At 49.2% G+C, this 57,671-nt stretch carries 43 protein-coding genes and 1 tRNA gene (1 of these 44 running past the window's edge); 15 read left to right on the top strand and 29 right to left on the bottom strand.

The features are described 5' to 3' along the window. Positions 1–4,094, bottom strand: the 5' portion of a protein-coding gene (locus BMX22_RS00230) for an MBG domain-containing protein (protein ID WP_177172940.1). The gene continues 1,009 nt to the left of window position 1, outside the view; only the first 4,094 of its 5,103 coding nucleotides appear in the window; the start codon lies at positions 4,092–4,094; the stop codon falls past the left edge of the window. 368 nt (positions 4,095–4,462) lie between these two features. On the opposite strand from BMX22_RS00230, the gene BMX22_RS16735 reads away from it, so the two are divergent. Then, positions 4,463–7,444, top strand: a complete 2,982-nt coding sequence (locus BMX22_RS16735) for a cellulase family glycosylhydrolase (RefSeq protein WP_074739925.1) — start codon at positions 4,463–4,465, stop codon at positions 7,442–7,444. 73 nt (positions 7,445–7,517) lie between these two features. Here the strand turns inward: BMX22_RS16735 and BMX22_RS00220 are convergent, their stop codons facing one another. The 11 genes from BMX22_RS00220 to BMX22_RS00170 all read right to left on the bottom strand — a co-directional run bounded on the left by BMX22_RS00220 (position 7,518) and on the right by BMX22_RS00170 (position 18,628). Then, positions 7,518–8,108 (bottom strand): M48 family metallopeptidase, encoded by a 591-nt coding sequence (locus BMX22_RS00220; protein ID WP_318259661.1) that lies wholly within the window; start codon positions 8,106–8,108, stop codon positions 7,518–7,520. A 28-nt stretch (positions 8,109–8,136) separates the two neighbouring features. Continuing rightward, positions 8,137–9,480, bottom strand: coding sequence for an adenylyltransferase/cytidyltransferase family protein (locus tag BMX22_RS00215; protein WP_074739923.1), 1,344 nt, complete (start codon positions 9,478–9,480; stop codon positions 8,137–8,139). A 1-nt stretch (position 9,481) separates the two neighbouring features. Then, positions 9,482–10,201 carry an NTP transferase domain-containing protein gene (locus tag BMX22_RS00210; protein ID WP_074739922.1) on the bottom strand — a complete coding sequence of 240 codons (720 nt, stop codon included), beginning with the start codon at positions 10,199–10,201 and terminating at the stop codon, positions 9,482–9,484. A 16-nt stretch (positions 10,202–10,217) separates the two neighbouring features. Continuing rightward, entirely contained in the window at positions 10,218–10,769 is a 552-nt protein-coding gene (locus BMX22_RS00205) for a DUF2284 domain-containing protein (RefSeq protein ID WP_177172939.1), read from the bottom strand. A 66-nt stretch (positions 10,770–10,835) separates the two neighbouring features. Next, positions 10,836–11,912 carry a pyridoxal-phosphate-dependent aminotransferase family protein gene (locus BMX22_RS00200; RefSeq protein WP_081348997.1) on the bottom strand — a complete coding sequence of 359 codons (1,077 nt, stop codon included), beginning with the start codon at positions 11,910–11,912 and terminating at the stop codon, positions 10,836–10,838. 127 nt (positions 11,913–12,039) lie between these two features. Beyond that, positions 12,040–12,768 carry a polyphenol oxidase family protein gene (locus BMX22_RS00195; protein ID WP_074739920.1) on the bottom strand — a complete coding sequence of 243 codons (729 nt, stop codon included), beginning with the start codon at positions 12,766–12,768 and terminating at the stop codon, positions 12,040–12,042. After that, on the bottom strand, positions 12,765–13,214 hold the full coding sequence (locus BMX22_RS00190) for a GNAT family N-acetyltransferase (RefSeq protein WP_074739919.1): 450 nt from the start codon (positions 13,212–13,214) through the stop codon (positions 12,765–12,767). The genes BMX22_RS00195 and BMX22_RS00190 overlap by 4 nt, the downstream gene beginning before the upstream one ends. After that, the gene (locus BMX22_RS00185) at positions 13,205–14,575 is read right to left on the bottom strand and encodes an MATE family efflux transporter (protein ID WP_074739918.1); all 1,371 of its coding nucleotides are present in this window, start codon (positions 14,573–14,575) and stop codon (positions 13,205–13,207) included. The genes BMX22_RS00190 and BMX22_RS00185 overlap by 10 nt, the downstream gene beginning before the upstream one ends. 44 nt (positions 14,576–14,619) lie before the next feature. Continuing rightward, positions 14,620–15,453 (bottom strand): haloacid dehalogenase-like hydrolase, encoded by an 834-nt coding sequence (locus BMX22_RS00180; protein WP_074739917.1) that lies wholly within the window; start codon positions 15,451–15,453, stop codon positions 14,620–14,622. Positions 15,454–15,645: 192 nt separating this feature from the next. Further along, the gene (locus BMX22_RS00175) at positions 15,646–17,286 is read right to left on the bottom strand and encodes a dockerin type I repeat-containing protein (protein ID WP_074739916.1); all 1,641 of its coding nucleotides are present in this window, start codon (positions 17,284–17,286) and stop codon (positions 15,646–15,648) included. Positions 17,287–17,485: 199 nt separating this feature from the next. Further along, complete coding sequence (locus BMX22_RS00170) at positions 17,486–18,628, bottom strand: C-type lectin domain-containing protein (RefSeq protein ID WP_074739915.1); 1,143 nt, start codon at positions 18,626–18,628, stop codon at positions 17,486–17,488. A gap of 418 nt (positions 18,629–19,046) precedes the next feature. On the opposite strand from BMX22_RS00170, the gene BMX22_RS00165 reads away from it, so the two are divergent. Genes BMX22_RS00165 through BMX22_RS00145 form a run of 5 tightly spaced genes read left to right on the top strand, consistent with a single transcriptional unit; the run spans position 19,047 to position 25,602 of the window. Then, a complete protein-coding gene (locus tag BMX22_RS00165) occupies positions 19,047–21,410 on the top strand; it encodes an ABC transporter permease (RefSeq protein ID WP_074739914.1) in 2,364 nt (787 codons plus the stop codon). A gap of 13 nt (positions 21,411–21,423) precedes the next feature. Next, positions 21,424–22,182: an ABC transporter ATP-binding protein gene (locus BMX22_RS00160; protein ID WP_074739913.1), complete on the top strand. Its 759-nt coding sequence runs from the start codon at positions 21,424–21,426 to the stop codon at positions 22,180–22,182. Positions 22,183–22,197: 15 nt separating this feature from the next. Then, entirely contained in the window at positions 22,198–23,583 is a 1,386-nt protein-coding gene (locus tag BMX22_RS00155) for a C45 family autoproteolytic acyltransferase/hydolase (protein WP_074739912.1), read from the top strand. Then, positions 23,546–24,298: a response regulator transcription factor gene (locus BMX22_RS00150; RefSeq protein ID WP_318259660.1), complete on the top strand. Its 753-nt coding sequence runs from the start codon at positions 23,546–23,548 to the stop codon at positions 24,296–24,298. Before BMX22_RS00155 ends, BMX22_RS00150 begins: the two co-directional genes overlap by 38 nt. Continuing rightward, positions 24,295–25,602 carry a sensor histidine kinase gene (locus BMX22_RS00145; protein ID WP_074739910.1) on the top strand — a complete coding sequence of 436 codons (1,308 nt, stop codon included), beginning with the start codon at positions 24,295–24,297 and terminating at the stop codon, positions 25,600–25,602. Before BMX22_RS00150 ends, BMX22_RS00145 begins: the two co-directional genes overlap by 4 nt. 76 nt (positions 25,603–25,678) lie before the next feature. On the opposite strand, the gene BMX22_RS00140 is transcribed toward BMX22_RS00145, so the two are convergent. From BMX22_RS00140 to BMX22_RS00130, 3 genes are read right to left on the bottom strand one after another with little or no spacing between them, the layout of a single operon-like run. Next, positions 25,679–26,485 (bottom strand): hypothetical protein, encoded by an 807-nt coding sequence (locus tag BMX22_RS00140; RefSeq protein ID WP_074739909.1) that lies wholly within the window; start codon positions 26,483–26,485, stop codon positions 25,679–25,681. 13 nt (positions 26,486–26,498) lie between these two features. Next, entirely contained in the window at positions 26,499–27,695 is a 1,197-nt protein-coding gene (locus tag BMX22_RS00135) for a hypothetical protein (protein ID WP_074739908.1), read from the bottom strand. Beyond that, the gene (locus BMX22_RS00130; protein WP_074739907.1) at positions 27,682–28,233 is read right to left on the bottom strand and encodes an RNA polymerase sigma factor; all 552 of its coding nucleotides are present in this window, start codon (positions 28,231–28,233) and stop codon (positions 27,682–27,684) included. Before BMX22_RS00130 ends, BMX22_RS00135 begins: the two co-directional genes overlap by 14 nt. Before the next feature lie 619 nt (positions 28,234–28,852). Here BMX22_RS00130 and BMX22_RS00125 point away from each other — a divergent pair. Together BMX22_RS00125 and BMX22_RS00120 are read left to right on the top strand one after the other, a co-directional pair. After that, positions 28,853–30,469 (top strand): carbohydrate binding domain-containing protein, encoded by a 1,617-nt coding sequence (locus BMX22_RS00125; protein WP_074739906.1) that lies wholly within the window; start codon positions 28,853–28,855, stop codon positions 30,467–30,469. A gap of 260 nt (positions 30,470–30,729) precedes the next feature. Next, positions 30,730–31,749, top strand: a complete 1,020-nt coding sequence (locus BMX22_RS00120) for a D-alanyl-D-alanine carboxypeptidase family protein (RefSeq protein WP_074739905.1) — start codon at positions 30,730–30,732, stop codon at positions 31,747–31,749. Positions 31,750–31,943: 194 nt separating this feature from the next. Here BMX22_RS00120 and BMX22_RS00115 read toward each other — a convergent pair whose 3' ends face one another. From BMX22_RS00115 to BMX22_RS00090, 6 genes are all read right to left on the bottom strand, one after another. Next, on the bottom strand, positions 31,944–33,683 hold the full coding sequence (locus tag BMX22_RS00115) for an ABC transporter ATP-binding protein (protein ID WP_074739904.1): 1,740 nt from the start codon (positions 33,681–33,683) through the stop codon (positions 31,944–31,946). Then, positions 33,676–35,403 (bottom strand): ABC transporter ATP-binding protein, encoded by a 1,728-nt coding sequence (locus BMX22_RS00110; RefSeq protein WP_074739903.1) that lies wholly within the window; start codon positions 35,401–35,403, stop codon positions 33,676–33,678. Before BMX22_RS00110 ends, BMX22_RS00115 begins: the two co-directional genes overlap by 8 nt. A gap of 111 nt (positions 35,404–35,514) precedes the next feature. Next, positions 35,515–36,747: a UTP--glucose-1-phosphate uridylyltransferase gene (locus BMX22_RS00105; RefSeq protein ID WP_177172938.1), complete on the bottom strand. Its 1,233-nt coding sequence runs from the start codon at positions 36,745–36,747 to the stop codon at positions 35,515–35,517. Between the two features lie 25 nt (positions 36,748–36,772). Next, positions 36,773–37,438 carry a UDP-N-acetylglucosamine pyrophosphorylase gene (locus BMX22_RS00100; protein ID WP_074739902.1) on the bottom strand — a complete coding sequence of 222 codons (666 nt, stop codon included), beginning with the start codon at positions 37,436–37,438 and terminating at the stop codon, positions 36,773–36,775. 394 nt (positions 37,439–37,832) lie between these two features. Then, on the bottom strand, positions 37,833–40,175 hold the full coding sequence (locus BMX22_RS00095) for an extracellular solute-binding protein (RefSeq protein ID WP_074739901.1): 2,343 nt from the start codon (positions 40,173–40,175) through the stop codon (positions 37,833–37,835). 184 nt (positions 40,176–40,359) lie between these two features. Further along, a complete protein-coding gene (locus tag BMX22_RS00090; protein ID WP_074739900.1) occupies positions 40,360–42,729 on the bottom strand; it encodes a glycoside hydrolase family 9 protein in 2,370 nt (789 codons plus the stop codon). A 153-nt stretch (positions 42,730–42,882) separates the two neighbouring features. On the opposite strand from BMX22_RS00090, the gene BMX22_RS00085 reads away from it, so the two are divergent. Then, complete coding sequence (locus tag BMX22_RS00085) at positions 42,883–43,338, top strand: zinc ribbon domain-containing protein (protein WP_074739899.1); 456 nt, start codon at positions 42,883–42,885, stop codon at positions 43,336–43,338. A 178-nt stretch (positions 43,339–43,516) separates the two neighbouring features. Here the strand turns inward: BMX22_RS00085 and BMX22_RS00080 are convergent, their stop codons facing one another. Then, complete coding sequence (locus BMX22_RS00080; RefSeq protein ID WP_074739898.1) at positions 43,517–43,834, bottom strand: hypothetical protein; 318 nt, start codon at positions 43,832–43,834, stop codon at positions 43,517–43,519. 261 nt (positions 43,835–44,095) lie between these two features. On the opposite strand from BMX22_RS00080, the gene BMX22_RS00075 reads away from it, so the two are divergent. The 5 genes from BMX22_RS00075 (at position 44,096) to BMX22_RS00055 (ending at position 48,672) form a co-directional block, all read left to right on the top strand. Next, positions 44,096–45,535, top strand: a complete 1,440-nt coding sequence (locus tag BMX22_RS00075) for an ABC transporter substrate-binding protein (RefSeq protein WP_074739897.1) — start codon at positions 44,096–44,098, stop codon at positions 45,533–45,535. Between the two features lie 70 nt (positions 45,536–45,605). Continuing rightward, positions 45,606–46,136: an RNA polymerase sigma factor gene (locus BMX22_RS00070; RefSeq protein ID WP_074739896.1), complete on the top strand. Its 531-nt coding sequence runs from the start codon at positions 45,606–45,608 to the stop codon at positions 46,134–46,136. Next, a complete protein-coding gene (locus BMX22_RS00065; RefSeq protein ID WP_143055444.1) occupies positions 46,111–47,631 on the top strand; it encodes a hypothetical protein in 1,521 nt (506 codons plus the stop codon). Before BMX22_RS00070 ends, BMX22_RS00065 begins: the two co-directional genes overlap by 26 nt. Positions 47,632–47,774: 143 nt before the next feature. Continuing rightward, a complete protein-coding gene (locus BMX22_RS00060; protein ID WP_074739894.1) occupies positions 47,775–48,284 on the top strand; it encodes a hypothetical protein in 510 nt (169 codons plus the stop codon). A gap of 311 nt (positions 48,285–48,595) precedes the next feature. Further along, positions 48,596–48,672, top strand: a tRNA-Met gene (locus BMX22_RS00055). Between the two features lie 303 nt (positions 48,673–48,975). Here the strand turns inward: BMX22_RS00055 and BMX22_RS00050 are convergent. The 5 genes from BMX22_RS00050 to BMX22_RS17025 form a co-directional block, all read right to left on the bottom strand. Next, entirely contained in the window at positions 48,976–50,229 is a 1,254-nt protein-coding gene (locus BMX22_RS00050) for a relaxase/mobilization nuclease domain-containing protein (RefSeq protein ID WP_074739893.1), read from the bottom strand. Beyond that, entirely contained in the window at positions 50,220–50,561 is a 342-nt protein-coding gene (locus tag BMX22_RS00045) for a plasmid mobilization protein (RefSeq protein ID WP_074739892.1), read from the bottom strand. Before BMX22_RS00045 ends, BMX22_RS00050 begins: the two co-directional genes overlap by 10 nt. Positions 50,562–50,740: 179 nt before the next feature. Beyond that, positions 50,741–52,102 (bottom strand): DNA primase family protein, encoded by a 1,362-nt coding sequence (locus BMX22_RS00040; protein ID WP_074739891.1) that lies wholly within the window; start codon positions 52,100–52,102, stop codon positions 50,741–50,743. A gap of 86 nt (positions 52,103–52,188) precedes the next feature. Further along, positions 52,189–53,349 (bottom strand): tyrosine-type recombinase/integrase, encoded by a 1,161-nt coding sequence (locus tag BMX22_RS00035; protein WP_074739890.1) that lies wholly within the window; start codon positions 53,347–53,349, stop codon positions 52,189–52,191. A 74-nt stretch (positions 53,350–53,423) separates the two neighbouring features. After that, complete coding sequence (locus BMX22_RS17025; RefSeq protein WP_074739889.1) at positions 53,424–53,621, bottom strand: helix-turn-helix domain-containing protein; 198 nt, start codon at positions 53,619–53,621, stop codon at positions 53,424–53,426. Positions 53,622–53,761: 140 nt separating this feature from the next. Here BMX22_RS17025 and BMX22_RS00025 point away from each other — a divergent pair, with 140 nt between their 5' ends. Further along, positions 53,762–55,348: a hypothetical protein gene (locus BMX22_RS00025; RefSeq protein ID WP_074739888.1), complete on the top strand. Its 1,587-nt coding sequence runs from the start codon at positions 53,762–53,764 to the stop codon at positions 55,346–55,348. A gap of 72 nt (positions 55,349–55,420) precedes the next feature. On the opposite strand, the gene BMX22_RS00020 is transcribed toward BMX22_RS00025, so the two are convergent. Further along, positions 55,421–56,596 carry a tyrosine-type recombinase/integrase gene (locus BMX22_RS00020; protein WP_074739887.1) on the bottom strand — a complete coding sequence of 392 codons (1,176 nt, stop codon included), beginning with the start codon at positions 56,594–56,596 and terminating at the stop codon, positions 55,421–55,423. Continuing rightward, positions 56,596–57,567 carry a glucosamine 6-phosphate synthetase gene (locus tag BMX22_RS00015; protein ID WP_074739886.1) on the bottom strand — a complete coding sequence of 324 codons (972 nt, stop codon included), beginning with the start codon at positions 57,565–57,567 and terminating at the stop codon, positions 56,596–56,598. Before BMX22_RS00015 ends, BMX22_RS00020 begins: the two co-directional genes overlap by 1 nt. Between the last annotated feature and the right edge of the window lie 104 nt (positions 57,568–57,671).

Raw genomic sequence — 57,671 nt, 5'->3', positions numbered from 1 at the left:
CTTGTAACCATTGATGAGGTTGCAGTGCTCGTAACGGCGGCTGTAGCAGTCGTCATTGTTGTTTCCGCAGTGCTTGTTGTAGTTGTGTTAGTGGTCGATGTTGTAGTTGCAGTGGTCTTGGCTGTAGTGGTCGTAGCGGTTGAAGTGGTGGCGCTCGTTGTCGTGGTTGTAGTAGTTGTGGTTGTCGTAGTTGCAGATGTAGTTGTAGTAGTAGCAGTCGTCAATACGGCAGTACGCTCCTGAACAGGATATTCGGCCGTTGCACTGCCTGTATAATTGCCGACAAAGGTTACTGTCACTTTTCCGTATCCGACCCTGCTGCCGTTATCGTACTCGAACGTGTAATCATCTCCCTCAATGAGCTGCACGCCGTCAGCACTCACCTTTACCTCTGGAGCTGTATCATCGAAACCGTCATGAGTTATCACTATATCGGGCTTCCTGCCTGTATCGGACAGCTCCAGCGGTGCGATAGCAACGGGTATGCTGCCTGCTGCCGAGCCGCTGTGCTGCGAGTCTGACTCCACCTGATAATACACCCTGTACTTGCCCGCATTTACAGCCGTCGGGATCTTCGCACTGTAGGTCTCGCCGTCAAGGCTGTAGCTTATCTTTCCGCCGATAACACTCGCTCCCGTGACGAGCTCCTGCTCGGCTCCGCTATAAGTCAGCTCAGCCGCTTTCGGCTCGGTGAACTCCAGTGCGGCTTCCTTTATCTTCCACTGACGGAAGTAAACGAGCGCGACTTTGTAATTGCTCTTGTCCTTGCCGCTTACCGTGACCTCCGCTTCATAGTCGCCGACCTCCGCCGCCTTGTTGTTTTTGTATTCGAGCGTAACGTCGTCGCCGTTGACAACCCCGTTGAGCTCAGCGTAGACCGCCTTTTCAGTACCGTCGTAGAAAAACTCGTACTCCTCATCCCATATAAGCTCTGTCTCCCTCGGAACTACGTGAAGAACAGACTTATAATCGCAGAGGACATTGTAATTCTCAGCCTCGAGCCCGTTCTCGTACATGAGGTCATAATCGCCGACAGGACTATACTGCTCGTAGGACGTAACAAGCTTCGGTGTGCCGATGATGACCGAGATGTCATCGCCCACGGCAAGGCCCTCTGCCTGCATCTCTGCTTCACCGAGCTTCTCGCCGTAAGATACGGTCATTTCTTTCGCGAAGATGTGCAGGCCAGCCTTCTCTATCGTCCATTCCATACTTGACAGGACGTCGGGAACGCTGTAGTTGATGTCAGAGAGCGACAATATCTTCGCTGTATATGTACCTGCTTTCGTCGCTTTATAGTTCCCGAGCACAGCCTCGACCTCATCGCCGCCTACTGTACCCGTAATCGTCGGAACGAGCTGCTTCTCAGTTCCGTCATAGACAAAGCTGAACTGAGTTCCCCATGATACGCTGACAGGCTTCGGCTCGACTGTAAGCACTCCAGCCTTTGCAGTTACTTCGTAGTTTGTGAAGTCGGGTATCTGAGGAAGCATCCCATATGTGCCTACAGAGCTGTACTGCGTATATTCGGTAACACACGGGAAAGAATCAAGGAACACTGCCTCGTCCTTCGCTGTCAGACCGTCATAGGTCACCTTCGCATTTGTAGGAGGCTCCTCGCCGTAGGTCATCTTGCAGCTTTCAGCTGTAACAGTGAGCGGCCTCTTCTTAACAGTGAGCCTGCCGCTATTCACAGTGATGGAATAATCGGAGTTTTCGGGCAGCTCTCCGCTGAGTTCATATTCGCCCGCATTGCCCGTCTCGGTATATGACGATACAGCGGGGACCTCCTCGGGGAAAAGAGCATTGTCCGCCTCGCAGAGGCCTGAATACTTCACTTTCACCTTGCTCGGGAGCTCATCGCCGTAAGTGACTGCGGCGTCCTCAAATGTCACTGTGAGCTGTGCAGGAACTATAATCAGCGGCACCTCAAGCACCTGTGCATTGAAGTTTTTCGATTCATGCTGACTCACAATGACCTTGTACTCGCCGCAGTGTACGGGTGCATCGGCGAGCTCGGTATAAACGCCGCCGCTCTCCTTGACAAACCACTGATAGTCGAGCAAAGCATCTTTGTCAGTGTTATCGGAGAGGATATATCCGTTCAGCTCCGCCTCGGGAGAAACTCCCGTATATACGCACTGCACGGACGTTCCTGCGCCGTTTACGGCAATGGTCGGAGTCCTCTTCGTGACGGTGAGATTACCGAGCTCGTATGCAAAGGTGCTGTCCGAAAATGCCGTTTCGTCAAAGTCTACTGTTATAGGGTAAGTGCCGACAGGTGTCGCTGTATCGGCAGATGCGGCATCGTAGCACGTCACCTTGACCGCGTTTTTCACATTTTCTTTTTCCTCTTCGGAAATGTCGCCGTCTACCTTGATATCAAAATCTGCCTGCTCCCGATAAACGACCGTCGTGTCGGGTACGGTTATGGTTATCACCGAAGACGTCACCTTAAAATATACAGGCTCGGTAACTATCTCCTCATAATCCTCCGAAGCAGGCACCCTTGCAACGACGAAGTAGCTTCCCGCTGTTGTCGGAGCCCCTTCAAGCGGTGTGCTGTCAGACGCCTTATAGTACGTGAATTCAGGCTCTCCGTACTTAGATGAGACTGTTGGTACAGACGGAGCTTCGCCTGCTTTCCAGTCGGATATTTTCAGCGGGGCTGTCCACGAATTCTCCTTTGCCTCGGGAGCTCCCGCCTTTGCTATGACCGCCGCTTCGAGTTCTGCGATGTCAAGCGGCTTATGGACTACGGGCGTCGCCATGACCTCCTCCCGCTTTCTGCGATTGGAGTCAGTGCCGTACCAGAGCTTACCGTCAGAGCTGTAAAGGCTGTATATCCTGTAGGAAGCCTTTTCGGCTTCACTCAGGTCGTAAAGGTCGATATACTGACCGTTGTGGTACGAATAAACAGACGTGGGAGTGGAGAAATAGAGAATGTCATTCACCACAACAGGGACATTATAGCTGTCGCCCCATACATAACCCGGCTTATCGGGGATATCCCACTCCGCAAGTTCTAAACCGAGCTTATCCGTAAGAGGAGCGCTCGCTGCCTTATGCGTCGCTGAATCGTAATCGAAAAGCGTGAACTGCACATCAGTCTCATTGCCCGTCAGAGCGAGCCACTTGTTCTGATAGCGCTGTATAGGCTTCTCAGTGCCGAGCCAGAATGCTTCGCTGAAGGTCGAGGGTACCGCAGCTCCGTAGATATCATTATTGAAGCTGTCTACCCAGTCGGTAGAAGTGTGCGCCGAGGACGAGTTTGCGAGCTCATCGGTCGTCGTCAGGAAGTTGTCATGCTTGACATACCCCTTGTAGCCAAAGTAAAGGTCGTCCCACGTCGTATCGACGAAATACCAGTCATCACCTATCTTTACCGCATTCCATGCATGACCCATGGCTGAGCTCGTGACAAGCTTAGTCGGTACACCGACTTTGTTGAGGAGCATTGCATACAGGTCAGCATAGCCCTCGCAGACCGCCATGCCGTTTTTCAGCATACCGTATGCGGAGAACTGCTCGTAGTCCGAACGCTCGGTCTTGCCGTAGAGGAAAGGGTAGTCGTAATCGAAGTTTGAGGCGACGTACTCGTGGAAATACAGTGCCTTTTCCTCGTCCGACCAGCTCGCCTTCACGGGAGCTGCGATTTCGTCGAGTTTCGCCATATATTCCGCGTATTTGGCGTCATACTCACTGTCGTTGAAACGGTAGTTTATCTCAATGGTGTCATAAAACGGATTGAACGCCACCGAAGAGTTGAGCGCTACTATGCCCACGTCGTAACAACACAGGACATAGTGATATATATCAAGGAATGCATCGGCGTTCTCGTCTGTCATATCCAGTCCCTTCGATTTGTAGTTGACGCTCGGCTCGTGAGCAGCGATAGCAAGGTAGGTCGCCTCTGCCGCCTTTGCACTCTCCTCAGCCGTGAGCGTTCCGACTTGTCCTATAAACGAAAAGTCAGGGACATCCTGCGGGTCAGCTGCCCGTGCAGCCGTCGGCACAAGCGGGAGCTCCATAGCAGCAAGACACAGTGCGACTGCTGCCGCAGTCATTTTTTTCAGATTATTTGTCTTTTCCATAATTTTCACCCTTTCAGCAGCGTGAGTCATATACAGCATTTTTACCATATTTTCTTCACGATACAAATACCTGATTGTATCATACCACAATTATGCATCAATCGTCAATTAGCATACTGCATTAATATTATATGGAGTATATGGTCAATATCACAAATTATTGGTTTTTTCGAGCCTTTTTTGCCTCGCGGATACTAAATATTGTTATTAGTTAAAAGGAAATATAAGTCCGTTTTATCCACCATTTTTTCAAATATTGGGTTGCGGTGCTGAGGAAATGAAGATATAATTTATTATGAGGTATTGCGGGCGCAATGTAGGCAAACTACGCTCCGCAAAATCAAAAAAACAAAAGGAGTTGATCCATAATGAAGCTGACAAGAACCGCTGCTGCCGCTGTTTCCGCAGTTATGTTCGCCACATCTTCCATTGTCGCTGTTCCCGCTTTCGCTGCGGACGACGGCGAGATGCGTAATATGTCGACTATCGAACTCGTTGAGGACATGGGTATCGGTATCAACCTCGGCAACACGATGGAAGCCACAGGTGACTGGATAAACCCGGACGGCAAGGCTTCCGTAAAGGACTTCGAGACCTCGTGGGGCAGTCCCGAGATCACCAAGAAAATGATACAGGGCTACGCCGACGAAGGATTCGGCGTGCTGAGGATACCTGTTGCATGGTCAAATCTGATGAAGGACGACGGTACCTACACTATAGACGCCGACCTCATGAAGAGAGTCACTCAGATAGTTGACTGGACCCTCGAAACAGGTATGTATGCTATCGTCAACATCCACTGGGACGGCGGCTGGCTCAAGGATATGCCCACCAACAAGGACGAGTGCATGACGCGCTATACCCATATGTGGGAACAGATAAGCGAGAACTTCGCCGACTATGGCGACCACCTCATGTTCGAGGCTCAGAACGAGGAGCTCGGTTGGGAGTCGCTGTGGAACCAGTATTCCAATCAGGGCGACAAGAAGAAGTCCTACGCTCTCGTGAACGAGGTCAACAAAAAGTTCATCGACACCGTAAGAGCAAGCGGCTCAAACAACTCATACCGTCATCTTCTCATCTCGGGCTATATCACAGATGTCAACCTCACCTGCGACCCTCTGTTTGAGATACCGTATGACCCTGTAAACAGGCTCGCGGTTTCCGTACACTACTATATCCCCTCTACTTTCGCTATCCTCGAGAAGGACGCCGACTGGGGCAAGGCCGCTTATTCATGGGGGTCTGCCGCCGAAAAGGCTGAGCTCGAGAAGAACCTCGACCTCGTTAAGACCACTTTCTACGACAAGGGCGTGCCCGTTATCATCGGCGAGTACGGCTGTCCTACCAAGAACAAGGACGCCGCTTCCGTGCGCGACTACCTCACGAGCGTTTGCCGCGAGGCTTGCGAGCGCAACCTCTGTCCCGTGCTCTGGGATACTCCAGTGGACGGTCACTACGACCGCTCAACCTGCAAGCTCAAGGATTCTCAGCTAAAGGCTAACTTCGCAGAGATAGTCTCCGACAACTTCTCCGCAGGCAGCAGTGACGGTCCTGCTCCCTCAGGCGACGGTACTGTCTACTTCAACGATACCTTCGAGTCAGGAGCTCAGGGCTGGACAGGCAGAGGCGCTGCAAGCGTGACTTCCTCTTCGGATAAGGCTTACGAGGGCAGCAAGTCCATCTACGTTGACGGCAGAACTTCGGCGTGGAACGGCGGCTCAAAGTCGCTCGGAAGCGATTTTGAAGCGGGCAAGTCCTACAGCTTCAGCGCTAACGTGCTCTTCGACAAGGGCGGCAATGAGGATACTTTCTTCCTCAAGATACAGTACAAGGACGCAAGCGGTACGACAAGCTATGACGGTATCGCCGAGGCTTCCACTATGAAGGGTACTTGGGTACAGCTCGCGAACACCAACTACAAAATACCCGCAGGTGCTACAGATATCGTTCTCTACGTCGAGACCGAGGACAGCACCAACAGCTTCTACATCGACGACGTAACAGGCGCTTCCGCAGGCACTGTCATCAAGGGTGCTGGCGGCACAAAGCGTCTCGAGTACGGCGACCTCAACTACGACGGACGCATCGACATCTTCGACGTCGTTCTCGAGCGCAAGGCGGTGCTCGGAAACCTCACAGATGACATGGCTCTCAAGGCTGCCGATATCGACGGCGTTGACGAGATAAATGTTACAGACCTCGTGCTCCTCTACGGATTTGTTATGGGCAAGATAAAGACATTCCCCGAGCGTCCCGAGCCTCCCAAGCCCGACAACAAGTGGGACGACTACGTTGAGACGGCTTCATCGCAGTCTATCGACTTCTACAAGAACTCTATCTGCAATATGGGCAATACATACCGCCTCACTAAGAAGCTCGAAGCTGCCGAGAGCGGCAAGGGGCTCACTCTTGCATATATCGGCGGTTCTATCACCGAGGGCAAGAACTACAGCACTCCTTTCACCAACTACATCAAGAATAACTTCGCTAAGGGCAGCTTCAAGGAGGTAAATGCAGGCCTCTCGGGCACCTCATCCGTTGTAGGTCTCGTTCGTGCCGAGAAGGAAGTTTGCAGCCAGAATCCCGACATCGTAGTTATCGAGTTCTCCGTAAACGACCATGAGGGCGAAGCTTACAAAAAGTCCTTCGAGGCTCTTATCAGAAAGTTCCTCGAAATGCCCAATGAGCCCGCTGTTATAGTTCTTATCACCCGCTCCAAGGGCGGCTATTCAAGCCAGGCACAGATGGAGGCTTCGGGCAAGAACTTCGATGTTCCGATAATCAGCATGGACAACGCTCTCACAAAGGCGTTCAACAGCGGATTCCTCAAGGCAGACGACTACTTCGCCGATGAATACCACCCGCACGCTAAGGGCGGTCAGCTCGTTGCAGACTGCATGGCTTACTATGTTCGTCAGGCTATGAGAACCGAGAATCGCTCCGATTCCTACACTATCCCCTCTACCTCAAAGTATGGCTCAGAATACTGGACCTGCTATAATGCAGATCCGACAAAGGATCTCCAGAACTTCAATGCAGGCTCGTTCACGAGAGGTACCGGCTATGGAAAGCTTCCTTACGGATATTCCGCAAACGGAGGCAATGCTATGACTTTCAAGACCACAGGTAAGGGCCTTATCATAGTATTCAAAGCAAACTCATCCAACATGGGCAGCGTAGATGTTACTGTAAACGGCAAGACCACTAAGGTAAACGGCGTTAAGCAGTATACATGGGGCGGTCCTGATGCTGAGGTCGGCTACTATCAGCCGAACAGCGGTGAACTGAACGTTTCTATCAAGGCAAACGGCAGCTTCACGATCTGGGGCCTCGGTGTTATCAAGTAAACTGTAACACAGCAAAAAATTTCGCCCTCCGTTCAGATGAACGGAGGGCGTTTTTTGTACCGTAATATTTCAGTCACTTGCCGCAGCCTGCCTGCATACGTCTGATAAGCAGCGTGCCGTTTTCTTTCAGCCACCTGCTACATTTGTCGTAATCGGGATATACGCTGTACACCGCTGCATAAAACGCCTTTGAGTGGTCCATGTAAAGGCGGTGGCACAGCTCGTGGACAACTATGGAGTCGAGCACCTCGGGCGGAGTCTCCATGAGCAGACAGTTGAAGCTCAGGCTGCCTTTTGCGGTACAGCTCCCCCACTTCGACCTCTGATTGCGTATGGTTATCCTCCCGTAGGTCACTCCGAGAAGGGCTGCGTAGTGCTTTACTCGCTCGGGAATTACCTGCAATGCACGTTCAGCCATTGCCTCAATATCCTCTGGTGTATACGGCTTGAGCCGTGAAAGCTCGCGGTTGGTACGTTCCGCCTTTGCTGCGTGCTTCTCTATCCAGCCTCGGTTCTTGTCGATAAAGGCTGCGATATCCTTATTCGCCAGACGAAGCGGCGAGCGCACGATCAGATGCCCGTCCTCGGCAATTTGCAGAGCTATTGTCCGACGCTTGGAGCGTATCACCTCTGCATTCGCGATTATGCATTCAAATTCGGACAACTCTGTTTTCCCCCTCTGCATCGGCACATCAGATGACGGTCATATCCGTACCTGCATAGAAATCGCCGATAACACGCCCTATGGAGGCGGACACATCAGCACCGATGTACGAATATGACCTCGGAGCCTCTATCTCCTTGACAAAGGCTACAAGCTCGTACCTAATGCCCTCGCCGTCGAGCTGATAAAAATACCTCTTATTCTCGCTCTGGTCCTCGAAACGTGTCTCGAAGTAATCGGTCTTCCACCACGGTGCAGGTACGTAGATATAGCCCTTCGTACCAGATATGATCAGCTCGCCCTCCGACTTCACTCCCATACCGACCTTAACGGTCGCGACTGCCTTTGGATAGCTGAAATGGATATGCGTAAACAGGTCAAAAGAATTGGCGCTGTCCTTGAACAGCGTCGTTATCTGTGACCTTGTATAATCAGTGCCGAGGATCTGGAACACAGGCAGCATAGCCGTTGGTCCCCAGCCGCAGATACTGTTCCAAGCCATGGGGATATCTGCGCTCTCGATATCGCGAAGGCTCGTACAGGTCGCCTCGACGGATATAACATCACCTATCTTACCCTCATTTGCTATGAGCAGCAGCCTGTTATAGGCGGTGGCATAGGCTGTCTTTATCGCATCCATCAGGACGAGTCCGCGCGACTTTGCAAAGGCGAGCAGTTCCTCGACATCTTCCTTTTTCGTTGCGATCGGCGACTCGACAAGGACGTGCCTGCCGCACTCGAGAGCCTGTTTTATCTGCCTGTAGTGCTCGGTCGGCTTTGAGATTATGTACACCGCATCGCAGTTGCCGAGGAGTTCCTCATAGCTCGCAAAGTGCGGCACATCATCGTGGACCTCGCCGTCGGGACAGCGGTCGGACACTATGCCCGCTATATCCAAGCCGTTCACTATCTTGCTCTCGTTGATGTACTTCGACACTATCGCATTCTTGCCGTCGCCGACAAGACCGAGCCTGATACTGCGCCTTGAGGCTCTGATAGAAGAGCTTGAAACGCCCTCTGTTCTGTCGAGGTATTCGACCTTGCAGAATTTGCTGAGATAGTCGAATTTGCCACGCCAATCCGAACCTATCGCAAATATGTCAACGTCATACCGCTGAACGTCGTCAATTTTTTGTCCGTCGTATTCTTCAACTATTATCTCATCTGCCAAGCCTGTTGCTCTGACTGCTTCGATACGCTCCATCAGCGACTGCTGAAGATTTATCTTGCCACGCGATTTGTCATAGTCGTCCGAGGTTATCCCTACGATGAGATGATCCCCGAGTGCCTTTGCTCTTTCGAGCAGGCGTATATGACCGTAATGGAGCATATCATACGTTCCGTATGTTATGACTCTGACTTCTTTGCTCATATCAGTCCGCTGTGAGCTCCTGCGTATGTATACGCTTTGCAAGAAGCAGGTCGTTGACCGAGTCTACCTCTGTCCAGTCGTAGTTGGTGATATCTGTGTAATAGAGCTTGAAGTCATTCTTGAAAATGAGCTGTACAAGAGCATTCTCATACCACTGGTCGTAGTAGCCGTCCTCGACCATGCTCTCCATTTCGGTCTTCATAAGTCTTGCACTCTCACGGTCGAGCAGTGTTACACCTGCATACTCGCCGTAGTAGTTATCGAGGTCCTTGCTCATCACGAGTACCTGGTCGCCCGATACCTCAACGTTGTAGTCACCGTCGGTCTTGATCGAGCTGTCAACGAGTACAACGGGCTTGTCCACGGGCTTGCAGAGAACATTGGCTACAAGCTCGTCCTCCATAACGATATCGCCGTCGATAAGGATAACGTTATCGGCGTCAAGCTCTTCCTTTGCGAACCAGAGAGAGGCTATCGAATTTGTGACCTCATAGAAGGGATTATAGATGTATCTTACGCCTTCTACCTGCTCCTCGATGCGTCTGTGCATATGACCGGTCACGAGAACGATATCCGCCTCGGGATCGTGCTTCTTGATGAGTCCGACCATACGCTGCAAAAGCGTGGTATTCTCATCAAGCTTATACATCGACTTCGGATGCTTGAATGTAAGAGGCTGTAATCTTGAGCCCTTTCCTGCAACCATAAAAATGTACTTCATTGTTTATTGACCTCCATTATTTTATCGGCTCCTGCCATACGACAAGTCCGACTCTCATAAGCTTTTCATTTGTCGGAAAGCGAATATCTATCCCGAACTGCGCCGCAGTCTTGACAATATTTACCCCCGTAGATTCAAGCGGACTTCTCGACATATAGGGATTGTTGCAGCGTTCCTTGCCGCATCCGCCCTTGCAGAGCTTGCATGAGCCTGCTCCGAACGAGATAGCCGTTGAACTGTTGTGGTCATAGAACCACTTCTCTATATTCAGCAGAGTCTTGTGCAGCGTAACGCTCGATTCGTTACGTATCGTCTCATACTGAGCCTTATTCGTTGTGTCAAATGTATAGGCAACGAACATACCCTCATCAAACTCGCTGAACATCTTCTTGTAATCAATGTCGGGCAAATTTGGCGGACATCTCCAGTTCCTGCCATACTTTCCGCAATAGAAGCAGTTCATCTTCACGCACTCTTCAAAGATCATTTTCTTCGGGTCCATAAAGGTACACTCTGCTTCGGGAGCTATCTCCGCGCAGAATTCGAGCAGTTCCTTTTTTAACGCCATATCCATAGGCTTCCTCCATTAATGCGTCCGTCTCCGCCATGCCGGCTTTTTCGCGGCTTGATCATCTTACATTCCGAAGAACTGTTTAATCTCAGCGATCAGCTCGTCATAATCGGCAAAGCTGAGGTCGCCGACGTGCGATACGCGTATACTTCTCTTGCCGAGCTCTCCGCCGACAGGGTTTACCATGATGTGCTTCTCATCCTTGAGATAAGCAAAGAATTCCATAGCTATGTCCTTCTCAAAGCGCACGGGAGTGATAGCATTTGAGAGCGGATACGGCGGAAGATGAACGGGAAGCCCCTTGAGGCTGTTCCTGAAATAGTCGCAGCGTGCCTTCACGTCCCCGAGACGTGTTTCGATGCCCTCGCTGTCTATCTTGTGGAGCATATCGTTCAGCTCGAAGCATACTCCGACAGCGGGAGTGAACGGAGTCTGACCTCTCTTCATGTTGAGGAAGCAGTCCTTGAAATCAAAGTAGAGCGACTCGGGATCGGTAGCCTCAGCCTTTGCAGCCATGCGTGCGCTGAGAGTAACGATCGAAAGTCCGGGAGCAAGACACAGGCCCTTCTGCGAGCTGACTATCGTTGCATCGATGCCGTACTTCGCCATATTGTACTCGTCAGCGAGGAATGAACTGATAGCATCAACTACAAGGTACATATCGTTGCGCTTGCAGAAATCACTGATGATATTTATATCATAGAGCTGACCTGTATATGTCTCGTCGATATTAACGAGAAGTCCTGTAAATTCCTTGCCCTCAAACGGCTTGAAGCACTCAGCCCTGAGCTCCTCATCAGCGCCGAGCTTCAGAGCTTCAAACGGGATATGGTGTATCTGACAGATCTTCTCAAAGCGTTCGCCGAATGTACCGCCCGAGATGACCAGAAGCTTATCATTCTTGTCAAAGCAGTTGATGACAGTCGCTTCCATAGCACCGCTTCCCGAGCAGGTGAGGAATACTACCTTAGCATCTTCTTCCGCAAACTGAAGCTTCTTGACGAGCGCCTCGTTTTCGAGCATAAGCTCGGAGAATTCGGGGGTTCTGAAATACGGAACGACCTTTGACCTGACCTCAAGAGTGCTCTTGTACATCTGAGTAGGTCCTATCGTAAACAGCTTGTAATCTTCTAACTTCATTATGATCTCCTCCTAAATCGGATCAGTTCTGATAAGAACTAAAATTTATTCACCTTACAATTATAGCACTATTGCCGCTGAATGTCAATGAGTATATTCTGATAAAAGCCCCGAGCGGACTCGGGTATTATCTCTTTTTCATCATGTAAGCGAGGTTTTGAAGTCCTCTGTCTCCGCGCCTGTAGGAGTAGAAACCGCTGCCGTGACAGGTACATTCGCGGGAAAAGTGTATATTACCGCGGGATATCCCCTCACGCAGGGCTTTGACCGTTATTGCCTCAGCCATATCAAGATACAGCCTTTCTCCCTCTCTGCGGAAGATGCGCTCAAGCTCTTTCGCTGTGAAACTCAGAGCAAAGTCGTCCCTGACCTCTGCCCCTACCTCATAGCAGGCTTGGCAGATATGCGGTCCGAGAAAGAGCTCTGTCATCTCGGGAGCGGCTCCGAGCTCCGCCATTCGTGCGATGCCGTTGTGTATCAGCTCCCCTGCTGCCGACTGACGCCCGCAGTGGAGCAGCCCTATAACGCCCGCCTCTCGGTCAGCAAGATACACAGGAACGCAGTCCGCCGCGATAATACTCAGCACAAGCCCGCTATCCGACGTGACAAGTCCGTCCGTTTTCTTTAGGACGTTGTCGCTGAGCACTCCCATGCCGCCGTGCTCTGTTCCGACTATCGCCGCAAGCTGCCCGTTTGCCTGATATGGGCGGACAATGCTTGACAGCGGTATCCCGAGCTCCCCACTCAGGGCTGTATAATCCTGCGTCGGAGGGTCTGTTGGCTTGGTGCGCGTCCATATGCCGCTTGCGCCCGCAGTAAAGCCTCCGACTATAAAGTCGTCATCGAACAGCTTCATCTCTGTGTACCTATAACAAAAAGCTGCTCTTTTTCTCCGTAAATCGAATCGTATTCGCCCATTTTCACGAAGCCGTATTTCTCATAGAGCCCTACCTCCCCGCTCATGAGGTAGACCTTCTCGAAGCCCGCGCTCTCGGCATATCCGAGCACTTTGCGTATCATCTTATCGGACACTCTTCTTCCGCGGAAGTCCTCGCCTACAAAGATAAAGCCTATGAACGGAGTGTACGGGTATTCGGGCGGCAGCTCGTCCTTCTCGGTCAGCGTGCAGAAGCCGGCTATGTGACCGTTTTCACTTGCTGCAAACACGCGCTCGAAACCGTGGAAACAGTCTCCGCGCATTTGTCTCGCAAGCTCTCTGCCTGCTCTCCACGAGCAGCTCTCCGCGTAAGCTATGGTCTGCTCCCAGAGCGCACTCCCCTTTTCAGCAATGTTTATTTCCATATCTGTTTCCTTTCCGTCGGTGATATCTGTTTTATCGTATTTGTCAGCAGCAGCAGCGAAACCGTCATCATTATCGCCTCGGTGACAGGCTGTGCCCACAGCATACCGTTAAAGCCGAAGCAAATGTTCAGCAGAAGCAGCAGCGGGATATAGAGTATCAGCTGGCGTATCAGAGTGATAGCAAATGCTAAATTTGGCTTGCCCATCGCCTGAAACGACATTCTGCACATCGAAACTGTCCCTACGAACGGCAGTATGAACATGAGCCGCCGCAGTACGTGAGCTCCTATGTCGACGACCTCCGCAGTATCTGTGAAAATATCAATGAACATGGGCGCAAAAATGCAGTACATCGCCATAAGCACGAGCTCCGTCCCCGTAACCGCCGTAACTCCCGCTTTCAGCACCTTTTTCATTCGGTCTGCATTGCGGGCGCCGTAGTTATACCCCATGATAGGCTGTGTTCCCGAGGCAAAGCCCTGATACACGTAGTTTCCGAGCGAGAGCACCTTCTGTGCAATGCCCATTGCCGTAACGGTAAGCTCGCTGTATTCAACTGCAAGGTTGTTGTTGACCGTATAGGCGGCAGATGTGAGGAGTGTCTCCAGCGAGGCAGGGACTCCTACCCGGTATATCTCTCGCAGTATCTCACCTGACGGGACTATCTGCTCCGCAGACGGGCGCAGCAGTGTCTTTCCCCGCAGATAGTACAGCACGGACACTCCGAAGCCTGCCGCGTTGCTGAGCACTGTTGCTATCGCCGCACCGCGTATCTGCATATTCAGCGTAAAAATAAAAAGCGGGTCGAGAGCTATGTTCATCAGCGTACCGACTATCATTCCCGTCATCGAGTAACGCACCGAGCCCTCGCTGCGGAGCAGTGCGCCTGCTGTGTAGCTGCCCATTGTAAAAAAGCTGCCAAGCAGTAACACCTGCACGTACTGCTGCGTGCAGACGAATGTGTTCTCCTTTGCTCCGAGCAGCCTTGCAACCGCAGGTAGAAATGCCAGTCCTATGCTCATGACAAGCATACTGTTGATAAACGTCAGTGTAAAGGCGGCAGTCAGGGTATGTGACGCCTTCTCCTTTTCTCCCGCACCAAGACAGCGCGCTATGAAAGATGAGGCTCCCGTTCCTACCATATTCGATATCGCCACCGTCACCATCATAACAGGGTATGCGAGATTGACTGCCGCAAGCTGATAGTCGTCGCCTGTAAGTCCGATGAAATAGGTGTCCACAAGATTGTACAGCACCATGATGAACATACCGAATATAAGCGGTACGCTCATCTTCACGACTGCCTTTGCAGGTGCTTCCCTGCTTAATGTATATATTCGCTTGTCTTCCTTGTTGTCCATTATGAAATGCCTCAGATTCTTCGGAGCGGTCTGCCGCACTCCGTTTATTTCTTGGATTTGAGCTTTATCAGAGCCTCGTTCGCAGCAGCGGAATCAATAATGGAAAACACTATCTTCTCCAGCTCGCTGCCCTGCGAGTAGTTCGCCTCCGCAACAAAATCGACTCTGTTTGCAGTCAGCAGCTCAAGCGACGTTTGTCTTTTCCTCTTCGCGTAGACCGCAATAGAATGTCCGCCATTTGCTTTGGTGAGCTTCATACACGGAACATCCGTAAAGCCGTCGCCAATGTATATCATATTCCTGAACGGCACTCTTCTGTCATCTTCGGGCGTGTATTTATTCAGGTCAGAGTTATTCGTCACGTCAAGGACGCCCTTGTTTATCCTGAAAAGATACTGCGTTTTCTCTGTGAAATTGACCGCAGTTTTAGGCCATACCGCTATGCCGTTGTGGTCATACAGGAATTCACAGGCATATATCTCCTTGAACTCTCTGCCTATCGAGCTGCCTTCGATTATTTCCTTTATCCCCGAGGAGATTATGTAGTGCTCGACAGTAACGTTCTTCGCCTTGCCGTATTCGTTAATCCTCCCGAACCACGTCTCTACACCCTCAAAGTATTCGATGTTCCTGCCGAGCTCAACGAAGTCCTCTCTGTGAATGGATTTTTCGTTTTGATTCGATTTCTTTATCATCATATACATATACGCGAGAACAGCGTCCATTTTCTCGTTTTTCGTAAGCTCGTCCGTTTCGCTCCAGAATTTGCCCGATGTCATTCCCATATTGGAAATAAAGCCGTATTCCTGCATATCCTTTGTACAGAGCGTTTTGTCAAAATCGTACATCAGTGCGATGATAGTCTTTCTGTTTGCCATATTGTCCTCCGTTCCGACTGTTTTTAAGTGATAATGCTATTATACCATATCTTGTCGGCAATAGCAATATTTTCGCGCGGGACTTTTACACTATTTTACGGCTATGGTTCAAAATCAAAAACAGCGTTCGGGATTTATAAAATCCCAAACGCTGTTTTCTTCATATACCCATATCAGCAGCTGTACCGTATATCAACCCTTTATCTCTGTAACTTCCTCCTCGGCTTTCACGACTGCTTCGTCTCTGTCTCCGACATAGAGCACAATATCTTTATCGGTCTTGCCGTCTTTAACGGTGAACTTCAGGATATCAGACTTGAATTCATCTGTGCCTGAACCTGTCTCTGCTGTCAGTTCCCTGCCGAGGTCGGTATCGAACCAAATGCCTTCATACGGCTCATCATCAGGATACTTGTTAGGACATATCAGGTAGTTGCCGTCTGCCAGAGCAAACCTCTCGCCGGGCTTTACGCTCGGAAGGAGAGTTTCAAAGTCAGCATTGAGGACAGCATAAGTATTACTGCCCGTGTATGGCTGCATATCGGGGAATGTCAGAACACTGAATGAGAGTTCCTTGTCACATTCGTCAGGTATGAGATAGAAGTCAAAAGATGTTGAGTAGTCGTATACATATCCCCAACCTACCGACTGCTCTTCCTTGTTTACAGTATAGCCCGCGGGAACGCTGTCAACAACGACCTTGTAAGAATTCGAGCCTGTGCGCCAGAGATTGTCAAAAACCTTTGCCGTACCGTCCGACACCCAGCTCACTTTCTTTGCGTAGCTGTTCGGTGCCTCGATAAGTGAAAGCTCGACTCCCTCTACAGGCTCGCCTGTAAGACTGTTATAGCAGTTGACCTCTATCGTATTTGACTTGCCCTCCTTTGGTCCGAAGCTGAGCACGAGGTCTCTGTCCGGCTTTCCGTTCACTACCGAGAAGTCGATACCGCCCGAAAAGTCCTCAATTACTGCATCAGGATAATTCTCCTTTATAATAGCCGCAAAATCGCTGTCTGGTTCAACGAGCGAAACGGGATAATCAAACGGATTGAATTCAGCATGGTAGTCGCCGTCAGGCAGCGCCATTTCACCTGAATACTGTCTCTGATAGTAGTAATTGCCCTCCTTGTCGGTGATGAAGAGATTGCCGTAGCCTATATGCTCTATGCCCTGACACCAGTCCATATGAGTGAACTTAACGTTTGGCTCGGCGTCATCGGCTGCGACCCTTATCACGACTTCCTTCTCGGGTGTTCCTGCTTCAACATCAAACTCCAGCACCTGATCCCACGTCTTGTATGCTGTATCATATCCCTCGGGGAGGTTTTCAACAAAGATCAAATACTGATAGTCCTTATCGTCGGGAAGTCCGAGATAAGTTATCTCCTCGCCGTAAGTAGATATTCTGTTACCGATATCGTACAGGTTATTTCCGTTCATTTCAGAGAGGGTAATGTCGGCATTTTCAAGAGGCTCGCCCGTCATCATATCGACGACCTTGACGGTCATCTTCGTTCCCTTGGGAACAGAGTCACCTGTGAGCATTTTTCTCAGGTATACCATATCGAAAACATCGATCTTTCCGTCAGCCAGAAGGTCTGCGTTCTTAATGTTCCCGAGCTTGTCCGTCTGTCCGAGAATGAAGCGGGTGAGCTGGACTCCGTCCGAGACGCCGATCGTGCCATCGAAGTTGACATCGCCGAAAAGTGTGAGCACCTGAGCATTCTCGACAGCGTAGTCTTCAGCCGAAGCAGAAGGGATACTCATCGTCAGCGGTGCCGCAGCCATTACAGCTGCTGTAATAAATGTCTTTACCCTATGTTTTGTGTCCATTGCTTTTTACCTCCTGTCATTTTTTGGAGCAGAAACACTCCCCCTATCATAATTCTATCATAATAAATAGTTTTTGTCAATATCTTGTGCGAAATATATTTCAGATAAACAAAACATATTTCCAAACAAAAAAAGCGGTCAGGAGCTCTCCCGACCGCTTTTCTATTACACTGACCCAACTTCTTGCCTTACAGCATTGTCAATAAAGGTCTCTTATCGAGTCCCATTCGCAAACATATCCGAACGACGATATCGGTGCATCCGTACCTGCGTCGGAACCGTCGGCACTGTCGGCTGTATCGTTCCATTTTCCGTCATTTGCTTCCCAGTACTGATATTTCTTATAGCGATTCTTCATTCTCAGGTAAAACTCATCGCCTGTGTAGTTGTCGGGCTGAGGGTCGTCCCAGTTGGTATAATCCCATTCGGAGCCGTCTACCCAGTTCCACTGCTTTTCAGCCTTTGAATAATAGCCGCCTATCCAGATATTTGCCTGCTCGGTGCTTTTGATGATATCGCAGATAAAGTTCTGCTCCTCCTCCGAACTTACTGCCGCAAGATGTCCGCCGACAGCCTCGCAGGCGTCACGTGCTTCTGTCCATTTCATCGGAGTGTCGAAAACTTTATAGTAATGTCCGTCATATTCTTCAAGATCTGTGATGCTTCCGAGCTTTTCAGCGTCAGACGCAAATTCTATCCACATATCGCCGTCTGCTTCTACCCAGTCATACAGCGCCTGCATCTTATCGCCCATGTAGGAATAGTCGTCATTATTAAGTCCGAGCGTCCCCTTTGTGAAGCAGAGCTGGCAGGTCTCTTTTCTGAGGTTGAAGATCAGTCGGAAATTGTAAACATCAACACTCGCAGCCCCGTCGGACGCAGTGCTCGTTCTTGTCATCATAACCCCGTCTATCAGGAAGGAATCAATGGAGCCGTTATTGTAAAGGGGCTCGAAAACGCAGTATTTGCTGCCGTAGCAGCTGCCGTTTATAGTCCAGTTTTGATTTATTTCCGCACCGAAGTCCTTCACGACATAGGAGTCCCACGATACTGTACATCCGTTCTCGGTAATATCTGTAAAGCTGAATTTTATACCTTCTTCATACTCCGCAGAATAGATAGGGAAACGAGTATCGTCAATGCTGCCGAGATAGTCTGCGGCGAGCTTCTGAGCCTGCTCAAGCTCACTTTCGGCTGTAGTGGCAGCAGCTGTAGTTTCGCCGACAGAAACGGACGGCGCAGTGTCAGAGGTGTTTTCCTCCGTCTGCTGAGAACTGCCGCAGCCGACTGCAAAAAGAAGAGAACTGCTGCAAAGTAATGCAAAGAATATCCGTCTTTTCATACGTTCCTCCCATTATCGAATCATTTATCGAACCTAACTCGGTAAATGCGTTTTACGCATAAAGCAAGGCTTTCCGAGTGAGCCATGATATTGCATCAATTACCTGCTATAAAAAAGAACCTGCGCTCCCCGAACGAAGTTCGGGGCAATGACCGCCTAACGGCGGTTATTGAGGACACATTGATCATAATACTAATATATCACAAACCGCAAACAATTGCAATAGCTTTTGCAAAAGCTTTTTGTTCGTTTTTCCTTCTCCGCCGAACTATACATAGTCGTATAAAAAATTTTTCTTTTTTTAAAGACTTTTTAAACTCTGATGTGTTATTATTATATCAACAAGAAAACTCATAAGGAGACAGCCTATGTTTTTTAAGATGCTGAAAAGCGACCTCAAACGAAAAAAGGTCTGAACGTGATACTGTTCGTATTCATTGCTGTCGCGTCGATACTTGTGTTTGCGGGATCAGTGCAGATATTCTCCACCTTCACCCGTGACAAGACCGCAAAAAAGCTGTGCAAAAGCTCCGATACGATGCTGTGGACTGCCGATGTCGGTGAAAACAAGGAGTATTCCGCAAAAACCGCCGAGGAGCTACTCGACTCGGAGGAAAACGTCATCGACCACAGCAGTTCGGTAATGACGATCATAAACGCCAATACGATAGACTATCCCGAGTTTGAAGAGAAGAACTCCTATATCCTGAACAGCAAGATACATTGCCTCGTGACGCTCCCGCTCGCACACGACCTCGTCTTCGACCTCAAAGATAAGCCGTTCAGTGTACCTAACGGCTGTATAGCTGTTCCGATATATATTTCGCTGAATACAGGCGTTAAAAAGGGAGATACCGTCAGATTCACTACAGATACGGGATATACTTATGAGCTTGAGGTGTGCTGTATTTTCAAGGATAACCTCGACAACGGTCTGTGCAGATTCATCGTTTCCGATGCGGACTATGAAGTGCTGACGGCGGATTCGGTGCAGAAGTATATTTCGCACAGCATTCGGCTAAAAGACGCTTCACAGGAGAAAAAGGACGAGCTTGAAAAAAAGCTTGATGAAAAAGAGGCTGATATATTCACTATATCTTACAGCGATTCTTTCGATAATGACCATGTTATTCTGGAGATAATCTCGGTGTTCATCATTCTGATAAGCGTTTTTCTCATCGCGATAATCTTCATGACCATACGCTTCACCATGATAGCCGACCTCAAAAGCGAAGAGAAAGAGATAGGAATGATGAAGGCGATCGGCGTGGATTCGCTCAGGTTCCGCTGGCTGTTTGCGGCGAAATACATAGCTTTTGCCATTGTGGGAGGCATGATCGGCATCGCCGCAGGACTTCCTGTTGCGGGTATGCTGATCAATATGTTCGGTCCCGACTGCATCCTCCCCGAGCGCTATGAGATGATAACTATCGGTGTACTGGCTGTTGCAGCTATCATCACCATGATGATAGTGTTCTCGCTCCTTGTAATGAGACGCATCAACAGGATATCCGTCATCGACGCTATCCACGGCGAGAACCGCGGCGAGCGCTTCGGTAAGGGCTTTCCGATATTCCTGCACAGACGGAAAAAGATGCCTATCCCCCTGTTCATGGCACTCAACGATATCCTCGGACGCTTCAAGCGCTATATCTTCCTTATAATCGCCTACTCGCTCGGAGCGGCGATACTGCTCCTTGTATTCAACGTCCGCAACACCATCATTAACCCGAACTATACTCGTTACTGGCTCTACCACGATTACGACTTCGCGTTTATCCTCTCCGACGAGCTTGCCGATAAAATAAGCGCAGAGCGTGAAAGAACGGGAAAGTCATTTTACGATGTGGTAAACAGTATGTTTGCCGATGAAGGTATCCACGCACATTTTGATGTGATGAACCGCGGCAGCGCCATACTCGACCGTGGCGAAAGCTCCCACGATTTCACCCTTTTGTGGAATAAGGGCGAGCCCGAGAAGTTTGAGTACCGAAAAGGCGGAACAGCTCCAAAGCTCGCGAATGAAGCGGCAATGAGCGCATATACCGCAAACAAGCTCGGTATAGAAGAAGGTGACGTTATCAAGGTCAGACTGAGAGAGAACAACGAGGACCATACAGACCGTGTTTGGAACGAAAAAGAGATAGTGATAACAGGTCTGATCGATTATATGGAGAACAGCGAATCTATACTTATTATGGGCGGTGAGTATGACAACGGATACAAATTGGGTTCCCGCATGACGGGCGCGGTCATCGACGCTCCCGAGAAGGAAAAAAACGCCGTAATAAAACAGATGAAGGAGATATACGGCGAGGAGTATATCTTTGACGGAAGGCAAGCGGTAAAGGACGACGTCGGCGATTTCGACAGGCTGTTTTTCCTGCTCGAATATGCTGTCGGCGGAGCTGTGCTGCTCGTGCTCATGCTCATCACTTACCTGTATATGAGCATTTTCGTTGCCGAGGAAGTTCCCGAAACGGCACTTCTGAAAAGCATGGGATTCCGCAGCATATCGGTCAATGCAGCCTATCTGCTGAGGATATCACTGCTCCTGCTGATATCGCTCGTTCTCGGTGAGGGGTATATATGGACGCTCGGAAATTATTTGTTTGAGACCTTCATGAAGCAGTATGAGGTCACGGGAATGAGATTTGAATTTGAATTTCCTGTCAGCTTTATCGTGATACCACTCATCATGCTTGCAGCTCTGCTTCTCACCGCGCTGCTGACGCTGAGGAGCGTAAAGAATATCGGTATCTGGAAGATATCCGAGGAGTAAACGGAGGAATAGAATGAGTACCATCTTATCGGTCAAAGACCTTTGCAAAACTTATATAGTCAGAAAAAACAGCAACAACGTTCTGCGGAATATCAGCTTTGAGCTCGGCGACGGAGAATTCGTTACGGTAATGGGTCCGAGCGGAAGCGGAAAATCCACACTGCTCTACACGGTCAGCGGTATGGACGCTATGACCTCGGGAAAGGTAGATTTCTCAGGAAGAGATCTCGGCTCGATGAGCAAAAAGGAGCTTTCCGACCTCCGCCTTACGGAAATGGGCTTCATATTCCAGCAGATGTACATGATGAAGAAGCTGTGCATATTCGACAACATTGTGCTTCCCGCGTATCAGGCGGGAATGCCGCACGCCGATGCCAACAGACGTGCGGAGGAGCTCATGCGCAGACTGGATATAATCGAGACCGCCGAGCACGAGGTAAATGAGGTCTCGGGCGGACAGCTCCAACGGGCCTGCCTGTGCAGAGCTCTCATCAATCAGCCCAAGGTCATTTTCGCCGATGAACCGACAGGTGCGCTGAATTCAAAGGCTGCCGCCGACGTCATGCGCGAGCTGATAAAGGCGAATCAGGACGGTACCGCTGTCATGATGGTCACCCACAGCGTCAGGGTAGCCGCTATGAGCGACAAGGTGCTGTATCTCGTGGACGGCGATATACAGGGAGAAATAGAGCTCGGGAAGTTCAGAGGAGCGGAAAGCCTCACCGACAGGGAACGCAGCCTCAGAAACTGGCTCGTTGAGCGCGGCTGGTAAAGGAAGGTGCAGGAAATGAAGAAAAAAGCGTTGATCCTTGCGGCAGCTCTGCTGGCGGCGTCCGTGAGCGGCTGCGGAAGGACGGGATACGATGATTTTTCAGTTCCCGAGCAGGGCGCGAGCACCCTCCGACCTGTTGAGGATATCTACCGTGACAACAGCGGTGACAGCCTTGTGCCAGTCAGAGAAAAGGCCAACAGGACTGTTGCCAGCACTGACGGACTCTGCGTTATCAAGTGCATGGACAGCTACTATGATGTCACTCTTGATTACGAGAAAGGCAGTTATTATGACGTCGGTGCCGCCTATGCGGAGGCTGTACAGCTCGCATATAACGACTATACAAGTTTTCTCGAGGGCTATATCTTCGAGAATATCAAGGCTGCTTTCAACGACCTCAATGATGATTATACGGGCATCGAGAACAGGACCGAGAAGTTCCGCTCTGCTCTGAATAAGGACTACGCAGACGAACTGCGAGGCTTCGCGGACGTGATAAGCGGCGACAGCCAAGGGATAAAGGAAGACGGTATCGTCTCTGCGGAGGAAGCGGCGCTCATGCAGTTCATTCCCGACGTTCTCCGCAGGACTGCGTGCAGTGCGATCTCCGCCGACGGAAACGTCACATCCACAGGCGAAAGGCTTACCTGCCGTCTGCTTGAATGGCAGCTCGGAAGCGAGGATCAGATATGCTCGGCTCACGCAGTCGTGCATATGAAAAACGGCGAAAAGAGCTTCGTATCCGTCTCGGCTCTGGGTTTCCTCACGATACTTACTGCTGTCAACGACGACGGCGTTATGCTCGGTGAGCTTGACGTGGGCAGCGGTAATATGGTAGAATATTCATGTGAAGATAAGACCAGCTATACCTACGACATCAGGTACGCTCTCGAAAACTTCTCCACAGCAAGAGAAGCCGCCGAGTATCTCACTGCCAATGCGCACCGCTATCCTTACAGCGTGAATGTGCTCGCTACGGACAAAAACGACGCTGTTGTTGCCGAGCTTGCAGTCAGCGCAGAGGATGGCTCTCCACTGATACGCGACAGCTCTACTCCTTTGTTCAACGGGATCAAGTGGAGCAGCTCCGACTACATCTGTGCTGTAAATTCGTTTGCGGCAAACGGTAACTGTGACAAACTCAGTTTCTACCCGAGCAATATCATCAGGTGGAACCGCTACAATGAGCTGTTCTGCGGTGAGAAGTCACTCTCCCCCGAGCGGATGAGGCAACTCATGACAAGTGAACGCACGGATAACAGCCTTGTACGCATACGAAGCTCCGAGCTCATGCATATGGTCATAGCAGACTATTCGACCTGCACATTGCAGGCTATACTCACAGGTACGGAGGGCGTCGTCGATGAGCAGACATTCATCGACCTCGGCAGCTGGAAATAGTCCTATCATCACAATTCTTTCTACGGAGAACAATATGACTGATATCCTTATTATAGAAGACGACTCCGAAATGGGCGGTCTCGTAAGAGATTTTCTGAAAAATGAGGGCTTCTCGGTGCAGCTTTGCAGCTCGGCCGAGGAAGCCCTTGTGCTGCTTAAAAGTGAAACCTTCGGAGTCGTACTGCTCGATGTGATGCTCCCCCGCATGAACGGCTACGAGACCTGTACGGCTATCCGAAGGGAAAAGGATATACCCATTCTCATGATGAGCGCAGTCACCGACGAGGACAGCAAGCTCCTCGGCTATGAGACAGGCGCAGACGACTATATCGACAAGCCTTTTTCGGTCAAGGTGCTGACCGCAAAAGTGCGCGCGCTTCTGAAGCGCAAGGCTCCCGCGGCGGCAGGCAGAGTGATAAGCTGCTGCGGTATATCGCTCGATACGACTTCACGCCGTGTCACGCTCGGCAGCAGGGAGCTCAAACTCAATGCAAAAGAGTTTGACCTTCTGCAATACCTCATGGAGCACAAGGGCGAGGCTGTCGGCAAGGAGGAGCTCTTCAACGCGGTTTGGGGCGAGGACTGCTTCACAGAGCCAAGCACCGTGAGCGTTCACATTCGCTGGCTGCGTGAAAAAATAGAGCAGGACCCGAATTCTCCGCAGCTTATACAAACGGTCTGGAAGGTCGGATACAGATTCGGTGACAAGACATGAAGAAGCTCCTGAAAATGCTCATTGCCGCCGCTGTTCTGTTCGCGGCGGCTGTGATCGGATTCAACGCTGCTTTCGTCGGTATCTATGACAAGCAGATGACAGACAGAAATGTCATCGTGAACAGGATAAATCACAGCATATGCGAGAGATTCACCGAGAGCGGCACCTCTCCCGAAGATATCATCGCAGACAGTTCAGATGAATGGAACAGGACTTACGGGAAGGATTCTCCCGCGTCCATAAGGTATATCCCGCTCAAAGACGACAGCGATGATGTTTTCTATTCCGCCGCCGACAAAAAATGCGCGGTATGCTGCGTACGCGGTAGGGACGGAGAGGCCGCGGGATTTGTCGAGTACCGATTCTCGGACGATTCCTTCGATATGTTCAGACTGTGTGTGAATATTTTTCTGACAGCAGGATTTGTCCTCGCCGTGACCTTCCTCGCAGGAACTTATATCAAGATAGTAATGCCTTTTCGCAGGCTCTCCGAGTATCCCGAAAAGCTTGCGAGACTCAGGAACATTCAGAAGCTCCCCGAAAGCAAAAGCCGCTTTTTCGGCAAGTATGTGTGGGGGATGAATATGCTCACGGACGTCCTCTCGGCAAGCAGTAAGCGAATAGAGTGCCTCGAAGGAGAACATCAGCGGCTTGTCACCTCCATTGCTCACGGCGTGAAAACTCCCGTTGCCAATATCCGCCTGTATTCCGATGCCCTGCGGACAGGTCTCTACTCAGACCCGGAAAAAAACGCCGAAATCGCCGCCAAGATAGGCGCGAATGCAGAGAAGATACAGGTTCTCGCCGAGGAACTCATGCGTGCTTCAAACGCTTCGTTCAGCGGCTGCGATATCAAACGCTCACCCTTCTACCTCTCGGAGCTCGCAGAATTGGTAAGCAGCGAATACTCGGACAGAATGAAACTTATGCATATACCGTTCGAGGTCAGATGCGAGGGTTCACCGCTGCTCGACAGCGATAAATATGCCCTCTACCGTGCAGTCAGTCAGATGCTTGAAAATGCGCTCAAATACGGCGACGGCAGCGGGATAAAAGTCCACATGATGAAACAGGATGACGGATTCTCCGTTTCCGTCCGCAATAAGGGCGAGCTTCTCCCCGAGAGCGAGCTGCCTTATGTTTTCAGGAGCTACTGGCGCGGCTCGAACGCCGCCGACAAAGACGGCAGCGGAATCGGTCTGTATGTAGTCCACGAAACAGCAAGAGCTCTCGGAGGCAGCGCTCATGCAAGACGTATCGAGGAGACTTCGGAAATGGAATTTGTAGTCTTCCTTGAAAAATAATGATACTCACAGCAAAGCAGCGGCGCTCATAACGAGTGCCGCTGCTTTTGGTAATATTGGAGGATAATTCTGCCGTTTATCTTATTCCCGCGTCCCATTCCTGTAGTACGCGCGCGTCGTTGGCTGTTACGCCTGCCGCACCGTCAACGTCCGCATTTACAAGTGCCGAAGGTCTCAGCTCGTACTTGTCACGGTTGGCAATATGCTGCAGTATGGCTACAGGGTCGGCAATTGTGACCGCACCGTCGGTATTGGCGTCGCCCTCGAGTATACCCATAGCCTCAAGAGCCAGTACGGGTGTATCCTTTACCATTGCGAATGTGTACACATCGCCCACCTCCGCTTTTGTCAGGTCAACTCCATAATGCGTACCCACGTAATTCAGACCGAATCTGTACTCAGCTCCCTCTTCGTCCGTGAAGCGGAAGTCCCAGTAGCCCGAGCCTCCATAGTCCGCACGTGTCATGGTGAGCTCCTTCTGCGGCATGAGCTCTGCACAGCTGCCGAGCAGCGAAAGCTCCGTTTCCTCTGAGAGCTCGTAGAAGGAAGCGTGGGAATAAACAGGGTCATTTGCATAAGGGTTTACCTCCGTCAGCTCGGGCTCGTCGGAAGTGACGAGTATGTCTCCGTAGTTATACTCCGCAGATGAATCGGTCATAACGACCTTTTTTACGCCAATCACTCCCGTATTCCTTGTGTAGTAATATCTGAGCTGCGTGTACTCGTTGCTGTACGTGCCGACTACTACGAAGAAGCTGTCGACGCTCTCGACAAATCCCGCTGCTTCGGTCTCGTCGGCAGAGTTGGCGCTGAACGCAGGAGCAACGGATATGCCAAGCATTGCCACGGACATTATCATTGCCGTAATTCCTGTTTTTTTCATAATGATACCTCCTTTAGGTGCCGAGCAGGTATTCTATACAGCTGAGAGCCTTCTCCTCGCCGATATAGAAGCTTGCTCCGCGGTCTATCATTTTGGTCGTGATATAGCCTTCCTTTGAAATGTAAATATTCGTATTATAGCGCATATAGGTGATGTCGGGAAATATCGTGAGGTCGCGTGAGAAGGGTGCTATCCCCTCTTTTGTATTGACTGCGTCGCGGCAGTCCCCGAGAACCTTCATTATCCTCTCTGCCGACACATCATAATACGCATTTTCACCAGATACCTTCACATTTTGGCTTCCGAAGCTCATATGCTTTTCCAGTCCCATATCGTCGAGCATATCCCCGAGCGTATCGGGCTCGTACTCGGTGTTGATATAAACGGGACAGTCAAAAGTGCTCGGGTAGAATACGACCACAGCGTAATTATCGGATACACCGTCAATGGTGTATATACCGACATTTTCGGTGTGGTTTCTCTCTCCCCCCACTCCCGTAATACTGGTATCCTCCCTTTTTCCGCCGACGATGTCGCTCGGACACTCCACGCCCGTTTTCATAAATACCGTTGTCTCCGTACCTATTGTTATATAGTTGAGCTTGTAAACATGATTTCCGCTGTAAGCAGTGGTAGTGTGGGAGAAGTACGGCGAGATATATGCTGTAGTCAAGTAATTCGTCTGAGTTGTGGAGACAGCGGGAACCGTTGTTATCTGCGCTGGCGTCGTGGAGGTACGGCTTCCAGTCGCCGTCGAAGTGACCGCAGTGGTCGCCGTTGAAGCGGTAACTGCTGTCGTATACGCGGCAGAAGCTGAGGTCGCTGCTGACGTATGTGAAGCGGCTGTCGCTGCCGTAGTCGAGAGCGAGGAGCTCTGCTGCGTGATTCGTGCGGCATCAGTGGTATTGACCGCAGAAGATGTAGTTGTCCGCACAGTCGAGGTGACGGTTTTCGTGCTCTCCGAGCTTGGCTCCGTCGTGACAGCAGCAGTGACCGTACTTGTCTCGATGATGATGCCGCTCCCCGAGGGCGCAGGCTTCTCGGGAGTTCTCAGTATCCTTGTGGATACACCAATGACGATAACTGCGGCTATCCCGAAAGTGAGGTCGGCTGTACGGCGTAAAATGAGTGACCTGCGCCGCTTCTTTTCCGCAATGATACTGTCGCCGAGCTTCATCAGCCCTGCCGCGCATTTTTCATACTTGTCCATTATCCGTCCTCCTCTCCAGCTCTGTTTTCAGGGCTTTTTTCGCATTGTATATCAGGTCTCTGACCTGCTTCGGGTTCTTTCCCATTATTTCGGATATCTCCGCGTGAGAGAGCTCCTCAAAGTAAACGAGGTAGAGAACTTGCGAATATTCAGCCTTCAATGCCTTGAGAGCGCGGTGAATAAGTAGATTTTGTTCATTTTGTATGCAGTCTGCTTCAATGTCCTTTTCATCTGCAATATAGAAGCAGTCCTCAATAGAAGTGTAATTCGTCCTACTGACCTTTTTCAGGTAGTTTACCGCCGTATTCTTGCCAATCGTATAAAGCCAAGTCTTGAAGGAATACTCGCTCTTGTACTTCGGCTTCTTGATATACAGCTTCAAAAATACTTCATTTGCCACTTCTTCGGAAATATGGATATCGCGGGTAAACGAATTGATAAACAGCGTCAGACTGTCCTTGTACAGTCTGACAATGTCAACAAAACCTTCTTTATCACCATCGAGGAAACGGAGGTAGCTACTTGCACCGTTTTCCATTTACAACTCCTTTTAAAAGATAAGCTCGAACTATCTCTACTTATTATACAACTTGTACCTGTCATTTGTCGCATCAGGAAAAAAATATTTTTATTTTAATTATTACAGGCAAACCTGTTGTCCGTATGTATCTGCGCCCTCTTTTTACTCATATTGCCTTAAAGAACTGCGGATGCGGCGTGTCGCCGCTTCCGTTTTCGCGGTATAGTTAATATGACCGCATACTTTTTCTCCGCGCCTGTTGCATTTTTCAATATTGTATGATATAAGCGCGGTGTCCGCGCTGCCGATTTCGCGGTATAGTTAATATGACCGTATACTTTTTCTCCGCGCCTGTTGCATTTTTCAATATTGTATGATATAAGCGCGGTGTCCGCGCTGCCGATTTCGCGGTATAGTTAATATGACCGCCTACTTTTTTCCCGCGCCTGTTGCTTTTTTCAATATTGTATGATATAAGCGCGGTGTCCGCGCTGCCGATTTCGCGGTATAGTTAATATGACCGTATACTTTTTCTCCGCGCCTGTTGCATTTTTCAATATTATATGATATAATATGTATAATGTTAAGAGAACGGAAATTAAGTGAAAAATCAAACAAATTTCAAGGAGGTATGTAAATGAGAAAGGCATTATCCATCATCACAGCAGCAGCCCTGTCCGTTTCTGCTGCGGCCTCATTGTCCGCAGCTGCAGCTGAGTCGGACTATCTGCTGCACAGCACGTTCGAGGACGGCAAAGAACAGTGGTCGGGGCGCGGCTCGGCATCGGTGAAAGTCGTATCGGAGATATCCCGCTCAGGCGAATGCGCTCTGAAGACAAGCGGCAGAGAAGCTGACTGGAACGGTGCTACTGTACCGCTCGGTCCCGAATTCAAGGCGGGACAGTCTTATGCGTTCAGTGCATATGTTATGACCGATGACACCGACTCGCCTGTAACATTCTATCTGACTTTGCAGTACAAGAGCGGGGACAGCACCGAATACCCAAAGATAGCCGAAGTCACCGCTGAAAAAGGCAAGTGGGCTCATCTTGAAAACAATGACTTTACCATTCCGAGCGGTGCGACGGATATTCAGCTCTACGTCGAAACAGACACAAGCAAGTGCGATTTCTATATCGACGAGATAGTAGGCGCAGAAACAGGTACGGACATCAGTGAACCTCCGCCTGCTATAAAGATGAACAAAGGCGATATCAACTATGACGGCATCATAGACACATTCGATGTCATTCTCGCCCGCAGAGGCATCATCGACGGAATTACCGACAAGAAAAAGCTGAAGGCTGCCGATGCTGACAGCAACAATGTGTTCGAGATAGCCGACTTAGTCCTCATCCACGAGTACAGTCTTGGGAAAATCGACAAATTCCCCGTTGCCGAGCCTGTTATCGTTCCCGGACAGGTAAAGTACACAATGGAGGAACTCACCGAAAAAGTACAGAACGAGCTTGTAAACTTCGAGCCGAGCGACTCACATCAGGAGAAACCGGGCGTCAAGTACGGTACTATCCAAAAGAAGACCTACTTCTCCAAAAAGGCTAACAAAAACAAGCCCTACAATATCCTGCTCCCCGCCGATTACGACGAGAGCAAGGAATACCCCGTTCTCTATGTGCTCCACGGATTCTTCGAGAACGAGGACCGCATGATAATCAGAGGAAACGGCGTAATGTATACCCGTCAGATAGTCGGAAACGCTATCGCTTCTGGTGAGGCTAAGGATATGATAGTCGTTTGTCCGCTCATCTTTACAAGTGCCACAAAGGAAAGCGCATCAGGCTTCGGCGACCCTGCTTCGGTAGAAGGCTACAATAACTTCGTTGACGACATCGTTGACAGCCTCATGCCCGAGATAGAATCTAAATACAGCGTCAAGACAGGCAGAGACTATACCGCTGTAACAGGCTTCTCTATGGGCGGTATGGAGTCGCTCCAGATAGGCATGAAGTACGGCGACAAGTTCGGCTATGTCGGAGCTATCTGTCCTGCTCCGGGCGGACAAGGCGCATTTAAATGGAACAGCGAAGAGGAGACTCCTCATCTGGTATTCATCACAGGCGGTACTTCCGACGACGTTGTCGGACTCAACACACCTCAGGGATACCACAACAACTTTACAAAGAACGGCGTTCCCCACGTTTGGCACGTTGTTCAGGGCGGTCATCACGGTGACGATTCAATCCACTCGAGCCTCTATTGCTTTGTAAGGGCAGTATTCCAGGCAACAGACTGATATCACGAAAAATATTCATAAGGCAGCACCGCCCAAAGACCGCCTGACAGCTTTACACTGTTACGTCATCTTCCACATAGCTCTCTTGACATACACCGTATACGGTTACTCTGTCTCCTGTTTTTAACCCACAGAAGAGTGACACAGTCCGCAAAATGTCACATTTTTTTGAAAAATGCTTTACTTTTTCCGAAAAATGAGTTATACTGTATCTGACAGGAAAATAACATAGTCTGTCAGAAAGATACGGAGATGATAAAATGAAGTTTAAAAAAGTCAGGACTTTCGCGGCGGCTGCCGCTGTTCTGTTCGCTCTGTGCGCGGCTTCATGCGGAAAGGACGTCCCGAAGGATACCGAGCCCGCTACAAGCTTCAACGTTGTGGGCGGAACGGTCGAGAACACTACCGAGCCCACTTCTGATGCTCTCAATGAGCAGGAGCCCCCTTCTGAGGAGTCTACCGCTTATGTAGAGGGCAGCAGCAAGCTCAGCGGCGTCACGCTCAGCTACACGGAGGCAGAAGTGAGCATCGGTCAAACTATCACCTACCCTGTAGTTTACGACAGCATCGAGGAGGTATGGTCGAGCTCTGACGAGAAGATCGCCACAGTTGACAGCGTCGGCAATATCACGGGCAAGTCCGAGGGCAAGTGCATAGTCAGCGTTAAGGACAAGAACGATGACAAAAAAGGCGCTGAGGTAAAAGTCACGGTCAAAAAGGAATCGGGCATTCAGGAGACTAACGGTGTCACCTACGTCGGCGGCATTATGATAGCCAACAAGTCCTATCCCCTGCCGCAGGACTATAATCCGGGCGGTCTTACTCCCGAGACTTATACGGCTTTCCAGGAACTCGTGGACGGTGCGGCTAAAGACGGGATCACCATATACCTGTCATCGGGCTTCCGCTCATATGACCTCCAGTCACAGATCTACAACAACTACGTCAATGCATACGGTCAGTCTACCGCGGATACATTCTCCGCACGCCCAGGATACTCCGAGCACCAGACAGGCATGGCTATCGACGTCAACATAATTGACGACAGCTTTATAGGTACTCCCGAAGCTATCTGGATAGAAGCTCACTGCAATGAGTACGGATTTATCCTCCGCTACCCGTTCGGCAAGCAGGACATCACAGGCTATAAGTACGAGCCGTGGCACATCAGATACATCGGCAAGGAGAACGCAGAGGCTTTCCGTAAGGAAGCTGACAAGCGCAATGATGTGAACCTCACCCTCGAGGAATACCTCGACATTGATTCATATTACCACTGATTCCAAAGGGACGCATGACAGCGGCACCCATACTCAGTATAGCGCGGGCTTACCGATGCAAGGCATCCTTGATTCAGAAAGAATAAAACGGACATGATAAAGAATCCCGATACAAATGTATCGGGATTCTTGCTTTATTGTAATATGGACAAAGATCCTGTCGCTTCTGAGCATTTTACATTGAATGGACTGATTCACGTCGCAAACTGGCTGTTATAGAGCTCGGAGTAGAAGCCGCCCTTAGCCATTAATTCGGAATGGCTTCCCTGCTCGACGATATTGCCGTGGTCCATTACGAGGATGATATCTGAATTCTTTATCGTAGAGAGTCGGTGCGCGATAATGAAGCTCGTCTTGCCCTCCATGAGCTTAACGAAAGCGCGTTGTATACGGTGCTCTGTGCGGAGGTCGATAGAACTCGTAGCCTCGTCGAGGATGAGCATAGGCGGGTCCATAAGCATAACGCGGGCGATACAGATGAGCTGCTTCTGCCCCTGCGAAAGACCGCTGTCCTCGGAAATGACCGTATCATAGCCATTAGGGAGTCTTTTTATGAAGCCGTGAGCGTGGACAGCTTTAGCCGCAGCGATTATCTGCTCGCGGGACGCATCAGGCAGACCATAGGCGATGTTTTCGGCAACAGTCCCCGTGAAGACCCATGTCTCCTGCAAGACCATACCGAAGCTGCTGCGGAGGCTGTCCCGCGTGACCGAGCTTATATCCCTGCCCGAAACGGTTATCGAGCCGCTCTCAATGTCGTAGAAACGGAGCAGAAGGTTTATCATGGTTGATTTTCCGCAGCCCGTCGGACCGACAATAGCGATACGCTGACCGCGTTCGACGTCGAGGTTGAAGTCTTGAATGAGCTTGAATTTCGGAGAGTATGAGAAGTATACGTGATTGAATGACAGTTCACCCGTAGTGGCTGAGAGTTCATCAAGAGCCGAGTCGTCGCTGACCTCTTCCTCGTCGAGGAGGTCGAACACGCGCTTTGCCGAAGCAACCGCGTTTTGAAGCTCGGCAAAAACGCCCGATATCTCGTTGAACGGCTTGGTATACTGGTTGGAGTACGCGAGGAAGCTCGACAGTCGGCCGACGGACATCGCGCCGATAAAAGCAGAGCTTCCCATAGCACCGAGAGCACCGAGCAGCCCGACAGCCGCATAGATGACACCGTTGACGAAGCGGGTAGTGGGATTGGTCATGGAGCTGAAAAACGTTGCTTTAGCGCCAATTTTTCCGTATCTGTCGTTGATATCAGCGAACCTCTCCTCGGCGCGCGGGGAATAGAGGAAAGCCTTGACAAGCTTCTGATTGCCCGCCATTTCCTCGGCGAGCCCGACCATTTCACCTCTGAGCTTCGACTGCTGAACGTACGAATCATGGGAGGCTTTGGTTATTCGCGAAGCAGCGATAAAAGAAAGCGGAGTAAGAATGACGACGACAACAGCGATCTTATAGTTTATGGTCATCATAAAGATGAGTGTGCCGACAATAGTTATGACGCCGCTGAAAAACTGCGTAAACCCTTGCAATAAGCCGTCCGAGACTATCTCGATATCGTTTATCACGCGGCTCGTGAGCTCGCCCTTGGTGCGGCGGTCGATGTATCGGAGGGGCACACGCTGGAGCTTGGCAAACGTGTCAGAGCGGATATCGCGTACAGTCAGAAAAGCGAGCCTGTTGGTGCAGAGGCTCATGAGCCACTGGAAGAGACCGCTTGCAATTACGGATATACCGAGCTTTACGACGATACGCAGGAGCTTGTCGAAGTCGACCTTCCCAGCACCGACGCAGCAATCGACAGCCTCGCCGATGAATACGGGGACGGCGAGCGAGAGGGAGATTCCTGCCGCGGCAAATATGACTGTGAGCACGAAAAAGGCTATATACGGGCGTGCATAGGAGAACACGCGCTTCAATGTTTTAAGCATGGCTGTCCTCCTTTTCGTTCATCTGGGAGCGGAAGATATCGCGGTAGACCTCGCAGTTTTCGAGGAGCTCATCGTGCGTGCCGATCCCGACAGGCGCGCCGTCCTCCATGACGATGATCCTGTCCGCATCCATGAGGGAAGTCGTGCGCTGTGATATCATAACGACGGAGGTATCCCCGAGGTCGGTTTTAAGGGCTTTACGGAGCTTCAGATCTGTCGCGTAGTCGAGCGCGCTCGTTGAGTCATCGAGAATGAGGATATCGGGCTTGCCGACGAGGGCACGTGCAATGGCGATACGCTGTTTCTGACCGCCCGAGAGGTTCTTTCCGCCCTGCGAGATGAGGGTGTCGAGTCCGTCAGGGAGCTTCGAGACGAATTCCCAAGCCTGTGCTGTTTTGAGCGCGGCGATTATCTCCTCGTCTGAGGCGTCAGACTTTCTCCAGCGCATATTCTCGCGGAGCGTCCCCGTGAAGAGCACAGCCTTTTGCGGCACCATTCCGACGAGCCCGCGGAGCTCCTCCACGTTCACCTCGTTGACGTTCACTCCCTCGACAATGACCTCGCCCGCAGTCGGACGGTAAAACGCAGGGATAAGCGAGGCAGCGGTAGTTTTTCCGCTGCCCGTACCGCCGATGATACCGAGCATTTCGCCGCGTCCGAGGGTGAAGCTGAGGTCACGTACAGATTCCTCGCCCGCGTTCTCGTACGCGAAAGAAACGCCGCGAAATTCGATGATGTTTTCGCTCGAACGGTCGGGGCTTACAGTGCCGCACTCCTCGGGCGGGAGCTCGAAAACCTCGCTGATACGGTTCGCGGAGGCGAAAGCCTTCGTAAAGATGACGATGAGGTTTGCGAGTACGATCAGCGCGAGAAGAATCTGTGTCATGTAGTTCGTAAACGCCGTCAATTCGCCCTGCGTGAGGCTTCCCGAGTCGATTCGCAGACCGCCGAACCATATTATCGCAACAATTCCGAGGTTCATTATCATGAATGCGGCGGGATTGAGAACAGCCGATATCCTTCCGACAGCTGCCGAGCACTCTGCGATGTCGTTGACTGCCTCGCCGAACTCCTCGATTTCCTCATTCTGACGTGAAAAAGCTCGGATAACGCGTGTCCCCTCAATGCTCTCGCGTGTAAGCAGAGCGGCGCGGTCGAGCTTCTGCTGAGTTTTCTTATACATAGGAACGGTCCTGCGCATGATGAAGAAGATGATGAGCGAGATAAGCGGTGCGGCGATAATCAGCACAAGCGAGAGCCGCATATCAATAGTGAACGCCATCACAGCCGCTCCGATGACAAGGAACGGAGCACGAACGGCAAGACGAATGAACATATTAACACCGTTCTGCACAGTCATTGAGTCATTGGTAAGGCGGTTTACGAGCGAGGAAGTGCCTATCCTGTCTATGCTCGTGTAGGAGAGCGAATTTATATGCTTGTATAGCGCGGTGCGGAGCTCCGTACCGAAACCGTAAGCGCATTTTGCCGCAAGGAACTGGCAGGTCAGCGCGAAGCCGAGCCCGCAGACTCCGAGCAGGATGATAACGCCGCTCATTTTCCAGACGTAGGCGCTGTCCTTGTTGGCGATGCCGACGTCGATTATCCTCGCCATGACGAGCGGGACAATGAGCTCGAAAATCGCCTCGAGGAGCTTGAAGAACGGCCCGAGCACAAGCTCCTTTCTGTAGTTTTTCAGGTATCTGAGAAGTCTTTTCATTGTGTCCTTTCATGTCGAAAAATCGGGTATAATCGTAGGGGCGGATATTATCCGCCCGTGATTGAATATTTCGTAGGGAACGCCGCGCTCGTCATTCCATCTGAGCCCTTGTTAAAGCTCCACACCGTTCTCTTCAAGGAGCTTCCTTGCAGAAACGACCGAATCCACGCCGTCGGGATTTTTTATCGGAGCGAACTCCTTCCCGCGCTCGACCTCATACGGCATACAGCTGTCATGCTGATTAATCATATCGATTATCAGGAGCTCGAACTTATTGCCGTTGGGCTTATCGGGAGTGATGAACTCTCCGTTTTCGTCCATATACGGTATTTTCTTGTCGACCGTGTGAATGGGCATCTTAGTCTTGTTTATCTCCTCGAGCTTGGATATGCCGAACAGATAATTGAGGATAACGCCGTACTTGTAGGCGAGCTCACCGTCGGCTCCGCGCTGATTGATCATTTCATCGGACATCTCATAGTATTCGACTATCGAGGGCTTACCGTCCTCAAGGCACATCACGCCCACGCGCTCCTCGGGAGCAGTCTTGGCAACGACCTTGCTTCCCGACAACGCGCCAGACTTGATAATCGCGCCGATAAAGAGCGGGTCGGCTATTTTCGCGAGGACGTTGTCAACACCGAACACATTGAGCCACTCCACACCTTCAGCCTTCAGCCGAGCGAGCAGACCCGAGCGCACCAGCGACGAGAACCAGCCGCCGTTGCCGTTCGGAGAGGAAGATATGCGCGACTTGCTCTCCATATATATCCGACCGTTGAAGTCAACAGACGGAGCCATATCCTGCACGAAGAAGTGAACGAAGTCGGCGTTATATCCGAAGAAATTTTTCTCGCGGAAGAAGCCGACAGTATCATCGTGGTTCTTCTCGCTGGTCATGACGCAGAGGTGTATCCACTTGCCCGCCTCGCTGACGACCTTCATCATATTGTTGATAAGGCACTCAAAGATGTAGAGTTCGCGGGTAACGCCGACGTTGAACATACCCTTCGGCTTATCGAAGCCGAGGCGTGTGCCCTGACCGCCCGCGAGCAGTACCGCCGCGACCTTACCGCTCCTGACGGCATCGAGTCCCACAGAGCGGTACTCTTCGCTGTTTTTAGCGATATCATTGGCAGTAACGGCATCTATCGGCTCTATCTTGCCGCGTTTGAGAGCGGCATTATTATTGCTGTCGAGAGCACTGAGGATAGAGAAGTCTATTTTTTCTGTCTGAGCGAGCAGAGAGTTCTGCTCCTCGGTGCTGAGTTCGTCATAATATCTGAGGATATGCTCCTGACCGTAATCGGCGAGCATTTTTTTAGCTTCTTCGTAAGTTATCATTAAGATCCACCTTATCTTATGTATATTATTTCTTTTTAACGACGATACCGCCTGTTTTCCAAATACTTCCCTCGGGCACGACGCCTCTGACGCAGCTTGTGGGGTAGATATTGCAGTTCCTTCCGATAATAGTACCAGGGTTGAGCACGCTGTTGCAGCCGACCTCGACGAAGTCACCGAGCATAGCGCCTATCTTCTTGATACCTGTCTCCAGATTATCGCTGCCCGACTTTATAACGACATTGGTCTTGTCTGACTTTACGTTCGAGGTTATCGAACCCGCGCCCATGTGCGACCTGTAGCCGAGGATGCTGTCCCCGACGTAATTGTAGTGCGGAGTCTGCACGTTATCGAAGATGATGACATTTTTTAGCTCGACGGAGTTGCCGATAACGCAGTTCTCGCCGACGAGAGCGCTTCCTCGGATGAACGCACAGTGGCGCACCTCCGTACCCGCACCGATGATACAGGGAGCGCCGAGATAAGCGCTCGGGAACACCTTAGCAGACTTGTGTACCCAGACATTTTCGGCAGGGCAGTCATACTCGTCGGGACTGAGAGTCTGTCCGAGACTGATAATGAAGTCACTGATACCCTTTAAAGCCTCCCAAGGGTATGTGAAGCCGCACAGATAGTCGGCAGCGGCGGTATGCGAAAGGTCGTAAAGTTCTGATATTCTGATATTGTCCATAGTGATTCTCCTGATAATTATTGCTCTGACGAGCCAATACTATTATATTCCTATCTCAGTGAAAAGTCAAGCACGGAAAAAGTGACGCTCAGCCGTGCTGCCCATACGGAAGTAATACAAGAAAATATTGAGGGACAACTCTCCTCAGAAAGTTGTCCCCCGATAAATACCTATAGGCAATACCGCACAAAGCTTGTGCTGGAGATGCGCCGACAGATTTTTCGTCAGATTGTATAGAAATTCCGCAGGCATACTGACGTATGTCAAGGGATTTCTGTGCAAGATGACGGAAAATATGCAAGCATATCCAGTACAAAGCCTTCAGGCGGGCTTTGTGCGGTGTTGCCTATATAATACTTCCGCACAGGTTCAGCGCATACGAGCACGTTTTTGTTTACGAACGCTCGCTGAGCAGTGTTCCTATCCTGTCCTGCATATACTTCGCGCACTGCTCGGGAGTCGACTCGCCCGCAAACAGTGCTTGACGTTCCTCATCGACTATCTTCCAGTAGTCTTCACCCGCCACACTCAGCTGCTTTGGCGGGACTTCGGCATTTTTAATGCAGTTGAAGACGAATTCGATGTCCTTGTCCCTGAGCGGTCCTATGCACACTGTATTCTCGCCGTCATTCCAGTAGTAGCCGTTTTCTTTTTGGTCGGAATAGCGCGGTCTGTCGTCGTAGCGCATCCTGTCAGCGAGGTCATAGAAGCCCTTCTCCGTCAGCGGAAAGCCCGCGATGCTCCAGCCGTCGCTCTCGAAATCGTAGTTCATAAGGAAGCTGATGTAACTCCACGCTTCTTCGGACATGGTGCTGTCCTTGGTGATACCGAACTGAGGCTGATGATTGCTGAGAAAGGTGTGAACGCCGTCGGGATAGGGCAAGCCGAGGTAGACGAGCTCCTCGCCGCCGAAATCGCCGTAGACATAGCTCATATAGCCATCGAAGCCGCCGATTTCCATCTGCTTGAACAGAGTAACATCATCGCGGTACTGCCTTCGCTGACTGAGCTGTACCATTTTCTGTTCGGCGGCAGTCGGGTTCATAGGGTCGGCGAAAATATCGCGAGCGTCGGTCAGCTCGCCGCCGTTTGCACAGAAGCGCAGATAGCGGATAAAGCTGTCGGAATCGAAATTGCAGGTGTAGTTCTCGGCGTCTATCCACCACGTATTATTCGCGACGCCCGTACGCTGCAACTTGCTGTCATCGTCCTGCCAGTCCGACCAGTGCATACCCTCGGGCAGATTCTCTACGGTGTCCATAAGCGTGTCGAGGCTCCATTCACCGCGGATATACTTGTCCGCGTTCTTCTTTTTGCAGACATAGCCCATATCGGCGCAGATACGCCACGGCAGGCTGTATATTTTTCCTTCGTCGGTTATAAATTCGCGCACATTCGGGAAGAGCATATCAGGCTTCAATGTCTCGTCTTTTTCCATAAGCGGCGTAAGGTCGATGAAAGCGCCCTTGTCTGCGAGGTCGACACCGCATACCATGCCCTGATAATCAGTAATGACTATGTCGGGAAGATTCCCCGCAAGTATGTCCTCGGCAAGCTTTGAGACCGAGTCATTGTGTGAATCTTCATCTCTGTCCTCGTACAGAACACGCTCTATTTGAATGTCGGGGTTTTCGTCGAGGAATATTTCCGTTTCTCTGTCGAACTCGTGCTCGTTACTAAAGCCTATACGTATCTTCTTTGTGTCGCCGAGCTCAGACGGGTCGCACGGGATAAAGCGAATAAACTTGCTTTTCCAGTTGCCGTAGTCTGTCGTGCAGACTATGACATTTCCGTCCGTCCCGAGCGAGAGGGCATTGATGTTGTTGACGTTCACATTAGTCACGTTCACGTCGAGCAAAGCCTCTATGCCGTCGCCGCTTATGCCGTAGACTGTACTTCTTGTGCGGACAAACAGCGAATAATCGCCCGCACCGCAGGTAAGCTCCTGCACAGACTCGCCGAGAGTGTAAGTGTCGCCGCTGCTGAGGGTACGCTCCGCCGCATTGACAGCGCGTATGTCAATGACACCGTTCGATGTCTCGACTGCACCTGTGAGTTTGCCAGAGCTGTCGCAGCTTACTTCGCATAGCGTTTCGCCTTCTCCCGCGGACAGCTCCCCGAGGTACGCGCCGTCAGCGGTGAACACGCAGAAGCTGCCGTCCATATTCGCGACGATGTGACTGCCGTCGTATGCTATCCCGCTGATACTTACCGAGTGCCCGAGCTCGCCGTCATAGTCCGCGACCTCGGTATCCGCGAGGAGCTTGCCGTCAATGGAGTACCTGCGGATATGCAGGCTGTACTCAGCAGCCTCATCGTATAATACCGAGTCGTAGTCGGGCGAGGACGGGTCGGGTGCGGGAAGGTCGCCGTAATCCGCATAGACAAAGAGCTCCGCGACCTCCCCTGCTCCACTTACGGCGATATTGTACTGCACGCCGATGTCGAAGTCCTCGAACTCGACGCGCTCGAATTTCGTGAAGTCGCGGTCAGCGACCCAGAATGCGGGGCTGACATCCGCCGAGCCGACGATGAAGCGGCTCTCTCCGCCATTGTAGGGCAGGTTCAGGAAGATGAGCTGCGCATTCTCAGGCAGAGCGAGCTTCTCCTGCTTGTACGCGGCATTTGAGAGCTTCTCAGCCGTATAGGTCTGCGCGGAGCCGTCGCCGCCATTAGAGCAGGCTGTAAGCGTACAGATGAGAGTGATCGACGTCAAGAGTGCTGTTATTCTTTTCATAGTTGTGACCTCCTTTTCTGCCCATTGGGACAGTGTTCATAAATAAGTGACTTTCGAGGCCGAAATAGACGAAAAAAATTGTTGAATTTATGAAACTTCGTATGAATGCACAATTTTCACTCTTGCAATTGTACGAGATAGACAAAAAATTCCTGCCCGACCGCACTCGGACAGGAATCAGCTTTTATTTGGACTGCGATACAAGAAGCTTTCTGAGAAGTATCTCGTCGAACATATCAACTCTGCCGTCGGAGTTGAAGTCGAACTGCTCTGCCGCATCACTGCTGCTGAACGGCGACTCGCCGAGGAGCATTTTCCGCAGGCGCACGAGCTGTGCCACCTTGTATACCTTGGCAGGCTTGGTGCCATCGGGTTCGGTGCCGCCGATGAGCTTGCCGTCTGCATAAACGCATACGTTCTCGCACTTCTTTGCAAACTCTACTCCGCCGACAATGTTGTCGTAGTCCTCGCCCTCCTCGGTGAGGTCGACCATGCCCTTTCTGCTCCAGTCGTTGGAGGAGTCCCACGCCTCGCCGAAGTAATTGCCGATGATGAGCTGGTACTTCTTGTTAGAATTTGCGATAGCATAGCCTTCCCACGATATCTCGATGTAATAAATATCGTCCTTGTAGTGTTGGGGCTTGGAGAGAGTTGCAGATTTGTCAGTGACCTCTGTCTCGACCTGATCGTAGGTCTTTTGCAGGACAAAGCTGCTCGGTATCTCCTTATTCTCAAACTCGGCAATACTGAAATAGTAGCGGATGGAGATATCGTCGTGCGGCTCGAGGGAATCGGTGTTCACAAAGAAGGTCAGCTTCGTCACGCCCGAACCCGTTGCCTCGGGAGCTTCGGAACAATAGCCTGATGCCCAGAATTCACCGCCCGAGAAGAGGTCTGTATCGTCCTGCTTCTCAACAGGCGGGAAGTTCGGCTCGGGCTTCATGGGGCTGCCATTCGCGTCCTTGCCTTCTTTATAGAGGTAAAGTCCTGCCGCTGCACCTACTATAGCGGCATTGTAGTCGATAGTGACCTCGTTGTAGACCCAGTCCTTGGTGACGTCGTTGTGCTCGTCATTCTCGTCGGGACCGCCCGCAAGTGCTCCGTAAAGAACGTGCTTGTGCTCGGCTGTGTCCTCGCATTTTGTAAGTCCCGAAGCAGCGCGGTGATGCGGATATTTTACAGAATTGTCTCCGTATCCGACAACGTAGCTCCTGCCGAGCTCATTGTCACCGATGATGTATTCCATCTGACCGAGTGCCCACTTCGTGAACGTGTAATCGGGATTCTTCGGGTTATAGACGTCCTTTCCCTTCATGTACTTGTCGTAGACGAGGGCTGTGAACTGGACAGCCGTGTTATAGCGGGCGCTTCCCCACGTATCAAGGTGGAAGTAACCCTGAGGCGTCATATTTGCGGTCTTGTTCATAACGGTGTTCACCGCCTTGGCTTCCATTTCCCAGAAATCAAGCACCTCATACGGACCGCGTCCAATGGCGACGCGGGTCTCCTCGCAGACCTCGGGGTAGATGTCCTGAATCCTGCCGAATATAAGCCCTACGCCGTTCCACATATCGTTCCAGCAGAGGACATATCCCGGAGGCGCATAGTAGTCGATATACTTCTCACACGCCGCAAGATAGTCATGGTCGCGGGTGATGAGGTAGAGCCAGCCTGCCGCAAAGCAGAAATCGTCCTCCCACTTGCTCGAGGTGTAGAAGCTCATCGGTCCCTCGCCAGGAGGTCCGACTGCCTTGTCGTTTTTGTTTGCGAAGTCGAAGAGTGCCTTTGCGTAATCAAGGCATTTTTCGGCATATTCGGGGTCGGTGTCCTTGAAGTTGCAGTAATTGATCGCGAGAGCCGCCGCACTCTCTGAGACGTCGTCCGTCGTCGGGAGGTCGGAGGTCGCGAAGAAGGCGGGACGCCCCATGGCGTCTATCTCGGGTGACTGCCAGTATTCATGGTCGACGCTTCCGTCGCCGACCTGATAGCAGAAAGCTATCACGTCGCCGTTTTCATCGCGGAAGGTGCTCCGCATAAAGTAATCGCAGAAGTAGCGGCAAATGGTCTCGGCGTGGTCAGCCTGTCCCGTCTGCTCGTAGGCATCGCGGAATTCATAGTAGCCCCACGATACCACCGACGCCGCATACGCCTCGGGAAGTCCGAACTTGACGTGGTCGCCAGCGTCGTGGAATCCGCCCGAAACGTCGATATATCCGTCAACGTCGGGGTCGAGGATATCCTTGTACTGCTTCATGAAGGAGGCAGACATATTCGTGCCCGCATGGTTGTCGTCGATGGGCTGCATGGGCACCTTTGCGTCATATGTGTGGCAGTTACCGCGCCATGAGAGGCGATTGTTCTCCTCGACGGCAGTTCCGCACATATTGGCGTCGTAAAAGAAGAGCGTGTACTGGAGCAGCTTAGCCCAGTTGTTCTCGGTCTCGTTGTAGTCGACTTTGTCGGGAGTGGCAGCCGCCATTACGGGCAGCGCCGATGCCGATACAGCCGTCACGGCAGCCGCCGCAAGAATGATAAAGCGTTTGAACAGCTTCATATCGTCATTCCTTTCGTGAGATTTTTCATCATCCTAATTTTATCGCAAATCCGCGCAGTTGTCAAATCAATACTTGCGGTCTTTTTCAGCAACAGCGTGTTGCTTGACCAAATCCAAGCCAAATGGTATAATCATTACAGGAGGTGAAGCTTTATGGAAACTAAAACTATCATCAATCAGCTTCGCATGAAAATGGGTATGTCACAGGAGGAAGTCGCCGAAAAGGTGTTTGTAACCCGACAGGCTGTTTCTCGCTGGGAAAACGGCGATACCGTACCGAATACGGATACGCTGAAGCTGCTGTCGGAGCTGTTCGGTGTATCTGTGGATGAGCTGCTGGGTCTGACGGGGAATTCTGTCTGCCAGTGCTGCGGAATGCCGCTCAATGCCGCTGTAGTAAGCAGCGAGAAGGACGGTGCGCTCAACACCGACTACTGCAAATGGTGCTATTCTGACGGAAAATTCGCGTATACCGATATTGATAAGCTCATCGACTTCTGCGCGGAGCATATGGCGAGCGCCGAACACCCTGAGACTGAGGTACGCGCGTATCTGAGCGATATGCTGCCAAAGCTCAAATACTGGAGACAGCGTGCGGAAAAGTCTTGATTAAGCACCGTACTAAGCCCGCCTGACGGCTTCGTACCGAAACCGCACTGCCCGAAGGAAGTGTCCTTGGGGTATGCATTTCCCGACATCCCGCACAGAAATCCCCTGACATAAGACAAAATGCCCGAAAGCGGTTATGATCCCGCCTTCGGGCTTGTTTTTGATTCAGTTTAACGGCTCACAATACCTGCATATGGTCAAGGTACTCCTCATAGCCCTTGCTTGTGAGGTCAATGAGACGATAGTCCTTCTTCTGTGCCACGTAAAGCACCTTTACAAGGTCACGTGCGAGAAGGATATGAAGAGCACTGAGAATGGCTTCCCTTGGGCACTTCTCGGACTCATACTCCTTTATGAGGTCACCAAGCCAGACATTTTTCTCCTCTGCTGTGTCAATGTTTATCATTTCGCTCGGATTCATGCACTCCTCGATAAAATGAAGATTCTTGAATACATAGTCCATGATTCCCCAGTATGCTTCTTTATTAAGGATCATTGTGACCCCTCCTTTCAGATTATAATCACATTATATCATAGATCAACATAAATTTCAAGTCACGCGGGAAGATATTTCCGTTTTCTTAGCTGCGAACTCGTACAGGTCTGTTTTTTAGTATATCCTGTACAAAAAGCAGGCGTCCGATTTGTTCACAACGCAGAATATTTGTGAATTTTTTGTGAAGTTTCGTCTTTTTGCCCCTCGAAATGCACTTATTTGTGAGCACTGTCTCAGATAATTCTTTCAGGAGGTATACTTATGAAAAGATCATTAGCCGCTTTACTTGCGGCAACGACTATCCTTACAGGCTGCGGGACTAAGTCTGTCTCTCAGAACGAAAGCGGCGTATCATCGGGAGGTACGGTCTCGGACAAGCCCGCGGAGGACATCGTTCTAACCATCGCCTACTCGACTAAGCCGAACGAGGCTATGCAGGAGCTCATCGACCGCTTCAACGCCGAGGACAACGGCGTGCGCGTGGAGGTCAAGTCGTACTGCAATGAGCAAGCCTTCACCTCTGATATACAGCAGCAGGTAGACTTCGATGTCACGCAGGAGCTCATCAACAAGGACACTATCGACCTCGTCGGCACGTTCTCGTTCGGCAATGCGGCAAAGTTCGAGATATTCAAGCGCAAGGGCGGCTTCGTCGACCTCTATAAATTTATGGAGGACGACCCCGAGGTCAACCGCGACACCCTCAACAGCCACATTCTCGGGCTATGCGAGCGGGACGGCAAGCTGTACTCCATCCCGACCTACTACTGCGCGAAAACGATGATAAGTAAAAGTGAATACGGCGGCACGACCCCCAACTGGACTATTGACGAGTTCATCGAGCACTGGGACAATATGCCCGAGGGCTCGACGGTGAACTGGTCGACAGTCTCCGAGGGCATATACTACGATGTGCTCCGTGCTAATACACCTTATTTCGTTGACTACAAAAAATGCGAGGTGCACTTTGACGACCCCGACTTCCGCAAAATGCTCGAATTCTGCGGAACCTTCGAGAGCAATATGGGAGAAAAGAGAGATGACCAAACAGTCCATGGCAACCCGCAGCTTGTGAAGCAATTCCTGCTGACGGACTACGGAAAAGCTATAGTCGAGGAACACGATAGCGCCCTTAATGCCGTCGCTTTCACGCATCTCAATGACGGAAGCTACACCCTCGTCGGCTATCCCACATCAGGCAGGGACGGCGCTTTTCTCTGCGGCATGGAGGAGTGCGCGATTCGAGCAAACATCTCCGAGGAGAAGCAGCAGGCGGCATGGAAGTTCCTGCGCGAATTCTACAGGGAGGACTACCAGTTCGAGCACTACGCCCGCAACAATGGTTCTCCTGATGGCAATATCGTGCAGTTCGAGTTCAAGGGCTTCCCGATAAATAATGCCGCACGCAAAAGAATCGCCGAGGGCACGATAAACGGCGATTATCTAAGCACTGAAAGTCAGACTGCAAACGGTAGAGAAATAACTCTGATAGGCAAACGTGAATATGATCAAGCGGACATCGACTTCATCGACGAGTATATGGATTCCATTGACCGCTGGGAATGCTCTGCCATAGACAGCGAGCTGTTCAAAATCATAGAGGAAGAAGTCGGGGCATATCTCCACGGTGAGCAGGACGTCGACACTGCCGTTGACCATATACAAAGCCGTGGGTCTATCTGGATAAGCGAACAGGCATAAGATGTCACATTTTTTATCTCTCGGTCGTTATATTATACAGGACGTCCAAAAATAAACAGGAGGTGGAAGAATGACAATAGCAGATTCTGAAAAGCTTCGGCGGCTCTACGATATCTATGAGCAGCCGATGTACAGGATAGCTTTTGCCGTGCTGGGCGACAGTCAGGCGGCGGAGGATTCCGTCTCAGAAGCGTTCCTGCGGATCATCAGACACCTCAGGCGTATCGGCGAGCCCGACTCTCCGAAAACGAAAAAGTACATCATTAAGGTGATACGAAGCACCTCTATAGAGCAGTACCGAAAGCGCAGACACTTCTACAACCGCGAAGCCACTATCGACGAGGCTTTGCAGCTGCCCGACGAGAACACCGACATCGAGCGCGAGGTCTTCGCGCGGCAGCCGTCGGAGATACTCGGCTGCCTTACCGCTGAGGAGCGGCGTATGGTCGAGCTGAGGTGCGGCTACGGACTGAGCTGGAGAGAGACCGCAGAAAGGCTCTCCATTACGGAAGCCGCCGCGCGCAAGCGCTTTGAACGTATCAAAAAACGACTTATTAGTATGAAGGGAGAGCCTGATGATGAAAACTTCAAGATTACCTGATAAAAAAGAGTGGGACAAGATAGTCGAAGAGGCATTCTCGTCAAACGACGAGCACACCTTCTCGCACAGCTACAATTCCCGCAAATATACGATGACGAGAGGTATTACAATGAAAAGAAGAAAAGTTGACAATAAAAACCACCGCGGACGCAGGATAGCGCTGTCCATAGCGGCAGCAGCAGCAGCGTTCACGATAGTACCGACTGCGGTATTTTTTGCAGGTCACAGCGGCGGAGCATCCTCCCCTGCCACTGATATGGGCGAGCTCACCGAGACGACTGCCGCCGAGGAGACAACAGCAGAAGCGCTCGCGGAGACAATGGCGGAAGATACCATAAGCCTTGAGGACGTCAGGTGCTACGGCTTCAAAGATGTGCAGCTCAATTACGTGCCCGAGGGTTTGGTTTACAACGAGGACGGTCCGTACGCGGGCAAATATCACGATGATAACACAGGCGGCGGAATGAGTTATGCACGGTTCGTTACAGACGGAAACGCCGATTATATCCAGGAGAATTTTCGCTGGGACTCCGAGGAATACGACCTCGAAGGCAAACACGTTATCGTCAGATATGCACGCTCGTTCAATGATACAGACGAAGAAGCAGCTCATATGTACAGCCGTTTCGTATTCGTGCTGTTCAACGATTCGCCCTATCTTGTTACTCTCCATATCGACAACAGCTACTCCGACGAAGAGCTGAAAAAGGTATGCGAGGGCATGGAGCTCGTTGACTGCGAGCCCGATGAGTTCAACTTCGTGCTCTGGAAGGACAGCTCGCCACTGCCGAGATATTCGGACGAATATTACTACGATTCTCACTTCACCGAGGTCGGCCTCGATGACGTACACCTCTATCAGATAGGCGAGACCTATACCAGCGACATATGCGACGGGGTATGCGATATCACTGTAAACAGCGCCCGCGTACTGGACAATCTCGACGGCATAACCACCGATGCGTGCGGCTGGGACTATGACTACAGCGGCTTCCTCGACGAGAACGGCAAGATAAAGCCCTGCCTGCGTACATGGTACTCGAATACTCCCAACGGAGACCCGAACGGTATTGTCACATCGGAGAATATCAAGAAGCGCGTAGTAGTGCTTGACCTCACCTACACCAACAACAGCGACCACGAGATAGAATACGGCATTTCACCGCATATGTGCTGCTATGATAACGGTCATTTCAGCTTTGTCGAGGACCCGATTCGCATTGAAGGCTCTGACACAGTCAATGACAACGTAAAGCTCTCACATGACCGCGGCGGATTTTTCTCCTTCAACTCCGACAATAAGGGCGGCAAAAACAGCGTTATCCTCGGCGCGGGCGAGAGTACAGACGTTCAGCTCGCATTTGAGGTCGATGACGACGACATCGGCTACCTAATGTTCTGCGACGATACAGGATACGCAGGAAGCACAATGGGCTCATATTTCCGCAATGCTCCCGTCGTAGACCTCCGCGATATCGACTTATATTCTAAATAAGCACATTCGGCTGCTCTGTATCACGGAGCAGCCTTTCTTTTTACGGTCTCCGAGTTCATCAATTTTTTCCTCCAATCTCTTGATATTTTTTCTCCCATATGGTATAATTACTGCACATAAGTTTATTTCGGGAGGTTTATGCTATGAAAATGACATCAGCTCAGGCAGCTAAGCTGCTAAGACAGCTCAACGACGAGCTCAGGACGTTACAATACCGCGAGGAGAATACTCGAAGTTTCCTTGCTGCTCTCGGCGAGGACCCTGAATCCGTCCGCCCTGACTATGACTATACCACTTCTCAGGAGCAGCAGAACGAGGTCGAGGCAAAAATACGGAAACTCAAGCACGCTATGAACGTTTTCAACTCCACAACCGTCATCCCCGAATACGGTATCACTATCGACGAAATGCTCGTGTTCCTCCCGCAGCTCAGCAGACGCTGTATGAGGCTCTCACAGATGAAGGACGCACTCCCGAAGGTACGTGAGAGTGCGGGGTTTTCGCGCGGTAATACCATTATCGACTACCGATACGCCAACTACGATATCGAACAGGCAGACAGAGACTACCTCGCCCTATCGGAAGAGCTCTCCAAAGCGCAGACTGCGCTCGATTATGTCAATAATACCGTCGAAATGGAAATCGACCTCTAAGGTTCTTTCCGTTTGCTGTTCCCACCCCGGATTTTTATGAAAAAGAGAGACACTGTTTATTGTTTAAGTCGTCCGTTATTCTTTTCTATGGGATCTATCCCGGTCCAATGTTAACGTTTTTGTTCAGTGGAGGAAAAGATTTTTTTGCCTTGAGCAAACACATCGGGAACAGCAATAAAAACCTTCCGGCAGCAGAGGTTCGGTTTCAAGCTGCCGATTTTAAAGTTAAAATAAAAAAATATATGTGTAACTGTTGACATCCCGCTTTAAGCGTGATATAATAATATAGTCGTACGAGACATTTGTTATATCGCGGTGTGGAGCAGCTAGGTAGCTCGTCGGGCTCATAACCCGAAGGTCGTTGGTTCAAATCCAGCCGCCGCAACCAGAATTTTGGCACTATATTGCAAAATATAGTGCCTTTTATTTTTGCCTGAATACAGGCTCGTATCGACTATAAGCAACTGCTCGCAGGACGAATTCTATACTATCTTGCGAGCAGTTATATTTTTGGATTATCTGTAATAATAAGGAACTGTACACCAAATGTACCTTAATTCAAAAATATAACATAAATCTCATAGGGATTTATATCTGGTTATTGCAAAAAAACAATTGATAGTGTATAATAAAAAAAGCAGCTCCCAAAGGAGCTGCAAATGTAAAATCAATTGATTAAAAGTGTTTGTGATTAGTCTTCGTCCTCTTCATCGTCAGAATCACTTAAATCTGCGTAACGATAATTGTTTAGTATGTGTGACAAGTGACCGAGGTATTCGGACAGAGCTCGAAAGGAAAACTCCTTCTTTTTTTCATTACCTAACAAATCTGATATGACCTCTCCGCTTTTGAAATGTATTCTGACTTGGTCGGTTACATTGACCGATACCGGCGACTCGTCACCGCTTCGATATAACCCAGCCTTAGCCGCTGCAGCATTTTTGATTATGGCTTTTTCATCTCTTGATGGGATTCTGGTTACAATGCTGCTTATATCACTAGGCTTAACACTATCTGGTACATAGACATCTATCACCCTGCGACCATCGATGTGCATTGTTGAACCTGAGCTTCCCTCGAAGTAGTCCACGATACCGTAGTTGTCCGGAGCTTGTTCTTTTATGACTATCGATGGCAGGATGTTGGCACTGTCAAATGGCGCCATGGGTCTTAATTCGCTTTTAGGTGCCCATGCATCTTTGATGTCAAATGCCTTTTCGTTGGAGTTTTCCCTTGGGGTATAATAGTCTCGGTAGGTTTCTGATTCCGCCGCAAAAAAGCGATTGAAACCTTTTTTCGGAGCGTCTGGATTATAGTTTTTCCTTGCCTGAGGAGTTTCACCATTGCTTGTGTTCTGCGTTACATCATACACGTCGAATGCGACATCATCAGCGATCTCATCGAAAGCTTCAAGGAAATCGTAGCCGTCATTGAACGAATATTTCTTTGTATCATTTATCTTTTCCGTTGGTCTTGTCACAATGTCGAATCCATATTTTTGGAATACTTTATTGCAGTGAAGCTTAAACCGGTTGAGCTGACTCAGGCCTTGTGAGAATTTCTTTCCGTTTATAAATGATACCGAATTGGATATCAGGTGAATATGCCTTCTTTTCGTGTCAAAATGGACAGAAACAGTACACTGGAAGCCCAGAGCATAGTAGAAATCACCGATTTCCTTAGCCATGTCCATGAATTCGTCATCAGAGATGTTGTTGTTGAATGGAGTTGGAGATGCAATTATCTGCAAGTACTGCCTTCCATCTAACTTGCCGAAAATACGTTTCACCTCGATCATTTCTTTGAGCGGATCATCCGTCAATGTGCCGAGGGTTTCCGTATACCTCTTATCTTGAGTCTTTACCGTGTCAGTGCAGTAATCATAAATCGCCCGAAGATCTTCGGTCTTACGATTATCACCCTGTCGCGCTAGGATTAATGACATACATCATCATCCTCCTCATCACGGATCGTTGAAAGCCTTTCTGACACATCTGTGAATTTACACATCACGTCAGCCAGAAGCGCCTTTATTTCACGCCCGAGATCATCGGAGATTTTTCCGCTGCGCAATGCGCCGGTAATCTTATCGTTGATCTCAATCAGTGTACGGGGAATATATCCGCCCTTGTCGAGGAAAATTACTTTTCCTTCTTCGACACCGATGCAACGCAGGTAGGTGCTGGCTTGGGGAATGTTTGCCCTTTCTGCATTTTTGATTATAGACTGTTTCTCTTCTTCTGTCAGTCTAACCTGTATAGTGGAATCTCTATTCATTTTTATACTCCTTTTTCATTACATTTCGGAATAATACTCCACAAATCACTACACGTGAAATGCATATACAATGCACTCATTATAGCTCTTCGCAAAGTTCCTTGGGAAATATGATTGTTCTTTTTTTTTAGCTGTGCTGCCACAGATGCAGCAGCACAACTTCTTGATAATAGTTATCATTATCTTTTTTTAGCCTCTATCTCCTCAACAGTTGCGAATCTGATACCCTTGTATCCGTTGACACGCTTTCTGTTGCAATCGTATACCTTGTCGCACTTGATTGATGAATCTATGTTCCGCATCTTATCTTTGAACGTGTTTCGACCCATAGGAGACATCGAATTGATGCTACAATACTCCACATAGCGCGTGTACAGTTCTTCAGAACCCACGGTTCCTTCGGGATCAAGTTTTACCTCATCCTTAAAGAAATCCTGGACCGTAAGTACCTGTGAACGCTGCTGAGCCAAGTATTCAACGGCATCGTCAGCCATTTGGAAGTCATATTTCGATTCAATCAATTCTTTTAACGTATCGACTGCAAGCGAGAATATGACGTCAACTTCACTTTTCAGTTTTTCTTCAAGCTCGAAGTCAACCATCTCGTCGGGAATTGTGCGAGTAAAGCGAATAACGACTAAGCGATCATAGACCGCCTCATCCGGGTGAGCAAAACACAGAGGCCAATTGCTTGCGAAGATAAACTTCAATGTGGGCGTGAAATTTATATATTTCTGGTAAACTTCGCGTCCGATGGTCTCTTCACATGAAATAAGCGATTTAAACGCTTCCTCATCCTTCATCGGGGTACTGCTGTTGTCTCTGCTTATGTTTATCCTTTTTCCATAATAATGCCAGCGGGATTTTTCAGTTCCCATGAGATGAAATGGCTGATGAGAGACAAGGTCCGGGTCAAAAATGCTTTGTAAAACATTTAATAGCACCGACTTGCCTGTTTTTCCCTTGCCTATAAGAAGGCATCCGCGTCTGCCTTTTGTCAAAGAGCTAACGCAATAGCCCAATATTCTCAAGAGGCAAGGAAGATTTTCCATGCCAACGCTCGTTAAGATGAACTGCTTGAAATGCGGTGCTTTATCAAGCTCCGAGTTTGGAATGTACTCAAAGCCCGCGATGTAGGAGAAGTCTATTGGTGTTTTCAGCTTGGTCAGCTTTTTCTTCGTTATATCGTAGACACCGTTCTTGCAGTTGACATACATCTGCCCGAGGCGGAAGCCCTTGTCCAAGTCGATTTGCAATTGCGGTGAGTAGCGCAGTCTTTCCAGGATATCCTTAATGATACCATCTGAGACACTGAGTGAATCAGCTTCCGTGAGTAGAGCGCGAATGACAGCAATCGCTACCTCTTCCGTTATGCACTTTTTATAATTAATCATGTCCAGAACAGGCATGAAATTGAAGAAGAGAAGAATCTTGAGCTGAAGCAACGCATTACAGATATCTGAAAATGCTTCTTTGGAATTCTTGATTAGAATTTTGCTCAAGCCTTTTGTTCTCTCCGAGACCATTTCGTATATGTTCATTATTTTCCTTTCTGAGCGGGGCAACGCCCCGCCCTGTCGTGTCTGTTTGTCCGATTTGTCCGGTTATTACAGAAAGAGTATTCCAATTAACCAGCCCCATGTGATTCGAGTTCCATATGGATATCCGCCAAGGTGTAATGACAGTACCGTGACAAAGTAAAGGCACTGTCACTGTGTCCGCAATAGAGCGAAACAAGCTTCGGAGAACACCCTTGTTGAATCAGATGAGAACAACGACTGTGACGAAGGGTATGCTGAGTAGTTGTCCTTGGTAGACCAGCTACCTCAACTGTCTTGTTGAAGTATTTCCTGAAACTACTCGGTTCGACCGCCTCGCCTAACTCGTTGCAAACGAGAAAAGGATTCTCATTGAACACACCGTAAGAACTCGCTGCCTTTTCGTGCAGATGCTTGAGATGAGCTTTGATATGCTCTGCGACCTCCTGCGAAAGTGGGATCTTACGGCGTGAGTAGTCTGTTTTTAGGTCAGTCAACTTGAGTTGAGACTTAGCCTGCCCAGGCTTAGCATCGAACATCTTAACTCGACGCAAACTGTGTTTGACATCGAGATACGGGATTCCGGCCTCATAGCATAAACAATCTGCCCGAAGGCCAAGACACTCTCCGCTGCGTAAACCGGTATTGGCAAGTATGTATATCCCTATAGCCCATTCGCCTTCAGCAACATCGATAAGCCTTTGTACTTCTCTTGTACTGAGAATTGGTTTCTCGATATTGTGCTGCTTCGGGAGATTTACAAACTTTGAAGGATCACTGGCTATGAGGGCATTAGCTTGAGCAGCCTTCATAGCCGCGCTGATGAAGTTAAAAATATTGCGGACAGTCTTTGGTGACAACCCACCGTTTCCATCACTCCTCCCAGCTGTGTAAAGCCAATTCGCCAGCTCTTGAAAATCATCTGCTTTCAGCTTGCATACAGCAGTACCTGCGATAGGATTCTTTATGATCTTATCATAATATCCTTCGTAGTTCTGCCGCGTTGAAGCACGGATATCAGGAGTGTATGATGAGAGATAGCGTTCAAGGAGTTCCTGAAATGTCATCATAGGTGCGAAGATGTTGACGCCGCTTTTTATGTCAGCCCTAAGTTGTTGAAGCTTCGCTGCGACTTCCTTCTTAGTCTTGCCATATATGTATTTACATTTACCGCTATGACAAAGCTTACCACGATAACCATTGCGGAACTTAGTGATGCATCCCTCACCGTTAGCTCTGCGCGTACCCATTATCTGTCATCCTCCTCCGAAAAGGTGGATATACGGACATATGAAAGTAATGTCATGATTATCACCTCACTATATTAAATTTTCAAGTTACTGGAGTAGGTGGATTGTGTATGAAGCCATTCCCTTAACTCGGCGGACGGAATGAGTATCTTTCGTCCGACCTTCATATGAGGAATGTCGCCGTCCCGAAGCAGCTGATACAGCTTTGATCTGCTGATATTCAGCTGTATAGCCGCTTCACTGACGGTCAGGCAAAGCTTGGAATTGTTCACCCAAATCGCCTCCCTTCGGAAGAAGTTGGATAGGAGCTCCGTTCCATGATATTATAATATCATACACATAGCCGTGTTGTCGATTGCAAAAGTTTAGAAACTTGACTCGAAAAAAATTCGAGGAAATAATGGAGGACATTATGAAAAAAATTCAGAGGAAAGAATGCTTTAGAGATTTGTTAGAAACTATTTTTGGAATCACTACATTTAATTATGATAATTACATTCGCAGCAAATCTGGAAGAATAGTCATGGGTGTGAATGGGTTGTTTGATAAGAATAATTTTTCATTAAAATATAGGAAGCATTACGAAAAGGTATTTGATATCACTTTTAACGTCGATAAAGAGGAATTTGTAAATAATAATAGCAGTGGAGAATGCAACTTTACTAGAAACGATGCTATTAACAACGCCATTATCTATTTTAGAAGACTTGATGTAATGTTACCTGACTACCTTAGTAATTCTAATGACATAGCTCTTCTGTCAAAGTTTATTTTCAAAATAATTACCACTGAAATACTTCCTATTATATTTGATACTGATGAAGATACAGAAAAAAGAACCTCTTACCAATTTGATGATATTTCAGAAGGATTTATGATGGCTATAAATAATATCAAATATATAGTTCAATTTGATAAGGTAATCGATTTAATGTATGCTAATGCACTAAATAAAGATGTTGAGTTTATTTGTGATAGTAATAATATTAAGGAAGAATGTAACTATTTTAGGTTCTTTTCTACGAATGACTTTACATATGGCGCAAGCTTAAGTTATAATCCAAGAATCTGTTTTAAAATCGAATATCTTAAGCCAGATACAAATAGAGCATTTAATGAAGATTCTATAAATAGAATACTAAATAGAACTGAACAATGGTCAGATATAGCAAATACATTTTTCAACGTAAACGGCACTACTATTCTTGAGGACGGTGTATATGAATTTGAAATGATTCCTCCCCATTTTGAAGGTAACTTTCTTCCGAGGTTTTTTTGTTTTGGTACAACACTATCTAAAAATGAAACAACTCAAGTGCTTGGCATTAATTCTTTTCCTCAAGGCAAAACTACAAGCATTTATCAGTTTAATAATGCTATTAAAGAAGCCGCATATAATGAGTTATGTAATAAATATCATTCCCTGTTAGAACATGAACAAGACAATTATTTGAATTCCGTGTTATCTACCTTAGCCAGTATTCTCTCATTGACTAAAAGAATTGTTTTGGATATCAAGAGTTCGGATGCTCAAGTAATCCAATCTATTGCGGATTATAACCCAAAATTGAAAAAAGGTATTGACTGTTTATCTAAAAACGGATTAGGCGATAGTGATATAAAAAGAATAATGTTAGAGACCTTACTGTATTCCATAGATTCTTATTGTAATTTCATAGAGAAAAAACTTTTTAGAAATGAAAAAAGAACTTTTTCATGGAGTATGCAATTTATCAAGAACAGATTATCTAAAACTAATAAAAGATTCTTTATTAGCAGAATAAAAAAGTATGCGGATATATTTCAGATACTAGCAGAAGAGAAAGGCTTATTTGAGCGATACAAATCTAATATTTCAATTATGGAATTACAGGTGGTAATATCCATAGGGAGCAAGGATAACAACAATATTTTTGTTCCGTTTGATTTAATCGATACTAATCCGTATTCGAAACTACATAATTATTTAATTCTTATATGCGATTTGTTGCAGGAGTAGTATTTGATTTCGTAACTCTTTCATAATAACAGCATTTCGCCCCATAAAGGGGCGAAAGCCATTTTAAAAGCTTTAGAGAAATCCCTGCATACCTGATATCTCCGATACCTTTAATTGCTCGGTCACATGGGCGTATGTATCAAGCGTGAAACCTACGCTTGCATGACCAAGTATTTTTGACAGCGTTTTTACGCTCATCCCTGATTCCAGCGCTCTTGTAGCAAAAGTATGACGTAATCCATGTACATTAACTTGACGAATGCCGTTTTTATCCAGTATTATCTTAAAATCTCGCTGAAAGCATCTCGGATCAATAGGCGTTCCAACTGTTGAAGCAATCACAAAATCAGTTTGTGGATAGCCATTCTTTTCAAGATATTCGGCTTGTTGGGTACGATGTTCATAGAGCTTTTTAGCTATATCCGGAAGTAGCGGAATCATACGAAATGAGTTTTTAGTTTTAGGCTCATTTAACATCAGCAGTGTTCTTGTAGATGCATTTTTATCTTTGTTTTGTATACGATTGAGTGTTTGAACTATATTAATATAGCTTTGCCCTTGCATATCTAGATGAACGTTTTGCCAAGTCAGACCAAGGAGTTCTCCCTGCCTTATACCAGTATACAAACATAGCAGTATAGCCATTTCAAGCCTATTACCTTTTATAGCTTCCTGTAATTTCTTTTGTTCATCAACAGTAAAGTATCGCATTTCAACTTTCTGTCGCTTAGGAAGCACGGTAGCTTCAGTTGGATTCTTGACAATCAAATCAAGGAAGACAGCTTGATTCAAAGCTTTATGCAGAAAGTTATGAAGATTACGAAGTGTTTTAGGACTAAGACCGCCTTTACCATTGATCTTTCCGTTTTTGAGCTTATCGTTATAGAATTGCTGAATAATCATTGGACTAAGATCGCATAGCTTGTATCCACCTATACTGTCCTTGATATGTTGGTAGATAAATGTCTCGTAGTTGATTTTTGTAGTAAGCCTGATATCATTGCAATACTCATCAAGCCATTGACATAGCCATTCATAAAGAGTTATTTTACTTGGCTCAATATATGTATTAGTGCGAAGTTTAGAAAGAATTTCGTTCATTTTATCAGCAGCTTCTTTTCGTGTACGACCGTAGACACACTTCTTTTTATACTTACCGTCAGCAGAAGGCAGGGACACAACTCCACGCCAATGCCCCTGCTTGTCCTTATAAATACAACCTTCGTTATTTCCACGTCTTGTTCCCATCAGAATGCTCCTCCATAGCAACTCTCATACTTTTCTTCTCCGCAGATATACTTCACATCCCTGAGAGCCTCATGGAGCAGGTTCGTATCCATGAGCATTTCTTCTATCTCATCGCAGGTATAGCCATACTCCAATAGTAATTCTACGTCCTCGCTGTCAACACCATAGCAGCCGCAGTAGGCGAGAAGCATCTCTTCGTGTATATTATAATAGGAAGAGTCATCATACCAGCTCATGTACTTGGAGCGGTAAAGTTTCGGTTCAAACTCCGAGCGTGTAATATTTCCATTTTTGTCAATACGAATGATATCTCCCTCGTCTGTTTTGATACGCTCAGAGGCAAACTTATGCAAACCTATCCTGCGGAGAGCGTTCTTCATGATACTTTCAGTGGAAGCGTAGACATACAGCCCGAGCACCGGGAAGTGAAGAAGACACATTGGATTGCTGCCCTTAATAATGTATAGAGAATTGTACTGATCCAGTACGGTGAAGCAGAAGTTGCCTTCAACAGTTTCAGACATATACCGCAGCGAATCAAAGTCGAGCTTCCCCTGAGATTCTATGAGCTGACAAGCTGCATAGCTATCAGTCTCGATGTGTGTCTCGGGTATGAGCTTGTCCTTGCGGAGCTGCTTGTCGTTCCAGAGGCAGCCGTTGTGAGCAAATGCGAAGTCCATATCTGCGTGACATAAAAAGGGATGATTGTTGTAGTTGAACTTCTCATTCCCCTGCGTGGTCATCCTCGTGTGTCCCATAATAGCAGCAGTACCGTCAGGCGGATTGAAGTGAAGCTTGTGAGCAGGTTTCGGGCGCTTGTAAATAACTACCTCGCCGTCCCTCACATAGCTGATACCAGCTGCGTCAGTGCCGCGCTCTTCGGCAGCATTAGCCAGAGCTTGTGTAAGTTTTCTCAGCATCCTATGGGGCATGATGCCCTCATAATTTAACCAACCGAATAATGAACACATAGAATCACTCCTCCTTTGAACCTTCCATCGCATTTGAACGGTAAATATATGGCGGTTGGTACTCCTTTGCCGTTTCCTTTAGGGCCTTCTCGAGCTTGCCGACC

Origin of the sequence: Ruminococcus sp. YRD2003 (assembly GCA_900109435.1) — a bacterium.
Lineage (GTDB): Bacteria > Bacillota > Clostridia > Oscillospirales > Ruminococcaceae > Ruminococcus > Ruminococcus flavefaciens_G.
This window is presented reverse-complemented; position numbering and strand designations above follow the sequence as displayed.

Bases quoted from the DNA above. Each gene is read 5' to 3' on its own strand.
- BMX22_RS16735 (WP_074739925.1), top strand. From the start codon at position 4,463: ATGAAGCTGACAAGAACCGCTGCTGCCGCTGTTTCCGCAGTTATGTTC.
- BMX22_RS00215 (WP_074739923.1), bottom strand. From the start codon at position 9,480: ATGAGCAAAGAAGTCAGAGTCATAACATACGGAACGTATGATATGCTC.
- BMX22_RS00210 (WP_074739922.1), bottom strand. From the start codon at position 10,201: ATGAAGTACATTTTTATGGTTGCAGGAAAGGGCTCAAGATTACAGCCT.
- BMX22_RS00205 (WP_177172939.1), bottom strand. From the start codon at position 10,769: ATGGCGTTAAAAAAGGAACTGCTCGAATTCTGCGCGGAGATAGCTCCC.
- BMX22_RS00200 (WP_081348997.1), bottom strand. From the start codon at position 11,912: ATGAAGTTAGAAGATTACAAGCTGTTTACGATAGGACCTACTCAGATG.
- BMX22_RS00195 (WP_074739920.1), bottom strand. From the start codon at position 12,768: ATGAAGCTGTTCGATGACGACTTTATAGTCGGAGGCTTTACTGCGGGC.
- BMX22_RS00190 (WP_074739919.1), bottom strand. From the start codon at position 13,214: ATGGAAATAAACATTGCTGAAAAGGGGAGTGCGCTCTGGGAGCAGACC.
- BMX22_RS00185 (WP_074739918.1), bottom strand. From the start codon at position 14,575: ATGGACAACAAGGAAGACAAGCGAATATATACATTAAGCAGGGAAGCA.
- BMX22_RS00180 (WP_074739917.1), bottom strand. From the start codon at position 15,453: ATGGCAAACAGAAAGACTATCATCGCACTGATGTACGATTTTGACAAA.
- BMX22_RS00175 (WP_074739916.1), bottom strand. From the start codon at position 17,286: ATGGACACAAAACATAGGGTAAAGACATTTATTACAGCAGCTGTAATG.
- BMX22_RS00170 (WP_074739915.1), bottom strand. From the start codon at position 18,628: ATGAAAAGACGGATATTCTTTGCATTACTTTGCAGCAGTTCTCTTCTT.
- BMX22_RS00160 (WP_074739913.1), top strand. From the start codon at position 21,424: ATGAGTACCATCTTATCGGTCAAAGACCTTTGCAAAACTTATATAGTC.
- BMX22_RS00155 (WP_074739912.1), top strand. From the start codon at position 22,198: ATGAAGAAAAAAGCGTTGATCCTTGCGGCAGCTCTGCTGGCGGCGTCC.
- BMX22_RS00150 (WP_318259660.1), top strand. From the start codon at position 23,546: ATGAGCAGACATTCATCGACCTCGGCAGCTGGAAATAGTCCTATCATC.
- BMX22_RS00145 (WP_074739910.1), top strand. From the start codon at position 24,295: ATGAAGAAGCTCCTGAAAATGCTCATTGCCGCCGCTGTTCTGTTCGCG.
- BMX22_RS00140 (WP_074739909.1), bottom strand. From the start codon at position 26,485: ATGAAAAAAACAGGAATTACGGCAATGATAATGTCCGTGGCAATGCTT.
- BMX22_RS00135 (WP_074739908.1), bottom strand. From the start codon at position 27,695: ATGGACAAGTATGAAAAATGCGCGGCAGGGCTGATGAAGCTCGGCGAC.
- BMX22_RS00130 (WP_074739907.1), bottom strand. From the start codon at position 28,233: ATGGAAAACGGTGCAAGTAGCTACCTCCGTTTCCTCGATGGTGATAAA.
- BMX22_RS00125 (WP_074739906.1), top strand. From the start codon at position 28,853: ATGAGAAAGGCATTATCCATCATCACAGCAGCAGCCCTGTCCGTTTCT.
- BMX22_RS00120 (WP_074739905.1), top strand. From the start codon at position 30,730: ATGAAGTTTAAAAAAGTCAGGACTTTCGCGGCGGCTGCCGCTGTTCTG.
- BMX22_RS00115 (WP_074739904.1), bottom strand. From the start codon at position 33,683: ATGCTTAAAACATTGAAGCGCGTGTTCTCCTATGCACGCCCGTATATA.
- BMX22_RS00110 (WP_074739903.1), bottom strand. From the start codon at position 35,403: ATGAAAAGACTTCTCAGATACCTGAAAAACTACAGAAAGGAGCTTGTG.
- BMX22_RS00105 (WP_177172938.1), bottom strand. From the start codon at position 36,747: ATGATAACTTACGAAGAAGCTAAAAAAATGCTCGCCGATTACGGTCAG.
- BMX22_RS00100 (WP_074739902.1), bottom strand. From the start codon at position 37,438: ATGGACAATATCAGAATATCAGAACTTTACGACCTTTCGCATACCGCC.
- BMX22_RS00095 (WP_074739901.1), bottom strand. From the start codon at position 40,175: ATGAAAAGAATAACAGCACTCTTGACGTCGATCACTCTCATCTGTACG.
- BMX22_RS00090 (WP_074739900.1), bottom strand. From the start codon at position 42,729: ATGAAGCTGTTCAAACGCTTTATCATTCTTGCGGCGGCTGCCGTGACG.
- BMX22_RS00085 (WP_074739899.1), top strand. From the start codon at position 42,883: ATGGAAACTAAAACTATCATCAATCAGCTTCGCATGAAAATGGGTATG.
- BMX22_RS00080 (WP_074739898.1), bottom strand. From the start codon at position 43,834: ATGATCCTTAATAAAGAAGCATACTGGGGAATCATGGACTATGTATTC.
- BMX22_RS00075 (WP_074739897.1), top strand. From the start codon at position 44,096: ATGAAAAGATCATTAGCCGCTTTACTTGCGGCAACGACTATCCTTACA.
- BMX22_RS00070 (WP_074739896.1), top strand. From the start codon at position 45,606: ATGACAATAGCAGATTCTGAAAAGCTTCGGCGGCTCTACGATATCTAT.
- BMX22_RS00065 (WP_143055444.1), top strand. From the start codon at position 46,111: ATGATGAAAACTTCAAGATTACCTGATAAAAAAGAGTGGGACAAGATA.
- BMX22_RS00060 (WP_074739894.1), top strand. From the start codon at position 47,775: ATGAAAATGACATCAGCTCAGGCAGCTAAGCTGCTAAGACAGCTCAAC.
- BMX22_RS00050 (WP_074739893.1), bottom strand. From the start codon at position 50,229: ATGTCATTAATCCTAGCGCGACAGGGTGATAATCGTAAGACCGAAGAT.
- BMX22_RS00045 (WP_074739892.1), bottom strand. From the start codon at position 50,561: ATGAATAGAGATTCCACTATACAGGTTAGACTGACAGAAGAAGAGAAA.
- BMX22_RS00040 (WP_074739891.1), bottom strand. From the start codon at position 52,102: ATGAACATATACGAAATGGTCTCGGAGAGAACAAAAGGCTTGAGCAAA.
- BMX22_RS00035 (WP_074739890.1), bottom strand. From the start codon at position 53,349: ATGGGTACGCGCAGAGCTAACGGTGAGGGATGCATCACTAAGTTCCGC.
- BMX22_RS00025 (WP_074739888.1), top strand. From the start codon at position 53,762: ATGAAAAAAATTCAGAGGAAAGAATGCTTTAGAGATTTGTTAGAAACT.
- BMX22_RS00020 (WP_074739887.1), bottom strand. From the start codon at position 56,596: ATGGGAACAAGACGTGGAAATAACGAAGGTTGTATTTATAAGGACAAG.
- BMX22_RS00015 (WP_074739886.1), bottom strand. From the start codon at position 57,567: ATGTGTTCATTATTCGGTTGGTTAAATTATGAGGGCATCATGCCCCAT.